This is a genomic window from Brevibacillus sp. 7WMA2 (genome assembly GCF_010748895.1).
In the GTDB taxonomy this organism is placed as follows: Bacteria; Bacillota; Bacilli; order Brevibacillales; family Brevibacillaceae; genus Brevibacillus_B; species Brevibacillus_B halotolerans.
On sequence record NZ_CP048799.1, the window covers coordinates 5,244,556 to 5,302,226 of the forward strand.

Sequence of the window (57,671 nt, forward strand, 5' to 3'; positions counted from 1 at the left end):
ATGGATTGTACAAAAGATTGGTGTTCCCACAAAGATTTCTTATGTGATAGGAATACTATTTATTTTGATGTATATAGGGCTAGTGGGTATGGGGGTATCAGCCGTACGATCAGGCTGTATGGGGATTCTTGGGTTATTAGCACGATCTCAAGAAAAATCTGCGCAGGGCCTAGAAATACTTGGTGTCACTGGGCTTATTATGTTAATCTACGACCCATATCAATTATTTCATCTAGGATTTCAATTATCTTTTTTTATTACGATGGGATTATTAGTATTTGTACCGTTGCTAGTCCAATTGGAATGGCCTATGCCAAAATGGTTGGTTTCTACTTTAGCCGTCACACTAGTTTCGCAACTAATTTCATTTCCCTTTCTCATTCATTATTTTCATTTGTTTTCACCGATTTCATGGCTGGTTAATGTATTATTAGTACCTGTCTATTCGTATATTATTTTGCCGCTTGGCTACATCCTGCTATTTTTTTCTCATATTCATATTGCATTAACTTACATACCTTCTGTTGTAGCTGATTATCTTTTATCCTTTGTTCATTCCTTTCTTACATTTCTCCACCAAACAAAAATTCCCTTGCGGCATTGGTCACATCCTGTTTGGTGGTGGCACGTACTATATATGGGCTTTTGCGTTGGTTTTTGGGCAATGTGGCATTTAGGCTATCACCGTAAAAAGGATCTTTTTATGGCGACCTTTCTCTTCATTTTATTGGTGATGATTGCTCGTGACCCATGGGGAAAAAAGGACGAGGTAGAAATTACCATTATTGACGTGGGGCAAGGAGACTCTATAATAGTTGAGATAGACAATTCTTTTGTATATGTAATAGATGCAGGAGGAACGATCTCCTTTGGAAGAGAGCCTTGGCAAAAACGTAGAAATCCATTTGAAGTCGGAAAGGATGTTGTAGTGCCTTATTTGCGCTCTAAAGGAGTGGAACGCATCAACTGTCTTGTGCTGACACATGGGGACCATGATCATGTAGGAGGGGTAAAAGCCTTGTTGCCTGCTCTGAAGGTGGATCGTGTCCTTACCAATGGTAGACAACCTAAGGCTGAGGCAGAATGGTTTCAAGCTTTACATAGTGAACAAATCAGAATGCATACTGGATATTCAGGCTATACCTGGCAGGATAATCCGCAGGTTACATGGACCTGGCTATCGCCTGATCCTAAAAGGACACAAGGGAGCTCTGAGAATAATGCTTCTGTTGTGCTGCTCTTGTCTGCATATGGTGTAAACATATTGTTAACAGGCGATTTGGAAGAATCGGGAGAACAAGAATTGTTACGACGCTATACATTACCTCCTATTGATCTTCTAAAGGTAGGGCATCACGGGAGCAAGACTTCTAGCAGTGAGGAATTCTTACATGCGATTACTCCTAGTGTTTCATTGATTTCAGTAGGAACTAACAATCGATACCATCATCCATCTGAGCAAGTAATAGAGCGTTTTAAACAACGGAATACACAGATTTATCGCACTGATCATCATGGAGCGATTACTGTTACAATTAATGAAAATGGATATAAAGTTACTCCTACATTACAACCAGAATAATTACAATGATGGATTATGTTTGCAACTTTCATGAAGTTGCCTACGTCTGAAAGGAAGGAGAGAGCGCTAATGATTGAAGCTGACCTGATCAAAAAGGCGCAGGCAGGAGATCAAGAAGCTTTGGTGGAACTGCTTCGCTCCATTGAAAACACCGTGTATCGGAGTGCTTTCTATATTACGGGTAACGAACATGATGCAATGGATGTAGCCCAGGAAGCTTTATTACGCGTCTTTAGAAAAATTGGCACCTTTCAGGAAAAAGCCAAATTTACCACATGGGTTCAACGTATTGTCAGCAACATTTGCATGGATCGTTTTCGGGCAAAAAAGGAGACATTATCCATCGATGAATACGAACTGACGCTACAAGACAAACAAAATGTTGAAGATACGATTTTGTTGCATAGCATGTCAGAGGATGTTCATCGAGCAATTGCCAAATTACCGGAGCATTATCGAGTAGTTGTTGTACTTCGCTATTTGCAGGATTTTTCCTATCAAGAAATTGCTGATACCTTGGACGTACCGCTCAATACGGTAAAATCTTATCTGTTTAGGGCTAGACATCAATTGCAGACACTGCTGCAGGAGTATGAGAAGGGGGGGATAAGAGGATGACGCAGGATGACATCCATGAATGGATGCAAAGAGATTTGGACGATGATTTGTCTGAGGAAGAAAAACGAATTTTACAAGCGAAGTTAGCTGAAAATCCAGAGTATATGCTCCAGTACGAACGTTTAAAAAAGGTTTCTGATGGATTGACAAATCTACCAAGAGTTACACCACCGTTTAGTATTGTTGATGCGCTCTTACCTCAACTGGAGCAGTCCCGAGAAACCCCTGAACCAGCGGCTGTTACACAGACGGAACTACCTCGTCTAGAGTTAAAACAGACAGAAGACAAATCAGTAGGTAAAAAACGCCGTTTGCCATTGTGGATGGCAAAGGTAGGAAGCGGTGTTGCGGCAGCTTGCTTGCTGTTGGGAATTTTTGTTATGGCCAATAAGGACAAAAATGAGCCAATTGCTCTTACGAATGGAGCTTCTGGTCATGTACAAGAGAATGTATCCAAAAATTCATCAGGTGACCCGATCGTTAAGGAAACCCCAAAAACAGAAAAACCTAAATCTACACCTACTGATAAAAAAACAACTGACGATGAGAAGGACCAAAATCCACAAGATGCTTCAAAAGAGGTGCCAGATGTTACACCAAATGACACCTCGACTGAATTAAAAGGAGAACAAAAGCAAAAAGAGAATAAACCGGATCACCACCAGGGCGGATCTAGCGACAGTAAGTCTGATACTGAAACTAGTGTAGCAATGGGACAGACGGACGGTCGTCTGAAGGGTGGTAACCAAACAGATGAGAATCAAACACAGCACGAGATTGCTATTTCTCCTAAAATAAAGGATAATCACACTTCGGCTTCTGATAAACAAGCATCTGCCCATGAGCAGTCGATATCAGAAGGGGCACTTTTCTCCTTGATTCCTGATCAGGTGGATAACTACAATAAGCTGGATCAAGAGGGCAAAATTCAAGCATGGGAGGAAGCGTCTAAAGAAGTGCAGGAATTTTTACAGGAGCATCCTGATCTGCAAAATGTTAAAAATCAGAAGGATTTAGAGAAGGTTATTCAAAATGCCATTGAGCGGGCGCTGAAGGAACAGAAAAAACGAGAAGAAGAAAAAAAGCAAAGAGCGGAGCAGCAAGCTAAAGATAAGCAAAAAGAATTAGAAAAACAGCAAAAAGAATTAGAGAAGAAGCAAAAAGAACTACAAAAAGAATGGGAAAAACAGATGAAAGAATGGGAGAAGCAGCAGGAAAAGCAACGAAAAGACACAGAAAAGCACCTAGAAGAGTGGACCAATCAACAAAATGGCTGGAATTGGCAGAAATAAGATTGGGTATAAATAGCCAGCAGCTACTGGAAATCAGGAGGCACCGTTTCAAGAATGCTTATACAAAAAGAGCAGAGTATATTCTTGCATTCAGGGGCCATTGGGTGAAAGAGAACGGGCTAAAAAAACAACCCTCAGTTATAATGACAATAGGCTGTTTTTCATTAATGAACGATAAGTATTTCGAAGCTTGGGGATAGCATAGGCTTCCTTCCTGCATTTTAGGCTGACTCATTATGTGAAGATAGGACGAACGCCAAATTTTGCAGAAGACTGACACCAAAAAGTGCGTTTCGCGTAAGATAAAGTATCAAGCACCCCCTGCTTCCCGTATAGAGAGAAAACATCCGGGGTTTTCTCTCTAGCGTTTACATAAAAGCGAATGTTGCTTGGTTAAACCATGGCTGACGAGGTCGTGGTTTTTTTGCGTGCAAGCCTAAGCGTGTTATAATTAAAGTAAGAAAAAAATAGAGGAAATAGCGAGTAACAAAGGAGAGATCGGAATGCCGTTACGCACGGCGATGCGGGAGATTAAACAGAAGCGATTTGCTCCGGTATATGTACTTTATGGGCCGGAGACGTATCTAAAAGAGGAATTTATGACCTTGCTTCGTAACGAGATAATTGACCCGACATACGCTGATTTAAATATAGGAATGTACGATTGTGCTCAGACACCTTTAGAAGACATGTTAGTAGAAGCCAATACCTTACCATTTTTGTCTGACTATCGTTTGGTAATTGCCAGTAATGCTTATTTTTTAACCGGAGCAAAACCACCAAGTAAAATCGAGCATAACACAGATGTCCTCCTGGATTACTTAAAGGACCCGACTCCAAGCAGTTCTCTCGTGTTGGATGTACAGGCCGATAAGCTGGATGAACGTAAAAAATTAACAAAGCAACTGCAACAACGCGCTGTTGTTCTAGGGTTTCAAACATTGCAGGATACAGATTTATATGGATGGATTGAACGGACGGCACAACGCTTTGGTGCACAGATTGAACGAGAAAATGCTATGTTGCTGGCAGAGCGTGTTGGTTCAGAATTACGGTTATTAGTCAAAGAGATCGAAAAAATGGCGCTCTATGTAAAGAAAGGCGATAATCAAACGGGGGAAATTACTCGTGAGACAATTGAGCTTTTGGCCTCACGAACGTTAGAGCAGGATGTTTTTTTTCTGGTTGAAGCCGTTGTTACTGGTAGAGTAACAGATGCGTTTCGCACCCTATATGATTGCTTGAAAATGGGAGAAGAGCCGATTAAGTTGATGGCGTTATTAGCGAGACAATTTAGATTGATATACCATGTGAAGACGCGTGCTCCACTAGGCTATACGCAGCAGCAGCTAGCTGGTATGTTAAAAATGCATCCTTATGCCGTTAAAAAGGCGCTGGAGCAAGCCAGACATTTTTCGGAGGCTAGTTTACGCCGGTTGCTAGGAATCCTCGCAGAAGAGGATTACCGGATGAAATCAGGACAGACCGACAAGAGATTAGCTCTGGAGGTATTTATTGCGAAGGTAGGACAAGAGCTACAACGATAAAGCCTAGATAGCTTTTCCAGACATGAGGGACTCGTCTATTAGCAAAATCGTAAGTACAAGCATTGTGTTTTATGTTAGCAGAATAAGATAGCTCTACAGGGTGCAGACACTTGAAGTGCACCCCTTAAAGTAGACATTGGAAAAAGCCCTGAGGTTATCCGATGAACTTTAGGGGGTGTAGTTTTTTATGGCTAAACTTACAACAAGATCAAGTTCAGTTGTCAGGAGATGAGAAAGGGAATCTTGGTAAAAAGTCCGTGCTGTTAGCTATGTCGCATTGGAGAATAGAATCCTTGATAGCTGGGAGGTATGCTTTTAATTTGACGATCCATATTGATGGAATCCGCCAACTGAAGTAGGGGGGAATGGGGAAGTGTCAATAGGGCAAGCAGAACAAAATTTCCTAAGCTAATGAAGCTTGTGTTGTGTGCGATACGGAAGTGGTTCGTTCATTACACGAAAATGACATAGGATGCGTGCTTACCTCTAAAATAAAAAACCCTGCAAACCTAAGGTTGCGGGGTTTTTTGGCCTGTCAAACGAAATTATGCTACAGGAGCAGTAAGAACGTTAAGTTTTTTCATCAGGCGAGATTTTTGACGATTAGCTGCGTTTTTATGAATAAGACCTTTCGTAGCAGCCTTGTCAATTTTCTTAACAGCTGCAAGAAGGGTTGTTTTAGCTAATTCCACGTCAGAAGCAAGAACTGCTTTTTCGAAGTTCTTGATTGTTGTACGAAGATCAGATTTTTGAGAAGCGCGTTGAGCACGGCGTTTTTCAATCGTCTTTGTACGTTTGATAGCGGATTTAATGTTTGGCATACTTTCACCTCCTTAAAACAATAGAAAAGACCATAGCAAAAGAAATGCAACAAATAGTATTCTAGCATGCGTTTGGTGCATTTGCAAGGAATGATTTTGCGAATAAAAATGACAGAAGCAAGCAACCTAGTAGTAAGAAATAAGAACAGAACACATGATAATCTGGTTCTTAATCAGAAGGACAGAGGAATGAGCCAAATTAGCTTGTCGTACGGTTATTTTTCTCTACTTGGAGGCGAATAGAATGGATGTACATAACATTGATCTAGCTAAGTATACAATCCGCACTGATCTGGCAGTAGAAGCGCATGAGATAGCTTGTGAGCAGAATCAAAGCGATATTCCAGGGATTTTCCTAGCAACAGATAACTCTGAGCCGGGTATTACCGTGACCAGAGTGCAGGTTGAGAATGAGGAGGCAGGTAAGCAAATCGGAAAGCTCCCAGGAAATTATGTGACAATTGAAGTGCCAAAACTCAGAGATAACGATTCAGAGCTGGAGGGTATAGTAACGAAGCGATTCGCCCGAGAGTTTGCTAGATTTCTGCAGGAACTCGGATTAACAGAGGATAAAAAGGCATTAGTCATTGGTCTTGGAAATTGGAATGTAACGCCTGATGCACTAGGCCCTCAAGTTGTTGAAAATTTATTGGTGACTCGTCATCTATTTGAGCTAGCACCTGAATCCGTTCAAGATGGATATCGTGAGGTTAGCGCACTGTCTCCCGGTGTATTAGGGATTACGGGTATTGAGACTAGTGAAATTGTGTTTGGTGTGGTAGAGAAGAGCAAGCCAGACTTTGTAATCGCGATTGATGCCCTTGCATCCCGAGCCCTACACCGTGTCAATACAACGATTCAGATTGCCGATTCGGGTATCCATCCCGGTTCGGGGGTAGGAAATAAGCGTAAATCCATTGACCACGCCACATTAGGAGTTCCTGTCATCTCTATAGGGGTTCCAACGGTGGTATTTGCTTCTACCATTGTAAATGATGCGATTACTTATTTATTAGGTCATTTTAATCAATCGATGCAGGAGCAAAATCGAGCATTTAATCGACTTACTGCTTCGGATATGCCTGAGCGCAAAGAACCTTACACAGAGGAAGACTTACCTGATATGGAAAAAAGGGGAACCTTCATGGGATTAGTAGGGCAGCTCTCTGAGGATGAAAAGCGACAGTTAATTCATGAAGTACTGCGTCCGTTAGGGCAAGAGCTAGTAGTGACACCTAAGGAAATAGACGATTTTATGGAGGGTATTTCTAATATAGTAGCTACAGGACTTAATCAGGCGTTGCATAGAGCCGTCTCTGAGGAGAATGTGAGTGCCTATACACATTAAAGAAGAGTAGACTGCTTCGCCATAAATAACCAATAAAAAACTGCAAAAAACGAAACGTTATTTTACTAGGGTGATCGTTCTATCTACTCTATGACATGCATACTATAAAGCATATGCAAAAGAAACGTCAGAGGAGGAGAAATGAAAATGATCACCCTATTACAACGCTATTTTTTTGCACTCTCTGCCGGCACAGCACTGTTATTTGTGCTTGTGAGTCTTTTGCTTGTAAGCCCCAATCATCAGGATTTTCTCTACTCTAGTAGCATTCAACGAGCGGCTTCCAACGTATCAAGTATTACGTTTCTCGATGCGATGGGTATGGAAATCCCTAGCTTGCATCGTACCGTTCAAGCCCAGGGAGAGCCTGAGAGCTCCACGATGCAAAGCTTCTTCTTTCAACTCATTACCGGTATTTATCCTGGTGATTTACGCAGTCTGTTAGGCAGAGAGCTGCCAGGCTTGCTTACCTACGATGATGCTCGCATTATTGTGCCAGGTCAAGGATTAGAGCTAGTGGATTTGTACGTGGAATCTGCCGCACCGAATGCAGTTGTTCAGGATGTGAATCGAGAAGAACATACAAAAGCAAGGGACATCGTACAGCCGGGACAAATCGAAAAGGATGAAACGAAGACGCCCAGTCCTCCTAGCATAGCTGGAGAGAAGCGTGTTTTTATTTACAATACACATAATCGGGAATCATGGACGCATGTAGCACCTACTGTAGGAACGTCAGTTGATCATCCAACAAAAAATATTCAGCTCGTTGGCAAACGATTCGGAAAGCTTTTACAAGAAAAAGGGGTAAATAACATTGTAAGTGAAAATGATTTTATTCAGCAATTGATCGACCAGAAAAAGACATATCCGATGGCATATGCTGAGTCATATAAAGCTGTGAAAGCTGCCGCTCAAAAAAATCCTGCTTTACAGTATTATTTTGATATCCATCGCGATGGGGATGTGTCGCGTACTAAAACGGCAATCACTATAAACGGAAAAACGTATGCCCGCATCCTATTTGTCATTGGAACACGCAATCGTAATTTCATGCAAAATGAACGGATGGCCAAAGAATTGAACGCTTTGGTAGAGAAAAAATACCCGGGATTATCTCGTGGTGTAATCGCCAAAGGTGCTCATGAGGGAAATGCCGAGTATAACCAGTCCATCTCTCCGGGTAGTCTATTACTAGAATTTGGTGGAATCAACAACACGCTTGAGGAATCTTATAATACAGCGGAAGCATTTGCAGATGTTTTTGCGGAGTATTACCAAAAAGCAGAGAAAGTGAACAAAGAGCAGACACCAAAGAGTAGTAAGAGTAAGGAGTGAGAGCTTGGATGGCGCATACGATACGATTTATCGGTATGGTGATTCTGTTGTTAATTGGCATTGTACTGGGTATGCAAACCGCTGAACGGGGTATCAATAAAGTGGACGGAAGCTTACGCGAGCAATCCCAGACCTTTGCTATTACCAAGGTTGATAATAATCAGGTAGAGATAGCGGTTATGGGGAAACAAGTAAGAACAGAGCCAAAACGTGTCGTTAATTATGTAGGTGAAGCCGGGGAATCGGTAGGAAGATGGATTAAAAAAGGGACTGAAGCTACAGTAAATTGGATTTCTGGATTTTTTGAACCATAAAGCGAGTAAAGAAACAAGATGAGAGCAAATACGGTAGATTGGGAAAGGCAATTTGTGCTGAGGCGTTCGCAAGTTGCCTTTTTAGCTGGAGTACAAGTTTTTTGGGAAAAAAATAATTGGTTTAATTATACAAAATTAATTTTTGTTCATACTATATTATTTTGATGTTGCTAGTTTTATAAATAAATGCAATAATTATCTAAGTTATCAAAAAATAACCCATAAGAACAATGGTATAGAGAGGTGCGGTCCCTTTGACGCAAAAGATTTTGCACATTGAGAATCTAGAGACCCATTTTTTTACGGATCGTGGACGAGTTCCGGCCGTTGATCGAGTTAATTTATCCATCAACAAAGGTGAAGTGTTAGGTATTGTAGGTGAGTCAGGCTGTGGCAAGAGCGTTACGTCACTATCTGTCATGCGATTAGTACCTAATCCTCCGGGAAAAATTGTGGGCGGTAACATTTTGTTTAAAGGGGAAAACCTGTTAACTGCCAGCGAAAAACGAATGCGAGAGATTCGAGGAAACGAAATCGCAATGATTTTTCAGGAGCCAATGACTTCACTGAATCCCGTTTACAAAATTGGTGATCAGATTAGAGAAGCTGTTATTCTACACAAAAAAGCTTCTAAAAAAGAAGCAACAAAGCGTGCCATCGAGATGCTACATTGTGTGGGGATTCCGCGTGCTGAGGAAATTATTCATGAGTATCCACATCAATTATCTGGTGGAATGCGTCAGCGTGTCATGATTGCGATGGCGATGGCCTGTAGCCCGCAATTATTGATTGCAGACGAGCCCACTACTGCTCTTGATGTTACCATTCAAGCTCAAATACTTGACTTGATGCGCAGTCTAAATGAGGATATGGGAACCGCAATCATGTTGATCACCCACGATCTAGGGGTAGTGGCAGAAATGTGCCACAGAGTGGTTGTGATGTATAGCGGAAATGTGGTGGAAGAAGGAGATGTCAGAAATATTCTGAAGAATCCGAAACATCCATATACGCAGGGCTTACTCCAATCTATTCCGCACTTAGAAGAAAAGAAGGAGCGTCTTTATTCCATCCCAGGTAATGTTCCACTGCCAGGCACGATTAAAGAGGGCTGTCGATTTGCACCGCGTTGTGAATATGTGACAGACAAATGCCGGATGACGATGCCGCAGCTATTGGAAGTGGGAACAGAACATCGAGCGCGCTGTTTTCTACATGAACAATAACATCGGTAGGGGGGCAGATTGGTGGAGGAGTTATTAGTAGTGAATCGTTTGAAAAAATACTACCCAATCACGGGTGGAGTTTTTGCCAGAGAAATCGGTGCAGTAAAAGCGGTTGATGATGTCTCTTTTCGGGTGAAGAGAGGGGAGACCTTAGGATTGGTAGGAGAAAGCGGGTGTGGCAAGTCTACAACAGGTAGATCTATACTCCGATTAATAGAACCAACAAGTGGTGAAGTGCTATTTGAAGGAAAAAATGTGGCCCGGATGAAAAGAGAGGAAGTACGGGAAATTCGTAAGGATATGCAGATTATTTTTCAGGACCCATTTGCGTCTTTAAATCCACGTCATACAGTCGGAAAAATTTTAGAAGAACCTCTGATTGTTCATGGGATCAATTCCTCCAAAGAACGGAGTAAGCGTGTTCATGAATTACTAGAGGTAGTCGGACTATCTAGCTATCATGCGGGACGTTATCCTCACCAATTTAGCGGAGGACAGCGTCAGCGAATCGGAATTGCTCGTGCACTGATTTTAAATCCCAAATTAATTGTGGCTGACGAGCCAGTATCCGCCTTGGATGTATCTGTTCAATCACAGGTGCTTAATCTTATGCAGGATTTACAAAAAGAATTTAACCTGACGTATTTATTCATTGCTCATGATCTAAGTGTGGTTCGACACATTAGTGATCGTGTAGGTGTTATGTATTTGGGCCGCATTGCAGAGCTCGCGGATAAAGATGAGCTGTATACGAACCCTTTGCATCCATATACAAAAGCATTGCTGTCAGCCGTACCTGTAGCGGATCCTGATAAAAAACAGGAAAGGATTATTTTGCAGGGTGATTTACCAAGCCCAGCTAATCCACCGTCAGGTTGTACATTTCATACGCGATGTCCTCATGTGATGGATGTATGCAGGGAAAAACGTCCTGAAATGCTTGCATCGAGAGAAAATCATCTGGTAGCCTGTCACTTATATAGTTAATATTCAAAATTTTATGAAAAATAAATGAGCATATTTTTATAAAAAGAACGTACTGTTTTGACAAAACCTCTTTTTTACATGGATTTGTTACAGGCAGGAAACGTCAAGAATGCATGAAGCAAGGAAGCAATGGAGATATGTTGCTTTCTGTTCATGAAAATAGAAAACAAGGGGGATTAAAATATGAAAAAAAGGAAGCTGGCAGCGGCTCTTTGCGGAATAATGGCTTTTTCTGTAGCATTGACTGCCTGTGGAAGTAATACAAACGAAGCCGCCAAACAAGGGGAAACAAAGACAGCAGACACCAAAAAAGATGGAAAAACCCTAATTGTGGGGCGCGGTGGAGATTCTGTAGGTCTTGACCCAATCACGATTACCGATGGAGAGTCGGCGCGAGTTACAGAAAACATTATGGAAACACTGGTAAAATACAAAAAAGAAAATACAGAAGTGATACCAGGACTTGCTGAAAAGTGGGATATTACTACGGATGGTAAGAAATACACCTTCTATTTGCGAAAAGGAGTTACCTTCCATGATGGGACACCTTTTAATGCAGAGGCTGTTAAATTTAACTTTGAACGTTGGATGGATAAAAGCAATCCATACCACGATAAAGAAGGCTATGAATATTATAATGACATGTTTGGCGGCTATAAAGGCGACAAGGACCATGTCATCGCTTCTGTAGATGTGAAGGATGAGTACACGATCGTCCTTACATTGAATCGTCCTCTAGCACCTCTTATGCAGAATCTAGGCATGTTCCCGTTTGCTATCGCTTCACCAGATGCAGTGAAGAAGGGGACAAAGGAATTTAATGAGAAGCCTGTTGGAACTGGTCCATTCAAATTCGAGAAATGGAACCGAAATGATAGTATTGCGATTGCGAAAAATCCAGATTATTGGCAAAAAGGTCTTCCTAAGCTAGACAAAGTTATTTTTAAGGTGATTCCAGACAACTCCGCTCGTTTAACAGCGCTTACATCTGGGGAGATAGACATTATGGATGGTTTAAATCCTGATGATGCGAAGCCTGTGAAGGAAAATAAAGATCTACAGTTATTTATCCGTCCTTCTATGAATGCTGGCTGGCTAGGCTTTAACATTGAGAAAAAACCTTTAGACAATGTGAAGGTACGCCAAGCAATGGGGCATGCCATAGATAAGCAAGGTATGATCGAAGCCTTCTACAGCGGTTTTGCCCAGCCTGCTACTAATCCGCTGCCTCCCTCCATTTGGAGTCATAATGATCAAATTAAGGATCGCGAATATAACCTAGAAAAAGCAAAGCAGTTACTGACCGAGGCAGGGTATCCAAATGGGTTCAAAGTGAAATTCTGGGCAATGCCAGTACCGCGTCCATACATTATTAATGGTCCAAAAATGGCTGAAGCGATACAGCAGGACTTTAAGAAAATTGGTATTGATGCCGAAATCGTTTCTATGGATTGGGCAACTTATTTAGATAAAACCAGAAAAGGGGAACAGGAGCTTTATCTGCTTGGCTGGACTGGAGATAATGGCGACCCTGATAACTTCCTAAACAATCACTTTAATAAAAATAATATAGGTGGTAGTAACCGTTCCTTCTACAAAGATGAGAAGGTTACTGACCTGCTGGTGAAGGCGCAATCTGAGGTGGACGTTGCAAAACGTACTGCAATTTACAACGAGGTTCAACAAATCATCTTTGATCAAGCAATTCTCATCCCATTGGTGCATTCGACACCTCCAATTGCAGCGAAAGCAACTGTTAAGGGCTATGTGCCACATCCCAAAGGTAATGAAAGCTTAGAAGAGGTGGATATTGAATAGGTTTCATATGTAAAAGGGTAGGAGCTGAGCTTTCCTCTTACCCTTTTCTTTTCCCATTCATTTATCCGCTATCGTTTTAATACACAAGCAAGGAAAGCGAGGAGATGGTATTTGCTAGCTTACACTATACGACGCTTGCTCATGCTGATCCCTGTATTTTTGGGCATGTCTATTATCGTGTTTTCCATTATTCACGCCATCCCTGGGGACCCAGCCTTAACGATTTTAGGAGAGAAGGCTAGTCCGAGTGCCGTTGAAGAACTCCGTGAACAATTAGGATTAAATCATCCATGGTACATTCAATATTTTTCTTATCTTAAAGATGTACTGACAGGTCATTTAGGCGTATCACTTCATACGAAAGCAGCTATTGCCAAGGAGATCGTTCCTTATTTATCTGCTACTACCGAATTAGCTATTGTCAGCTTGTTGTTTGCTCTTGTTGTAGGGATTAATGCTGGAATTATTTCTGCTTGGAAACAAAATTCTTGGTTTGATTATGTATGCATGCTCATTGCTTTGATTGGTGTTTCTATGCCCGTTTTTTGGCTAGGGTTAATGGAGCAGTGGTATTTTGCACAGGAATTAAAATGGTTACCTTCAGTAGGGCGGGATAATCCGCGTGATGCTGTAGAGGCGATTACCCATTTTTATCTACTCGATACGATCATTAGTGGGAGATGGGATCAATTCAAGGATGTGATCTTGCACCTTATCTTACCTGGCATTGCACTAGGAACTATTCCAATGGCTATCTTTGCTCGAATTACGCGTTCCAGCATGCTGGAAGTGATGCGTTCTGATTACATTCGTACTGCCCGTGCCAAAGGATTAGCTCAGTTTTTCGTGGTGTACAAGCACGCGCTAAAAAATGCTTTGATTCCGATTTTGACAGTAATTGGCTTACAGTTAGGAATGCTTTTAGGCGGAGCTATTCTTACGGAAACTATTTTTGGCTGGCCGGGGATCGGGCGTTACATTTATACAGCGATTGGCAACCGTGACTATCCCGTTATCCAATCCGGCATTCTTGTGATTGCTTTTATTTTCGTATTGATCAACTTAATTGTGGATTTACTCTATGCCTATGTTGATCCACGTATTAAATATCGCTAAGGGGGGGGGCAACAGTGGTGCAAGTAACTCCAGAGATGCAAGCTGTCTCTTCTAAAGAGCAGGTTGAAAAAACAACGTCTCCTTGGCGAGATGCCTGGCGAACGTTACGGAAGAATAAAATGGCTTTGTTAGGGTTTGGGATCATCATCTTTTTTATTCTGGTTGCGATTCTTGCTCCTGTTATTACTACGCATCCTTTTGATGAGGGGGCATTAAAAGAGAGAAACATGCCGCCTTCTGCAAAACATTGGTTTGGAACTGATTATAATGGTCGGGACGTCTATACCCGTGTAGTATATGGGGCACAAATCTCTTTATGGGTAGGGACATTTTCGGTTATAGGGTCGATTATTATAGGGACCCTGCTTGGATTGATTGCTGGCTATTATGGAAGATGGATTGACATGCTTATCTCTCGTACATTTGATATCATTTTAGCCTTCCCTAGCATTTTGCTAGCTATTGCGATCGTTGCCATTCTAGGACCTTCTCTACAGAATGCACTAATGGCTATTGCGATTATCAATGTTCCTACTTATGGGCGATTAGTGCGTTCGAAGGTGCTTAGTTTAAAAGAAGAGGAATTCATTATGGCTGCTAGGGCTATTGGAATGAGGGATGCTCGGATTATTTCACAGCATATATTGCCAAATAGCATAGCTCCTATTATTGTGACGGGGACCTTAGGGATTGCAACCGCTATTTTGGAAGCGGCTGCGCTTGGATTCCTCGGACTTGGCGCACAACCGCCGCAACCCGAATGGGGTAAAATGCTAGCCGACTCTCGTGAATACATCCAGCAGGCACCTTGGACGGTTATTTTTCCTGGTCTGTCCATTGTGCTGACCGTCCTTGGATTTAACCTGATAGGTGATGGACTAAGAGATGCCTTAGATCCCCGGATGAAGAATTAGAACGAAAGATTGCTCCTGCTCCTTGATGACTTCAGTTATGATCTAGGGCAGGAGTTTGTTTACGTATACGAATATCGGAGTGGAGAAAAACTAGCGTTCCTCTAAATTGAGATAATCTTCGGATAACGGACATTACCATTAGTAAGTCAGTCACACATTCGTATTTTCGCCTATATACTGTGGGAAAACCGGAAAAAGGAGATGATCCCCGATGTATGGTTATTCATCAAACTATAACAATTACGTGTTCAGGCCAGTTTCATCCGTGTGTTGGACACCTGCAATGGTGGAATTGAACCGTCAGTTGAGGGCTTTATGGGAACAACATATTTACTGGACAAGATTGGCGGTGAATAGCATCGTAGGCGACCTACCTGATAAGGATGCAACGATTAAAAGGCTTCTTCGGAATGCCACCGATTTTGCGGCTGCTTTTCAACCTTTCTATGGACCTACAATTGCGGCAAGATTTGGCGAGTTGATGAAGGGACATCTTACGATTGCAGGGGAACTCGTTCAAGCACTGCACACAGGCAATTCCGCCGCCGCAGCAGATGCACAGCGACGTTGGTACGCAAATGCCGATGACATTGCTATCTTCCTGGGCAGAATTAATCCTTATTGGTCCCAAGAGGAATGGAGACAGATGATGTACCAGCATCTTAGACTTCTAACTGCCGAAGTAGCAACACGTATTGCGGGTAACTATGAGGAAAACGTCTCAACAAATGGTCTGGTTGAGCCCCAGGCACTGGAGATGGCTGATGTTATGACCAGCGGAATTATACAACAATTTCCAAATCAATTCATAAGATAGATCAGTATCTGATTCCGATTTACTTGTAATACACATGTCTTGCTATCACATGACCTCATCTGTAAGTGGTGAGGTTTTTGATTTTTTGAAAAAAGGAGTTATCTTTCAGATATTATCCGAAAGTATCGTTTCCGCACGGTCACCCTGAATTAAGCTAAATGTCCAAATATGAATCAGTTTGGCGGCGATGCTCATGGGGAAAATCTTTATAGAAAAAACCTTCGTACATTGTTAATTGGCTTCCCTTTTTCATCTAATATGGTACATTCTCTAAAATCGTGGGAATTATTAGAATTATAGTCTTTCAATAGAAAGTAACCTTACCTATTAATCACGTGTTAGCAAGAAGATTTATTTTACACAAGGAGGATGTATCAATATGAAATCCTATGGTATCCTCAAGATAGGAAAGATCGCTAAAGAAAGGTATGGTGGGCGAAAGTGGATCAAAGACGTCTTACCCAACTACGTTCGTTTATGGAAGAACAGCAAGCGGATGCTATTCTTGTAACTCTTCCTATGCATGTATATTATTTGACTGGTTTTTTTACAAATCCACATGAACGGTTTATGGGGCTTGTAATCCCTGCTAATGGAGAACCGGTCTTAATCGTACCTGCGTTAGACCGTAATGCAGCAGAAGCGGTTTCTAGCGTGCAAAACATTATGACACATACAGATATCGACAATCCGTATCAAATTTTAAAGCAGGCTCTCCCGCAGAATATGAACAGCTTGGCTGTGGAGAAGAGTCATTTGACTGTTTCTATCTATGAAGCAATGGTCAAAGAATTAGATGTTCCTACATACATAGATGTGGAAGAGCCGTTACGCCAAATGCGTTTAATAAAGTCTGCTGATGAAGTGGTTCGAATTAAGCGAGCATGTGAGACAATCGAGGAAGTTCTTAGACAATGTCTGCCAAAAGTAAAGGTTGGCGTAACAGAAGCTGAGATCGTAGCAGAGCTGGAATTCCTAATGAAAAAGCTAGGCTCGCAAGGTCCATCGTTTTCTACAATGGTGTTAAGTGGCCCTAACTCAGCATTACCGCATGGGAAGCCAGGTAGCCGTAAGATTGCGAGCGGAGAGTTCCTATTGTTTGACATGGGTGTATTACAAGATGGCTACATCTCTGATATTACGCGGACATTTGCTGTTGGAGAGATTAATGACAAGCAAAAGGATGTCTATGAAACGGTATTAGCGGCGAATCTAGCTGCGATTGAAGCTACGCGACCAGGTGTTGTGCTGGCAGATTTAGACCAGGTAGCGCGTCAGGTTATTGCTAACAAGGGGTATGGGGAGTATTTTACCCATCGCTTAGGTCATGGCATGGGTATGGATGTACACGAATACCCTTCTGTCCATGGGGCTAATCAGGATAAGCTGGTAAGCGGAATGGTGTTTACTATCGAGCCGGGAATCTATTTGCCAGAGGTTGGCGGTGTACGTATCGAGGATGACGTGCTTGTAACAGATACTGGAGTCGAAATTTTAACAAGCTATCCAAAAGAGCTTCAAATCATTGGTGTGTAAAAAATCCTATTTTATCTAAAGAAAAAGACGAGCGAGAGGCTCGTCTTTTTTTATAGGTGGGGGAGTATTCCATCTGCTACTAGTAGGGATTCCTGTTTCTTTTAGAAAGATACTCTGTTATAGAGTGAATGATACCTTCAAAATAAGCCTGCTCATGAGGAACGAAATCGTGTTTGCCCACCATCCAGTTAAGCGAAATCCTTTCACCTTTGGCATTCCTTTCGAAGCCCTCAACAAGCAGCTCCTGTTTGTCATGTAACCAAAGCTCGCAAAATCCAGCAAATTCAGCTTTTACCATACCAGAAACCTCTTCTGGCTGGAGTGTATAATCACTTATCGCATGTTTACTTTGGTAAAGAAATATGTGACTTAATTCTTTATCAATAAATCCTTTTTGGATAATGCAGTTTTTGATGACTCCTAATGATACTAAGTCATGGAAAGAAACACGTATGCCTAATTCTTCTTCTATTTCTCTGATTCCATCATAAATCGTTTCATGAGCAAGCAAATGACCGGCGGCTGTAATATCCAACAGAGAAGGAAAGTCCTTTTTCTGCTCACTCCTGATTTGAAAATGAATATAATCAGTCCCATTTTCATTACTAATAAACCAACAATGAAACGTCTCGTGCCAAAGGCCCTTGCGATGAACCTCTGCACGTGAAGCTGAACCTAGATGATTGTGAGACTCGTCAAAAATGGCAAGCAATTCTGTTTCCATCATCTGTACCTCTTCTTTTATTTTCTAGATAACGATAACGTAACAAGGCTAGGCTTAGCCATCGAGAAGACAGCAGATCCTAAAGCTAGCATAATGATAAGCCCACCCACAGTAGCATTCCAATCAATGGAGGCTCTCTCAATGACGATTCCGCCAATTAAGGAGCCAAAAGCAATCCCAAAGTGAAGAGCAGAATTGTTTAAGCTTTGTTGAATGTCAGAGGATTCTGGAGCAGATTCAATTAAATAGCTTTGCAATGCAGGGGTGATCGCCCAGCTTAACATACTCCAGATAATCATCACTACAAGGAATAGCGGTAAAGCAAAGGTAGTGTAGGGAATCATAAAGATTGTCAAAGCAAAGATAGAAATAACAGATAAAATGGTACGTTTTGTCCCAAAGCGATCTGATAGAAAGCCTCCAAAGCCTCCGCCAAATACGGCAGCAATACCAAAAATAACATAGATAATGCTTACCCAGGTTCCATCTAGTCCTAGCTTCATTTTTAAAAATGGTGTTAGATAAGCATATAACGTTAAATGACCGGCTAAAAATAAAAATGATGTCAATTGAATAAATAATACGCTACGATTTTTCAATGTACCTAACTGCTTCCAAACCGGAATGGCAGGCTTCGGCTCAATTCGATCCATAAAGAAATGAACACCTGTCATCGAAAGTACGGTCAAAATTGAGATTAGGATAAACGGAGCTCGCCAACCAAAGGAATTACCTATTAGTAATCCAATGGGTACTCCAAGCACAAGAGAGGCGCTGATTCCCATAAAAACAACTCCGATTGCTCGGGCACGGTATGGGATAGCCACGAGGCTTGATGCGATTGTAACACATAAAACAACCAGTAAAGAGCCACTTGCAGCTGAGATGATACGTGCAAGTAACAGCATCGTATACGATGGACTGATGACTGCTATTACGTTACCGATCAAAAATACGAATAAAGAAAGCATCGTTAACCGCTTTCGTTCTATGCCTGCGGTTAATGTTAATAGAATGGGAGCTGAGATAGCAAATACAAGGGAAAACATTGTAATCAGAAATCCTGCTTTACCAAGACTCACTCCCAGATCAGTGGCTACTAAATCTAGAATCCCACCTATAATCAATTCAACCATCCCTACTACAAAAGAGACAATGGTTAGCAAATAAACTCTTCTATTCATGTCCTAACAACCTTTCTCTCTAAAAAGTTACCACTGCAATAGTAACTTTTTATGCAAGAGAAAACAAGTGTAAATTTCATCATACATAATAAACCAGAGAATATGCTATGATGGTACTACTACCTACTAAATGGTTAAGCAAGGGGTCAAAGACAATGCTTCAACAATTCGGCTTCACACAATATGAAAGTCAAGTTTATCAAGCGCTGATAACCGTTGATCAGCCATTAGATGCCACAGGTATCGTCAAGGGGTCAGGTGTTCCGCGTTCAAAGGTATATGAAGTCCTTCATCGCTTGTCCGAAAAAGGGATGATTCTTGAAACGACCGTTGAAAAAAAGCGACTGTATACCGCTCTTCCTATTGAATCGATCATTGAAAAACTAAAAGCTGATTTTGAAACGAATGTTCAAAAATTAAGAAGCACGCAAAAAAAAGAAGCTCCCAAGGATGATCGAGTATGGACCTTAAGAGATAACCATTCGATCCAAGCCTTGCTAAAGGATTTGTTACTGCAAGCCAGTCAATCGATTTTTATTTCGGGATGGGCTGATGATTTAGCTGCTTTTCTCCCCATTTTAGAGCAAAAATACGCTGAGGGAATTACCGTTAATATTCATGTGATTGGTGAATTTCCAACCGCGATTCCTACAGTGTCTACCTTAATTCCTGATGTACAGCACGCGAGCTTAGAGAGAAGTCGCATCCTTATTGTTGATGAACAGGAATTGCTTTTTGCCGGGATAGAAGAGAGTAAGTGGCAAGCTATTCGCACAGGCTCGCGTCCTTTATTGAAATTCTTTACTGAGTTTTTCTATCATGATGTTGCCTTAACCGAAATTACCCAAAGATATCGAGATACCGTGATGAAAGATCAGGCCATTCGCGATGTATTGTTAAATTTAAGGTATTAGCTGAAGGATTACCCTTTGCAAAATAAAAGCCTCTCTCTTATCTAACCTAAGAGAGAGGCTTTGCTGTTAGAGTTGCAAGCCAACGCAACTATTCCTGCTCAGATACACGTAAGCTGCGACGGGCAAGTAGCTTAGAAATAAGACCATAACGCGGTGAGAATATAAAAGCTAGGGCGAATAATAGCCCCGCGATAACTGTCATGGCGCCAGCGATGGAGCTATCTAACCAGGTTGCCAAAGCATAACCGAGTGCAGAGCATAGGACACCGATCAGCATGCTTAACCCTAGCATGACAGGTAGACGGTCTGTCAGCAGGTAGGCAGTCGCTCCAGGTACAACCAACATAGCAACAACCAGAATAGCGCCAACACTTTCAAAAGAGGCGACAGTGGCCATAGAGACCAGCCCCATTAGAAGATAGTGGAACAAAGCGACTGGAATACCAATAGCAGCCGCCATTGCAGGATCGAATGTGCAGAGCTTAAATTGCTTATAAAAGAGCGAGATCACCAACAGACTGACCAAGAAGACGATGCCGATTCCCCAGACTGCTCTTGGCCCCAAATCCAGATCACCGATAGTAAGTGTATCCCACGGAACATAAGCGATTTCTCCATATAATACACAATCCAAATCTAAATCTACTTGTGAGCTGAACAAAGAGATGATCACAACCCCAATAGAAAATAGAGCGGTAAAGGTTACCCCGATGGCTGCATCTGATTTAACACCACTGTTTCGAAAAAGCTGAATCAAAAAGACAGTAAGCAGACCAAATGCTCCGGCACCGATTAGCATAGGCAACGTTTCTCGACTATTCGTAATGAGAAAAGCTAGGGCAATACCAGGTAGAATCGCATGACTTATCGCATCACCTAGCATAGCCATTCGTCTTAAAATGAGAAAACAACCGAGGAAGCCGCATGTAGCGGCTACCAATGATCCGGTTAAAATAATCCAAAAACTGTTCATACGGGAACACCTCCCTGTTCCGATTTCTTTCTGGAAGTAGGGGGGGACATATGTCCGAGAAGTAAAGGCGTCATATCATAGTGTTCTAGCTCAGCCAACATTTGTTTCAGTTGTGGTTTGGTTAGCTGATGTACAATTAGCTCTTCATTTTGATCAACACCATAGCCCTGATACTTTTGTTCATTCATGAGGAACAAATCCCACAGGCGTTGATTCAAAATGAGATCGTGTGCTTTTTCTACACCTGTTTTCGTAAATGTCCAATGCTCCAGACGGCTTTTGTCAAAGGCAACCCAGCCCTTCTTTTGCAAGCTAGATAAGGCTTTGACTACAGCAGCATGTGCTTTTCCACTTTTTTGACTAAGCCGATTCACAGGTATATACAGATTATGGGATATACGCTGTTGTTTAATCTCGTGTTCCATACATTCATATAGGGAGCGCAGGACATCTTGTTGCAAAACCTGATTTCGCAAACGCAAAAAACGAATGAGTTTAAACAAGACACCACGACTTGGTGAAAAAATGAGTGAAAACAAAAATAAAGCTGTGGCACCCAGTACAATAATGGGACCAGTCGGTAAATTTTGAACCTGTGTGCTAAGCAATGTTCCAAATGCTCCGCTCAATGCTCCAAATACACCGGAGAGTATAACCATTGACCCTAGTTTATTCGTCCAATAACGGGCTGTAACTGCTGGGGTAATCAGCATGGCTGCCATTAGCACAACTCCTACCGCTTGCAGACCAATTACCACAGACATCAGTAGCATGACCATTAATAACCCATCCAGCATTCCCATAGGCAATCCCAAACCGCGACCAAATCCAGCGTCAAAGGAGAGCAGTTTAAATTCTTTAAACAATAAGCTTGTTAACAAAATTAAAATAGCTCCTACAACAACCATTGTATTGACGTCGTTACCAACTAAAGAAGCAGCTTGACCAAACAAGAATTTATCCAGACCGCTTTGATTTCCACTGGAGCTATGCTGGATATAAGTAAGCAAGACGATTCCGATTCCAAAGAACACGGATAAAATAAGCGCAAGGGCAGTATCTTCTTTAATTCGTGAGTGGCGCGAAATCATACTGATAAAGTAAGTAGCAACCAGCCCGGATAGGACTGCCCCAAGTAAAAATAAGCCAACTGATTTTGAGCCAGTAAGTAAAAAGACTAGACAAACGCCAGGTAATGCTGCATGGGCGAGGGCATCACCCATCAATGAACGACCGCGGAGAAAGGCAAAGCAACCGAGTACCCCGCTACTGATTCCAAGTAGAATGCAACCAGCTAGAACCCATTGTGTGTTAGGATCTAGCAAAGCCTGCCACCAACTCATTTTGACCCCTCCTGCTTGGACCTGTCTGTGGATAGGGCCAGCCGATCACCTAAGATTTGTAAGCGGCCTCCATAGGTTTTTTGTAAATTCTCTGTGGTAAAGGTTTCTTCTGTTGGACCGTTTACGATCATTCGCTTATTAATCATGACAACCCAATCAAAATATTCCGTAACGGTTTGAAGATCGTGGTGAACGACCAACACCGTTTTATTTTGTTCCTTTAATTCGTTCAAAAGGAGAATGATTGCTTTCTCCGTAGCAGCATCAACACCGGCAAAGGGTTCATCCATGAAATAGATTTGAGCCTCCTGAGCCAAAGCACGCGCTAGGAAGACACGCTGTTGTTGTCCACCCGAAAGTTGGCTGATTTGACGATCAGCAAAATCAGCCATCCCTACTTTACGCAGGCATTCCATGGCCCATTCCTTATCGGTTTTGCCAGGCCTACGGAACCAGCCAAGACGTCCGTAACGCCCCATTAGGACAACATCAAGAGCATCTGTGGGGAAATCCCAATCAACGGTTTCACGCTGTGGGACATAGCCTACTAGCTTGCGTTGCTCGCGATAGGGTTTTCCATAGATGTGGACTTGGCCAGAGGCAGCAGGGATGAGCCCTTGAATGGCTTTGATAAACGTTGATTTCCCTGCACCATTGGGTCCAATAATTCCGATTAATTTGCCTTCAGGAATGGTAAGTGTGACATTTCGAAGGACTGGTTTTTTCTGATAGGCAACCGTCAAATCGCTGACGGAGAGTGGTTCGTATGATGTAACGGGATTCATTTAGGACCCTCCTTTTTTATTTGAGAGCAGAGACAATTGTATCTACATTATGCTTTACCATACCGATATAGTTCCCCTCAGGCGTGCCTGGCGTGCCCATTGCATCAGAGAATAACTCCCCGCCGATGACAACGTTGTGGTTTTTGGCAGAAGCCCCTTCAACTACGGCTTCAATCGAGCGCTTTGGTACTGAGGATTCTACGAAGACAGCTTTGATTTTTCGATCAACAAGGGTAGTTACCAGGTTCTGGACATCCTTTAAGCCATATTCAGAAGCTGTACTAATCCCTTGCAGGCCTACAACTTCAATATCATATGCCTTACCAAAATAAGCAAAAGCATCATGAGCGGTAACTAGGACACGTTGCTCTTTAGGAACAGTTGCAACTTGTTGTTTGGCATAATCGTGCAATTCTTGCAATTGTTTTAAATAGTTTGTCGCATTTGTGTGATACAGATCTTTATGTAGGGTATCAATTTCAGATAAGGAGTCGCGAACTTGCTCTACAGCTTTCATCCACAGGGATACGTCGAACCAAACATGTGGATCTGGCTGATCTGGTGACTCAGGATCTGCGTGTAATAATTCTTTCGGAATTTGTTTTGTCACTGCAATAACTGGCTTTTTTTTGCTCATTTGTTCGAATATATCAACCATTTTTCCTTCAAGATGAAGACCGGAATAAAAGACAATGTCGGCATTCTCAATTCGTTTGATATCCCCTTGAGATGCTTTGTATAAATGGGGGTCTACACCAGCACCCATTAATTGAGTAACCTCTACTTGATCTCCACCGACCTTTGCTACAATATCTGCGACCATACCAGTAGTGGTGGTGATTTTCCATGTTCCTTCGTGTTGTGGTTTTTGTGTATCACCGCTAGTCGCTTGTTGTCCGCAGCCTGTCAGCATAAGTGATAAGGCTAAGACGGAAGCGCTAAGGAATGAAAACCAACGCTGTTTTTTCAATAGTTGCATAGTTGTCCTCCTACAAGTTTTTTATATTTATGCCAAAAAGTTTCCTGAGGTCAACTTTATCACAAACATTTGCCCGAGTGCAACAATTTTACCATATGCTACCTTAATGAAATTGGTGCTTGATCATGTATTCATTCAGGAATAAGGATACCTAAACTCTGTTAAACTCCGTAATACTCGAATGAAAGGGAGCCAATCGAGATTTGAGACGCAAAAGCATACAGGACTTGTTTGTAAACAATAATAACTGGGTAATTTGTTCGATAGGGTAGTAGAGTGCAGGGGAGAGAAGCGGGTGCTGAAGTATCTCTTTGGCAAATAAAAAACTCGGCTATCACCGAGTCTGTATCTAATAGAAATGAAAAAGCCAATTCGTTATGATCTGGATGAAGAGCTAAGAAGTGTGTACCCAACTAAAGCTTTTTTAAAACTAGAGCCAGAGTCTTACACATATTTGGTATCATCTAGGAGCAGTCCTTTTGGCTCAAAATAACTAAAGCTGTTAGCATCTGCTGACTCCAAGCGTAAGGATGCATTTGCTAGCGGGAGAAAACCTGTTTGCATATCCAGATATTGTCCCAAGGTTGCTGAAAAGCCAATCAATTTTTCCAGCAATTGCACGTCCGCTACCAATGATGCTGTGCGGATGATGGCTGCTTGGGGATAGCCGGGGCGTGGTACAGTGGTTTTTTCGTATTGAACAAACCAAGGCAGATGTTCGTGAGTGCCAAGCATACGCATCATCATCGGTTCCCCTGAGGGAAGAGCAATTTGCTGTGTACCAGAAAAATGAATGGGGTATCCTTCTTGTTGTAAAATGGTTTCCACGTGATTCATATCATCGGTCTCTAAGACTAAGCTATAATAACCCTCGTGGTGTTTTTGAATGAAGGCTTGCAGCGCTAGACCAGATTCTGACTCTGGTACACGTGATTCATCTTCTATGTAAGCAACCTCAAGAAAACCACCGCCTGCTAACGGATAAAGACGAGTAGCAATCCCAGGGAAGGATTGGCCAGTAGCAATACAAGTATAGCCCCGCTCCTGTGTTATGATTTGGTTGATTTCATCGGGCCGGTTCGTTGCGTAAATCAATCGGTCTAACAAGAACATAAAATATCTCTCCTTCATGAACAATTCACAGTCGGCCAATAGCTTTGCACGTATTAAAAGTGGGATGCTGTTGCATTCAATGTATCACAAGTTCAATAGAAGAGGGAGCGAGAATCGAAATAGGCGCGTTTATCAATAGCCATTTCTTGCTCAAATACTACCTTTTTGCTATTATTAATCTTAGTGTATTTTTTAGCGGATACGAATGAGCAGATCATTCTATCCGTGGGAGGGAACGAAGAAATGGATCGTCTGGAAAGGCAGAAAAAAATTCGCAATTTCTCTATCATCGCCCATATTGACCATGGGAAATCTACCCTGGCAGACCGTATTCTTGAACTGACAGGAGCTTTGACTGCTCGTGAGATGGAAGCGCAGTTCCTTGATACGATGGATTTGGAAAGAGAGCGTGGCATTACGATTAAATTAAACGCTGTTCGCCTGAACTATAAAGCAGACGATGGCGAGGAGTATATTCTTCACTTGATCGACACACCAGGACACGTCGACTTCACCTATGAAGTATCACGTAGTTTGGCGGCTTGTGAAGGAGCGCTGCTAGTCGTGGATGCAGCGCAAGGTATTGAAGCACAGACTCTAGCAAACGTGTACCTGGCGCTTGATAACAATCTGGAAATCATTCCAATCATTAATAAGATTGATTTGCCAAGTGCGGAACCAGATCGTGTGAAACAAGAGGTAGAGGACGTTATCGGTCTAGATACGAGCGACGCTGTTCTTACTTCTGCAAAATCGGGAATTGGTATTAAAGATGTGCTGGAAGCTGTGGTACAAAAAGTACCGGCTCCAACAGGAGACCCTGAGGCTCCATTGCAAGCCCTAATTTTTGACTCTTATTTTGATGCGTATCGAGGTGTTATTGCTTCTGTGCGTATCGTCAATGGTACCTTGAAAAAAGGTATGAAAATTAAGATGATGGCAACCAACAAGACGTTTGAGGTTACAGAAGTAGGTACCTCTACGCCTCGCCAGACTCCAGTGGATGAATTGACGGTTGGGGATGTAGGATACGTAGCCGCTTCTATTAAGACCGTTGGGGATACTAGAGTCGGTGATACGATTACAGACGCGAGTCGTCCGGCTGCGGAAGCACTGCCTGGTTATCGTAAAATTAATTCCATGGTATTTTGTGGATTGTATCCAATTGATACCAGTGATTACAACGATCTACGTGATGCTCTTGATAAATTGCAGCTTAATGATGCTTCTTTGCAATTTGAACCAGAAACATCGCAAGCGCTTGGATTCGGTTTCCGTTGTGGTTTCCTAGGACTTTTACACATGGAAATCATTCAGGAGCGTATTGAGCGTGAATTCAATATTGATCTGATTACTACAGCGCCGAGCGTAATTTATCGCATTACACAAACCAATGGTGAGGTTATTGAAATTGATAACCCATCCAAAATGCCTGAGATACAAAAAATCGAGCTAATTGAAGAGCCATATGTAACCTCTACCGTCATGGTGCCAAAGGATTATGTTGGAGATGTTATGCAGCTCTGCCAAGGCAAGCGCGGTGATTTCCTTGATATGCAATATCTAGGCGAAAATCGTGTTCAATTGAAATATGATATGCCATTGTCTGAGATCGTATATGATTTCTTCGATATGTTGAAATCAGGCACAAAAGGATATGCTTCCTTTGATTACGAAATGGCAGGCTATAAACCATCTAAGCTAGTGAAAATGGATATTCTCCTAAATGGCGAGATTGTCGATGCCCTGTCCTTTATCGTACACACGGATACAGCTTATCCTCGTGGTAAAGTGATTTGTGAGAAGCTAAGAAAATTAATTCCTCGTCAGCAATTTGAGGTGCCAATTCAAGCAGCTATTGGTCAAAAAATCGTAGCGCGTGAAACGATAAGCGCAATGCGTAAAAATGTATTGGCAAAATGTTACGGGGGGGATATTTCCCGTAAACGGAAGCTATTAGAGAAGCAAAAAGAAGGTAAAAAGCGCATGAAAGCGGTAGGTTCCGTTGAAGTGCCACAAGAAGCATTTATGGCTGTTTTACGTATGGATGATAAGTAAGAAGTAAGTTATACCAACGGTTTGAGTGGTGTTAAGGGTGGCGCGCGGATACCTTTTAGGTGGAAGTTGCCACCCATTTGCCACCGCTTCGAAAAAATGCCGACAATTATAATTCGTGTGCAATAGAATCAAATATGTCAGCAGCGTCACGTGCCATTTTTTGTGTAAGATGAACATAACGGTCTTCAGTAATAGCTGATCGGCTATGCCCTAATCTTTTTTGGACTGTTTTAATAGGCATACCTCTTTCTATTAGCATTGTTGCATGAGTATGTCTTAATGAGTGATAATTAAATTTGATATCCAAAGCCTCACAAGCTTTTCTAGTGTGGTATTTGGCGACGGATGGAGTGATTATCTCTCCATTTTCTTTAATGCAAACAAAATCACCTAAGTCTGACTTGAGGTAAAATTCACCATACTTTATACGATTTTGTTTTTGACGTAACCTCTCCTTTCTTAAAATTTCCACTAATGCGTTGCTTATTGGGATTGTACGATAACTCGCTTTAGATTTTGGCGGACCAAGAGACCAATTTGTTTTACCTGTTTCTTGATCTTTAATACCTACTAATTGTTGATTGATCTCCATTGTTTTTTCCTCAAAATCTATTTGATCCCATTGAAGCCCACAACCTTCTCCTACCCTCACACCTGTATGTAGCCCAATTTGGAAAGCAACATGAAACGGATGTCCTTCACAAAAGTAACGGCTTAACTTTTGTAGATTCTCTTTACTTTGAATCTTTAAATCTTCCCTAGTAGGCTTTCTAGAAGTTTCAATCATCAACTCGACATATTGCATTGGGTTCTCGCTAATGTATTTGTATGGGTACACAGCTTGTTTTAAAGATTTATTTAATATTCCAGCTAAAATATTTAAGGTTTGACGAGCAAAACCCTCACGGACTTTTAAATTCATGAACTGTTGTAAAACATGTGGCGTTAATGAACGTAATTTATATTTACCTAAATTAGGTAGAATATGAATCCTTATTGCAGACTCATAATTGTACTGTGAATTAGGCTTTAATTTGAGTTCGACATATTCTTTCTGCCAAAACATTAAAAAGTCGTGAAGGGTCATATCTGACGGTTTAAACACAGTACCAACATTTTCATACTCAAGTATTTTTCTCCGCAAGACTCTTTCTGCTTCTTGTTTTGTTTGTGCCCCTTCGGCTGGATGCTCTATTTTTTTTCGTTTACCATCAATTTTTCCAGCTTCAAAGTAGTAGTACCATGCATTTCCACGTTTTCTAACTCCGCCTTTCATAGTCTCCTCCTAACATAGGAATATATGTTCTGTTTTCATGTATAATAAACTGCCTTTCGGCTGGAAAGCGCAAAAAATTATGCATTTATTCCTCGTTGTCGGGTATATGCTCAATAATTTCCTCAATGCTAACCCCAAAATAATTACAAAGTTTGTCCAACACCTCCATCGATACGTATTCATCTTTGCCCAACTTTGCAATAGTGGCACTCGATAAAAAACCTCTTAGCTCTCCCTTTTTTACTCCTCGATCAATCATTAATTTCCAAAGCTTTTTGTATGAAAACATATATCTACCAACTCCTCTTATGGTGATTATAATATATTTTGTGCATAGATGTAAAAATAAATTTGTTTTTGCAAACAAAAATATGTTGACAGGGATACTGGAACAGGTGCTATTATGTTTACGAATACAAACAAAAATTTATATGTGTAAATGAAGGTGATGACTTTGTTTTCTCCTGACCAGACTTTAGAAATGGCAAAATACAGCTATTTCAAAATCCATACAAGAGCACTTGAGCAGGGTGAAAGAAAAACTTGCCCCGTCAACTCTAAAAGTACTTGACGTGTTAAGAATGCGAGCCATGAAGGTTTTTGGGGTAGCTTATCTTAAAATTGAAACCATAATGAAGTTGACAAAGGTTAGCAGGGCGAGTGTTGAGAGAGGGATAAGAAAGCTAGAGCAGCTGGGAATTATCAAACGTATTACCACAGCTAGAAAAACGGGGCTTCAGGGCGCTAATATGTTTGTCTTTTTACCCTCAAATGACGGGGTTGAAATGAAGGGGTTAGACAAAGGGGAGAAGCCAATAGCACTAAGCTCTGAGAGCGACAAAGGCATGTCTAATACAGGTGTTTTTAATACTCCAAAAAACCAAAAAGAAAAGAACAAAGATAACGTTAATATAGCTCGGCTAGAAAAGGATTTCTCAGTTACTCCAAGCTACATTCCAGGAGATTTTGTTAAGGCAATCAAACCAGCATTCTCTTGTGGGACAGTTATCAAGCAGTTTTGGAGTAGAGTAGTGATGTTCAAGCGAGTAACAGGCTGGGAAAGAAACGAAAATGTCATGCCTGTTGCCTTAGATGCCTGGGAATACACGAAAAATGAGTATAAACGGGACCAGAAGGAATGGGGGTTAGATAGATTCCTAAGATGTTTTTACGGGACAATGAAGCGGATAGAGGAGAAGAGAACCAAAGAGCTGGTTGCTCAGTGGGCATAAAAAAACTATATACCAAATATTCCATTTGCTGTTATAATTCACCTTAATATAATAGATAGCTCCTCAAGGGTGGTCGGCTCACTCCTATTCCAAATGGAAGGGGGTGAAGCTATGACGGTATTTCAAGCATTGACACTCATGATTTCTTTTGCAACTTTGGTCGTGTTAATACTGTCTTTCCATAAAAAGAAGTAGATCACCCTTGAGTTTAGCACCTCAGTGATCTACTTCATCTGTAAATGAGCTACCCCTTTGAAGGGACAGTCTATTATATGACCGTGGGTGTTGGCAGCACCTGCGGTCTTTTTATTATACGTATTTACGTTTAGTTTAACACAGAATCGGGCTAAACTAAACTAAATTATGGCACAAAGAAAAATGGGTGTTTTTATCTTTTTTAACAAAAAAATATACGATGAGTAATATGTATAAGTAAAGATAAATCGTTCCGGGTTAATGGATGGGTTAAATCAGACAAAAAAACAATAGATCAATCCAATTAGCGCCATAATATGGAATTTAACAAATAATTATTCCAAAATTTTCATAGTTAGGTCTAGTCTAGAAAGTTAAATTTTGTTAAGATAAAGAAAAATTTAGTGAAAATAAAAAGCAAGCCAACTTGCCTAACTAGATTGGCGAATCTAGTTAGGTCTGACCACCGACCCTACTCGGTGAACAGAAGCACTTTTCGTACCCGTCAGCTTACTTGCTATCCATTGTAGCGAGTTTTCAAATTTTTGTCATTAGAAATTATTGAGTATTTGGCAAAAGTTTAGTTGATGGACGAAAGTTTTCCTTGCGGAAAAAGCTCTGTCACCAGAAAGCAAACGGTGATGGAGCTTTTTGTTTTCAGAAGGGGAGATTTTTGTGAATAGTTGTACTTTAGGTCAGTTAATTCATACCTACCGTAAGAAATGTGGAAAATCTATAGCTGATATAAAAAATGAAACGAACATATCAGAGAAAGTTCTACGCAGATTAGAAAATGACCTGACAAATCACCCAAAACTAGAAACGATTGAAAAAGTTGCAGAATCATTAGTTATTCCATATACGGAGATTGCTGAAAAGGTTGTGCCGATACAAAGAAACCAAGAATGTGTAAGAGAGATATTAATTCGAGTTTTACCTGAAGCATCTAAAAAGCTTTTGACTGAAGTTGTCCACCAATATGTGACGTTAAGTAATGATATACGAGAGGGATTGATTGAGGTCTTAAATATTGCTAAGACAGCCAAAAATATTGATAGCGCTGAAAAGCTATATTCTGTTTTGGGAAAACATGCGATGAATTACCAAGAAAATGACATTATGGCAATTGCTATGTTTGAGGAATATCTCATTGCACGTGATAAAGAATTATCAAATAGTTATTATCTAGGAAAGCGATTATTTGAAGTTGCTCATTTTTTGCCAGAGGAAAATCGTGTAGTAGCGTACTATAAAGTAGGAGTCCATGCTCGTATTATTAAGAAGTACCATGAGAGTAATGAATACTTAAAAAATATTATTGATAATCCTAGATCAAAAAATAAGCAGTTCCAAGAGAAAGCCTATCATGCTTACTACAATAACTTAATAACGCTAGAAAAGCTTGATGAAGCTGAGTTTTACTTGGAAGAGTACGGTAAGTTATTTAATAGATATAATAGTGCGTATTACAAGATTGATAAAGCTATTATTTATGCCAAAAGGAACCAAATTACTCTCGCAATAAGTCTACTTGAAAAATACCTAGAGGATTATGAGAATCACCATAATACAATTTTTGTGATCTGCGAATTAATGCAACTATACATCAAAACCAATAAAATATACGATGCCCGAGAGTTATATCGTTTTGAAGCTACATTTGATAAGATTTTAGAGAGAAACAATCTTAGGGGACCTTTTAACGAGCTTTACTATGGGTTATACTTACGTATTAAGGGGCGCGTGGAATTTTTACTTGGCGACATAAAGGAATCTGTCAAGCTTCTTTTAGAAAGCATGAAGACATTTGCAGAACTAGGACTAAAACAGGAGTTTTTAGAGAGTATGAAATTAATATACGGTTTTAATACTTCGCAATTGATAGGTCTGCAAGCCCCGGGAAAAGCAATCATGGATGTTAATATACAGCTAAGAATTTCAGAATTATTACACGTAATTACAAGCACAGAAGAAAAGGAGTATTTGAGATGAAGAAAAAATTAGTAGCTTTTTCACTTGCTTTAGTAACTTTAGTGGGAATTTCATCGGTAGTTGGTGCAGAGAAGTCTATCCAAAACGTGCATAGTAAACCATCGGCAATTCAATATATAACTGAGCCTGAGTGGTAAAAACTGAAATCTTTGTTAGTGAAACCCCTTGAAAAAGGGGTTTTTTTATGTCGAATTTCCATATAATTTGTCGAAAGCACAAAAACGTGTCCCTCATAATATAATGGTTTCAGGAATAACGTGTAAAAGAGAAAGGCTTTTTTAGAGGGGGAAAAGCAATTGAATTCAGACAGCAATGCCAAGATCGAGTTTGTTATTTGGGAGATAGCAAAACTGTTAAAGCAATCAGAAACTTGCGATGAGTCGAAAGAAAAAATAGAAAAAATAAAAGCCCTTCTCCATAACTAATTAGAAGAGGGCCTTATGATCTTAATTAAAGCATCCACGATATCCGGTCTATTTTTTATTTCTTCTAAAAGTTGTTTTTGACTGGTAGTTAAGGCAGTATCGTTGTGGAAGTCGTAATTGTTTGGTTGCCTATTATCTGTTCGTCCTAAGATATAGTCAGTAGAGCAATGATAGAAATCCGCAAGCAACTGGAGCGTATCAACATCTGGTTTTGATCTACCGATTTCGTAATGCCCAAGTCTGGCCCTTGATATACCTATTTTATCAGCTACTTCTTCTTGGGTCAGAGAGCCTCTAAGTTCTATCAACCTTTTACCGATCATAATGATCACCCTTTTTTTACCCATTTGTGTATCATTATAGATACTTCTTGTATCGTTTTCTAGCATATTTCATAAATACGATTGACGTTTTTTGGTTTTAGGTGTATCTTGTGTATTAAGAATGATACGTACGGTATCAAAAAAGGAGGTGCATGATGAGACGAATTGCATTAAAAGCAGCAAGGTTAGAGAAAAATAAGTTACAAAGGATTGCCGCAAAAGAGATAGGAATTTCTACTGTGTTTCTTGTAAAGTTGGAATCTGGAAAGCGTAAACCAGGTAGAGATACATTGATACGTATATCAAATTACTATCAAAAACCTGCTGAAGAGCTATTCCCCGATCTTTTTTGTGCCTTCAATGATACGTAGAGTATCAAAAAAGAAGAGGGCGAAATCAAATGAACCAATTGGTTTTCATTCAGTTCTTTCTTAGGGTAGTTAACAGCCTATGAAATCTGAACTACCAATACAAAGGAGATGGTAATTTGAAAATCAACCGCATTGTCCGTCGTGGTCACTGGCACTTGGTTGTTATTGGAAAGGCAAGCGACATCCAGAAGTATGCACAGAAGAACATGGAGACTTTGAGGGAGATTGGAAAAATGAACGCTGCTAAAGATTTTAATTGTGCCTGGAGGGGAGAAGCCTAATGGCAACGATTCAAGATGTTATCCGCGCAATGAAAGGTAATTGCGCTGAACGACGCATCCCCGTTGCAAGACTGGAACTCAATTATGAATTGGCCACTTTATCAGATGCATTGAAAAGTGGAGATCAAGAACAAATTCAACAGTCTAATGCAAGGCTTCGAGAATTAAGAAGAGAGCTGCTTCTATTGGAAGCATGAAGGGTGAATAAGGGGGAGGTTAGTTAAATGAACCGTCTACATCCAGTAACAGAAGTTGCAGAAATACTCGGCGTAAACACCAACTTTGTCTACGAATTAATAAAACATGGGCACCTACAAGCACTGAAGTTAGGTAGATTGAAAGTATCAACGTCTGAATTGCATAGTTTTATGGAACGTAATGCCGGGAAAGACTTTTCAGATTTGAAAAATATTAAAGACATAGAGAAAGTGGTGACATCATAAAAAAGACCCTGCGTAGCACCGCAGAGCCTTCACTAAGTTCACTAATACACCCAGCCCTATAGTACCTTTTTCGGGTTGGAATTTCAAGTCGGATTAGTAGGAAACCAGAAATTCAAATATTTCTATAGGGGGACAAGCTTTTGACAATTGATCATCGTTTGAAAGCTCTCGAAGCGGAAATAGATCGCATAGCAACCGAACAGAGACAAACAAGGGAAGAGATTAAACAACTTGTAGTTAGCCTGGGAGCGAAATACTCAAAGCTTAGAAAGTTATTAACGTATGATGCTGAGTTGACAAACTTCATTCAGTTAAGACGCGCAGCTATTACCAAACTGAAGATAGATAAAGCTAACATTCACTAAGTGTGTTTGAAAATATAGAAGTGGGATAAACCAATCAAAAATTAGGAGGACTTACCTTATGAAATCAACAGGAATCGTTAGAAAAATTGATGAGTTAGGAAGAATCGTTTTACCGAAGGAAATACGGAATGCGCGGGGTTTAGCGCATGGTACTCCTATGGAATTGTTTGTTGACGAGGATTTAATCATTTTGCGAAAGTACGAGCCTGGTTGCATCCTATGTGGAAGCGTTAAGAATCTAAAGATACACAAGAGTGGGAAAAAGATTTGTAAGAAATGCCTATAAACCATGGAGGTGTTTTGACTATGGGAAAATTCTCTCAAATGGGATTAGAAGACAAGGGTGCAGAGGTTTTTGATTATTGTGAGAATTGTGAGGTGGAAATATACGAAGATCAAAGCGCATGGATGGCTGGAAATGAATTGTTTTGTAGTAAGGGGTGCCTAGAGAAAGGCTTGAAAATTAAACATGTGAAAGTTAAAGACAAGCGTAAGTAGTCGAAACCAGGAGTTCTCTCCTGGTCGCAGGGAGCTGACCTACCCTGCCTGATGAGACAGGTCTATGTATAAATCAAAAACGAGGTCACAACGGGAGCAGTCATTGGAGCTGTAACAGCTACGTAGAGGTTGGGACGTAGCAGGCCTCGTGACTAATAGAAAGGGGTGAGATTTTGGATCTAACAAAAAAATGTTGGAAGAGGAATTAGAATCGTTAGACGAAGATTCATTGCTATATCATTTCGGTTGTTCATGCACGAAATATTTAGAAGACCAAGTAGGTTTCCGTTATCTGGAAAAAGTGAAAGGTGTAATTCTTCAAAGACTTGCAAATAAAAATGGCCCGTCTGCCAACGGGCCAGTAGAAAACACTTATCAGCCCTAGTCTACTACGACCGCATTAGGGGCACAAGAGGGAGGTTTCATCGATGAATCTCTTTTGGAAGATTTTCAAGCTGGATGGGGAGGGTGCGGAACTACGAATTGAAAACGCACCTAACGAAATATGCCGGCTCATTGTCAAAAAGATGGTAACTTTACTGCCTGATAAAGAAGCTGTAAAACCTTCTAGAGTCGATAGGATTCTTTCAGGCATACCTGCTTATAAATATTCGCCAGTTGTGGAGAACACACCACATGAGGAGAAGCAGGGTAACTCTAAAGTAGCAATAGTAAAATCTCGACCGAGACAGCTTCCTTTTGTCAACGGATCAAACTCTTTAAGTCAAAATGTAGGCGAGAAGATCAAAGAGGCTGTACAGAAACAATACCCAAATGGATCAGGTATCAGAGAGGTAGACGGGCTCTCACTATACCAAACCGGATATAGTTGTCCGGCATGCAAACATAGCGGTATTCGCTATATGCAGGAGTCCTCGAATTTTTGCAAATGCCACGAATGCAAAACAGAGATAAGAATGCATCACGCTACACCAGAGGGCTTCCCGTTCAGAGATGAAAAAGGAAATTACTTCATTGCAGAAGCACCGTGGAATTAATTTCACGAAAAATAAGGAGGATTTATATATGAACTTCACTGTCACGATCAGCGCACCAGAATTGGCAAACGCCATTCAGTCATTAGCTCAAGCTATTACGAACAACCCGCACATCTCTGCTGCTGAATCAATCCCCGCTACTCTTGTGCCTTCGGTAGCGCCACCTGTAGGAGTACCAGTTCAACAACCGTTGCAAGGTGTCCAACAACAATATGTTCCACCAACTCCTACAAGCTATCAGCAGCCGCAACAACAGACACAACCCGTGCAGCAAACTTTCAATCCTGCACCTGGAGCATCAGTCCCGACAACAACCCAAACTTATACTATGGATCAACTAGCAGTAGCGGCTACTCAGCTAAACGATGCAGGACGTAGGGCAGAACTTGTATCCTTGTTATCCTCATTCGGTATTCAAGCATTGACTGCACTGCCTCAAGAACAGTATGGAGCTTTTGCAACCAAACTAAGAGAAATGGGAGCAAAAATATGAGTATAGCTCATTCCGAGCGTGAGCATGCCCTATTATCAGCTAGTGCTTCTCATCGGTGGCTCCATTGTACGCCTAGCTCACGATTGGAAGAAACGTTGCCGGATACAGAGTCTCAGGCGGCAAAAGAGGGAACTCTTGCCCACGAGATTGCGGAACTTAAACTGCGTAAGCAATTTATTGAGCCGATGGGTACTCGATCGTTTAATAGCAAGTTGAAAAAGATGCAAGCTAAACCTCTGTATGACAGCGAGATGCTGAAACACACAGACACCTATAAGGATTATCTGTCTGAACTTGTTCACAGCTACAAATGCGCTCCTTACATTGCAGTCGAAAAGAAAATCGATTACAGCTCGTTTGCCCCTGAAGGTTTTGGGACAGTAGATTGTCTCATGATTATAGGAGAGACAATGTATATCAGTGATTTCAAGTACGGGAAAGGTGTGCCAGTTTCTGCTTACGATAATCCCCAATTGAAGCTGTATGCATTGGGGGCTTACGTTGAGTATAGCTTTCTCTATCCAATTAAGAACATTCAACTAGCTATTGTTCAGCCACGACTTAATAACATTTCGGAATACACTCTGTCCGCTGAGGAGCTGCTGGCTTGGGGAGAAAGTATCAAACCCATAGCACAGACCGCTTTTGCAGGTAAAGGGGAGTTTATTCCGGGGGAGCATTGCCGGTTTTGTCGGGCAAAAGCTCTTTGCAGGGCACAGCTGGAACAATATACAGCTCTTGAAGATTTTAAACAGATGAAACCGCCTCTCATCTCAAATGAGGAAGTGGGGCAGATCCTAAAGACAGGAAAGAATCTCGCGGCTTGGGTGAAAGCCCTCGAAGAATACGCCCTTTCGGAAAGTTTGAAAGGTACAGAGATTCTTGGTTGGAAAGCGGTAGAGGGACGTGGATCACGGCAGTTTATTGACCAAGATGTTGCTTTCAAAGCGCTAACAGAAGGTGGCATTGAGGAGGTCATGCTGTACGAACGAAAACCGTTAACTGTACCTGCTGTTGAAAAGTTACTGGGTAAGGCCAAATACAAAGAATTGCTAGCTAATCACGTTATTGTTAATCCTGGCAAACCCACTCTTGTAGAGTTTTCCGATAGCCGCGAAGCGATATCACGACCAAGTGCATCAGATGATTTCAAAACCAAGGAGGAACTATCGAATGAATAATCAAGATCCGCAACGAGTTATAACCGACAAAGTAAGATTGAGTTTTGTTCATCTTTTTACTCCTAGAGCGAATCCTCATTCTCCTAACTCTGAACCTAAGTATAGTTGCACCGTTCTGATTCCGAAGTCCGATTTTGCTACGAAACAGCGTATTGATTCAGCTATTAATGCGGCCATTCAAGAGGCTGTCGGATCAAAATGGAGCGGTGTACGTCCACCTTTCATCCCTTTACCGATTCACGATGGAGACGGAGTGCGTCCAAGCGACGGTATGCCGTTTGGTGAAGAGTGCAGGGGGCACTGGGTGCTTACTGCATCATCTAAGGCAGATCGAAAACCAGATGTCGTTGATATTAATTTAAATCCAATTATTAATCAGTCGGAGATATATTCAGGAGTTTATGCTCGTGTATCGTTAAGGTTTTTTGGTTATGTGAACGCTGGAAAAAAAGGTATTGGTTGCGGGCTTGGTAACGTTCAGAAGTTGGAAGACGGGCAGCCATTGAGTGGAAGTGTTTCAGCTGCTTCCGACTTTGGAACGCCTGCCGGATATACTCCTGCACCTCAACAATCGTTCCAGCAAGCACCTTCTTTCCCACAACAAGGCTATATGCCCCCTATGCAAAATCCACAGGCTAGCCCACAGCAACAAATGTATCCACCACAGCAACAGGGGTATGCACAGCAGCCGTATGGTGGCGCACCTGTACAACCACCACAGCAGCAAGGCTACGCACAGCAACCGTTTGGCGGAGCGCCTACGCCTACACAAGCTCCACAGCAACAAATGCAAGTTGACCCCATTACAGGGGCTCCCTTAGGTGGAGGAATCATGGGGCTGTGAGGCATTTATCCATAGATATTGAGACTTTTTCTAGCGTAGACATTAAGAAGAGCGGACTGTACAAATACGTACAGTCCGTTGACTTCCAAATACTTTTATTCGCTTATTCTTTTGATGGTGGACCGGTGCAGATTATTGATCTGGCACGGGGAGAGGCTTTACCAGCTGAGGTAATGTTCGCTCTACACGACCCTAATACTATCAAACGCGCATATAACGCAGCATTTGAATGGTATTGCCTAAATAAATTTTTCTATTCTCCTCTTGAGCAGTGGAGATGTACCCAGGTCCATGGATTGTACTGCGGATACACAGTAGGCCTAGCGGAAACGGCTGTGGCTCTCGGGCTACCAGATGATAAACGAAAAATGGGCGTGGGTAAATCACTAATTAAGCTATTTTGCACGCCATGTAAACCGACCGCAAAGAACGGACACCGGACAAGAACTCTACCATACCACGAACCGGAAAAATGGCAATTATTCAAGGAGTACTGCAAGCAGGACGTTGTTACCGAGATGGAGGTAGAAAGACGATTATCGTCGTTTCCGGTACCCGAGCAAGAACAAAGCTTATGGGTGATAGATCAGATGATTAACGCTTATGGAGTAGCTGTAGATCAACAATTAATAGAGGGTGCGCTGTACTGTGACGATCTTGTCAGCAATGAGTTGATGTCAGAGGCGGGTCAGCTAACCGGGTTGGATAATCCGAAGAGTGTCAAACAGCTGTCGAAATGGTTGACGGATGAGACTGGAAATGAAATTGACAACCTACGGAAAGATACTGTCGGAGAGATGATCGAGAGTATGGACGAATGCGACGCCCGACGTGTGCTGGAGATTAGAAGAGAGCTCTCGAAAACAAGTGTAAAGAAATACACTGCAATGCGTGAAGCCGTATGTCAGGACGGACGAATTAGAGGACTCCTTCAATTTTATGGAGCTAATCGATCAGGGCGCTGGGCGGGGAGACTCGTGCAGGTACAGAACCTCCCAAGAAATTATCTGGAAACGTTAACTCTTGCTAGGGATTGCGTGAAAGCAAAAAAGGTAGATGCTTTAAAACTCATCTATGGGAATGTACCTGATACCCTATCACAGCTAATTAGAACTGCGTTTGTTCCTTCTCCCGGAAATGTGTTTCTTGTTTCTGACTTTGCTGCTATCGAGGCTCGGGTTATTGCTTGGCTTGCTGGAGAATTGTGGCGCCTAGAAGTTTTCGCTACCCACGGGAAAATCTATGAAGCGTCTGCCTCTCAAATGTTTGGCGTGCCTATTGAATTAATTAAAAAAGGCAACCCTGAGTACGAATTGCGCCAAAAAGGGAAAGTGGCAGAACTCGCATTGGGTTATCAGGGTTCAACAGGAGCTCTTATTTCAATGGGGGCTTTGACTATGGGATTAAGTGAAGCCGAGCTTCCTGATATCGTTCGTCGTTGGAGAGGTTCCAACAAAAGAATCGTTGATCTTTGGTACGGTCTTGAGAATGCCGCTCTTACTGTAATGCGAACTGGTCAACCGGTAGGCTTTAAAGGGCTGTTAGTGGCTTGTGAGGGTGACTATAGCAATCAGCAAGATTTTCTAACGATTATGTTGCCAAGTGGTCGCAAGCTATTCTATGTCAAACCTCACCTACGTTGGAATGAGAAAGGGCGAGAAGCTATCCACTATTACGGAATGAACCAAGACAAGAAGAAATGGACGATAATCTCCACTTATGGAGGCAAGCTGGTGGAGAATGTAGTCCAAGCTATTGCCCGTGACTGTCTTGCTGAAACACTTAAACGGCTTAGTGTAGCTGGTTACCAGACTGTAATGCATATCCATGATGAGGTTGTATTAGATGTACCAGCTTTGCAAGCAAACTTAGAAGAGGTAACGGAATTAATGGGACAGCCCATAGCATGGGCTCCTGGTTTGCCTTTAATGGCCGATGGATTTGTAACGGAATTTTACAAGAAAGATTAAAGTAGGAGGCTTTGACATGGGAGATATATCGGAAATGATTTTACAAGGATTACTGTGCCAGGTTTGTGGATCTTATATGGAGGACTTCAAAGAGCCTGGATACCCTAGAACTTGCGAAGATTGTGAAGAGGAATAATGTGTTTATTCCCACAGGAAGGAGGATATCAATGCTTGAGATTACGCTTGTATGCACACACTGCGGATCGGAAGAATCAAAAATGCCAATTGCGGAGCAAAAGTCCTTTTATGACACTTTTTCAGTTCAGTGTAAGTGCGGAAAATGGCTGATAGAGAAAGGGGTATTTGCAAAGAAAGGTTATCTCATTCGTGCAGATTTAACTCAATAGATTGAGGGATAGATAAACGGGAGGAATTCAATATGAATTTGAAAATAAAAGCATGGGTTACGGGTGGCCCATATGGTTCAGGCATTTATGAAATCCATGACAATTCAAAAGGGTTTCAAGGCTATCTACCTGTTCAAAAGTTGAAAGATAAGGGGCTAGTGAGACGGATTGACCATACCAAGAAAGCAGATGAATACCTCAGTACCCCTAAAGGGGAAGCTTACTTTCTTGCAAATAAAACGCTTAATCCGAGGGGATGAAATAACTATGAAACCTATACCGATGCTGTATAGAATATTGGCCCAGACTGAAACGTTTAGTGTCAAGGCGGTAACGAAACGAGCTGTAACGGAGAAAGAAGCAGTAGCAGATGCTAAGAAGCATATACTGCATCCAGATACGGTAGCAGCAGGAGGGTATAGGCCGTTCGTAGTTCTACCTCTGGGAACCGAAGACGAATGGAAATATGGTCACATTAACTACTGCCCTCGATGCGGTGCATACATCGGTGAAGATTTCGCGACCACAGAACGAGACATGGCCAATAACGAACAGGAGTTTGAATGCTCCAGTTGCGATGCCACAGTGTATGTGAATATATCGCGAACAGTTGAAGATCTGGGAGGGTAGCAGTGACTTATCTGTTAGAAGAACTAGAACGTACAATTGAACGCGTTTAAAAAATGAAATTACCAACAGTCGGTAGACCTATGATTCCAACGCTCGAAAACAATAGGGGCGTCTAAATTGCGGATAATGCAGGGAATAGGTAGTGTGGTTAATCACTTAAAAATGAGGAGTGAACCCTTATGTATGCTGGTGCAGTTTCTAAGATTAACAATGAAATAAAAGCTAGTAAGGCTAATCCATATATCAAAGTTATAGGCGATTTTCTACTGAAACATTTAGAAAGTAATCCAGTGGATGCCGAAAAATTCCTAAGCTCAGATAAGACGATCGGGAAAAGCTTAGAAGAGATGAAAAAGGCAGCAATGAAAAAGAAAGTGGGCCATATGGCGATCTTGACTGACGCGGAGGGGTTTGCTGTTGTCCTTAAATATTTTGGTATCGCTAGCAAACCTGTCATCCCTCCAGCGACTTCTGTAGTAGCAGCTCCTTCGCCTTCTACCGTTGAATTTGATGTCAAGTTAGAAGACTTTTTGTAGGGAGGTGCTGATATGCCAGAGCAAAACAAAGCATTTGAAAAATTTAAGGAGCATTTTCCGAATGACATAGGTAAGGGGGTTGAGGAGTTTGCAATAAACATCGCCCTATTGCGTAGTCGCTACATTTTTACACGTCGTGCAAAAGGCATTCAGTTTGGGTACTGCACCCACTGCCAAAAAGAACATATAACAGAAGGAAACTTAAAACATAATCAAATGACGGTTTGCCCAAAGTGTCAATCTAACTGCAAAGTAAAGGCTAGTGGGATAAGCCGGAAGTACCTTTGTGATGCCTCTTATTTCATCTATTACGAGAAGTCGCTACTTAATCCTGAAGTGATCATTGCTCGTGGTTTCTTTGTTGCAAGAGATTATAGTCAGGATTTTAAAAATGTACAGACAAGGTATGATTGCTGCTATATGTACCTTTTTGAACCTGGTAACAGTGAGCTATATGAAAATTCTTATTTGGGTTACTGGAAAAAGAGAAAGAGTATAATCTCTCAATTTGAAACATCTATGGCTCATGAATGTCGTTACATCTCCTACGAAAATGTACAAGAGGCTGTTCATGGAACACCTTTTCAGTACAGTACTTGGGAGCAGTATTTTGACAAAAACTTTTGTTCAAACGATATGGTCAAGTTTTTTGACTTGGCATCTAAATATCCGTGCATTGAATACCTTACAAAAATGGGGTTAAAAACTGTTGTTGAAGCGAAGCTCTTTGGCAGTTGTACTTACCGGATGATTAATTGGCGAGGTAAATCTATTACGAAGGTGTTGAAATTAACGAAACAAGAGTTGAAAGAGCTTCGAGCAGTCAAGTTTACAGTAAGTCCTTTAACCCTAAACAGCTATCACTTTTTTAAAAAGAATGGAGTGCCGCTTTCATTTGAGCACGCTCATTTAATGGAGACTCTTTCGTCTACTAGATACTATCTAAATGATTTGAACCGTATGCTCGAATACGCACCATTAAAAGAAATTGTTAAATATTTTTTAAAGCAGTTTAGGCGTACAGATTCTTCTAAATATTACCATAGTGGATCAACTGTTTTAATTTCTTGGCGTGACTATATTAAAGAATGCCAAGAACTAGGAATGGATTTGAAACAAGAACATGTGTTATTTCCGAATAACCTGCAAAGTGCCCATCAGAAGACGATGAAGCAGGTAAAAATTAAAGCTGATAAAGCCTTAAACCAACTCATCGCCGTAAGGGTGAATGAACTCGATAAATATAAGTTTGAAAAGGATGGCTTATTTATCAGGCCCGCTAAATCTCTTGAAGAACTATTTCATGAAGGAAAAGCCCTAAACCATTGCGTGGCAAGATACACAAAAAATTATGCGAATGGCTTTACTGATTTGCTTGTACTACGGAAATCAGCAGAGGAAGATAAACCGTTTTATACGGTTGAAATTATCAAAGGGAAAATCAGCCAAGTCAGAGGCTATAAAAATTATCAACCTACTAAAGAGGTAAAGGAATTTATCAAAGCTTTCGAAGCTGCAAAGCTATCTAAGAAAAAAGCAAGAGCCAAAGTACCAGCATAACGGAGGGAGATAACTGTATGACTGATGTAATGGAGTCTGTAGAGAGAACGCCGCATGTTATCGCCACAGAGATAGAAAGTATAAAGGGTCAAGTAAGGCAGGTTTTCTTATACAGCAGCGTAGAGATCGGCCGCCGCTTAGTCGAGGCTAAAGCTATGCTACCTCACGGTGAATGGGGGCAATGGCTTAAAAACTCAGTCGACTATTCGCAATCAACAGCTAACAACCTTATGCAAGTTTACAGAGAGTATGGGTCTGATATATCCAAAATCCCAGCGCTTGGGAATTTGAGCTATACCAAAGCCTTAGCCCTTCTTGGTGTCCCAGACGATGAACGAGAACAATTTGTACAAGAGCATGACGTTGAAAATATGTCATCTCGTGAACTACAGGCTCTAATTAAAGAAAAGCAAAAGCTAGAACAGCAACTAAAGAAGAGTGAATCCTCTGCTGAAAAAGAACGTCAAAAGTTAACTAAAAGCCTTGAGAAGCTGGAGATTCAAAGCAAAGAACATAAGGAGCTGGCAGATAAGTTAAAAGCTGAGCTTGCTGTAGCTAAAGAAGCAGGTAACGAGAAAGAAATGCTGAAGCTTCATAAGGACTTAGACAAGACCAAGGGTGCATTAGATGAGTCCAAAAACAAAATTAAAGAGCTAGAACGTCAGCTGAAAGAAAAACCAATTGAAGTGTCAGCCACGGTAGAAAAAATACCGGAAGAAATCGAAGCAGAGCTTGCCGATCTACGAAAGAGGGTAGCTGAATCAGGAAATGAACCGTCAGCAAAGTTTAAGTTCTGCTTCGAGGCTTTAGTAGATAGATTTAAAGATTTACTCAGTGCCCTTGATGATATTACGGATTCAAAAGAGCAGGAAAAGTACAAAGCTGCTGTTTCCGGCTTAATTGGTAAAATGTCTGAACGATTGTAATAACTAACATGAAACGGGGAATGGCGCCGTGACTAATGACAGACAAATAGTAATCTCTGCTGCCGGTAGCCGTAGGGCTACTCAGTGGCCCTCCCAAACACTCTACTGGTCTGAGCTAGTGGATCGGTTGCGTACTCCTGTACGTAGTACGGAGACGCTGGAAGAGTATCTTGCTCTAACAAAGACAAAGCAAGACGACCTCAAGGATGTTGGGGGATTTGTAGCTGGTACGTTAGAAGGTAATAAACGTAAAGCAAACAATGTAACAGGACGTGACGTAATAACGCTAGATTTGGATAACATTCCGTTAGGTGGTACAGCCGATACATTGCGCCGGATAGAAGCACTAGGGTGTGGATACGTTGTGTACTCTACACGTAAACACATGGAATCCAAGCCGCGTTTACGTGTCCTGGTCCCCCTAAATCGTACAGCGACAGCAGATGAATATGAACCGCTAGCACGTATGCTGGCAAGCATTATCGGGATAGAATTATGCGACCCGACAACGTTCCAAGCTTCAAGGTTAATGTATTGGCCATCTTGTTCCGCTGACAGTGTGTATATTTATCAGGCAGGAGATAAATTGTTCTTAGATGTGGATGGTTTATTGGCCAGATATGCAAACTGGCGGAACATAGCAGAATGGCCAGAAGTACCCGGGGCCCAGCAGTCGCACGTTAGACTCGCGGCAAAGCAAGGCGATCCAACAGAAAAGAACGGAGTAGTCGGTGCGTTTTGTCGGATATACGATGTGTACCGTGCAATGGAAACCTTTTTACCGGGGGAATATGTTCCCTGCGAAGATGGTACAGGGAGATATTCGTACAGCGGTGGATCAACAACGGGCGGTGCTGTCATTTACGATAATGGCTCCTTTCTTTATTCGCATCACGCGACTGATCCGGTTGGCAGTCGTCTGGTTAACTCGTTTGACCTTGTTCGGTTGCACCGCTTTGGAGATAAAGACGATAACGTTAAACCAGATACACCAACGAACAAGCTGCCATCATTTGTTGCCATGTGTGAGTTTGCTATTGCAGACGCAGGTGTTGCCGCTTTATTAAACCAGGAACGCTATGAGAAGGCTGTACAGGATTTTTCTACTCCTCTAGCTGGGGACAGTGATACGGCTAATTGGATTGGTAAGTTAGCGGTGAGTGCGACCACAGGGGCGCCCGCTAAGACGACTGATAACGTACTTATTATTTTAGAGAATGATCCTTTATTAAAAGGTAAGTTGGGATTTGATGAGTTCGCAAGTAGAGGAGCTGTGCTAGGGGCTCTGCCATGGAATGCAAGTAATGAACGGCGACAGTGGACAGATGTCGACGATGCCGGTTTACGTCATTATCTCGAACGTACGTACGGTATAACAGGCAAGGAGAGGATATTTGACGCTGTTGCTCTGCACGCTCACAAGCATACGTTTAACGATGTACAAAAGTGGCTGACAAGCTTAGAGTGGGACGGGGTGAAACGCTTAGATAGGCTGCTTACGGATTACTTAGGGGCAGCAGATTCAATGTACACACAAGCTGTATCCCGTAAATCACTTGTAGCAGCTGTAGCACGCGCTATGACTCCTGGATGCAAATATGATCAGATGCCCATACTTACAGGGCCGCAAGGGCTGGGAAAGAGTACATTCTTACGCTTATTAGGAAAGCGGTGGTATTCAGATAGCCTTCAGACGTTTGAAGGAAAAGAAGCATCAGAGATGATACAAGGCATCTGGATTAATGAAATCGGTGAGCTTACAGGTATGACAAAATCTGAAGCTAATGCGGTAAAGCAGTTCCTGAGTCGGACAGAGGACATTTACCGTGAACCATTTGGGCGACGTACAAAAGCGTTTCCGAGACGATGCGTGTTTTTTGGGACTACAAATGACAGTGAATTTTTAAAGGATCGAACAGGGAATCGCCGTTTTTGGCCTGTGGAGGTAGGCGTACAACAACCAACGAAAAGCGTATTTACCCAGCTGGATGCTGAAGTATCTCAAATATATGCAGAAGCTTTCTTCTACTGGCAAATGGGCGAGAAGCTGTATTTAACAGGGGATGCAGAAGCGGAGGCTAAGGCACAACAGGAAAAACACCAGGAGAGTAATGCAAAAGAAGGCGTAATCCGTGAATTTGTGGAGCGCCGAGTACCTGTGGGCTGGGAGAAACGTTCGCTAAGTGAAAGGCGCATGTATTGGTCCGGTGAGTTTGGCCGGAACGAGGTAGACACGGTGGAACGGGATCGTGTATGTGCTTTGGAAGTGTGGTGCGAATGCCTGGGAGGAGAAATAAAGATGATGCGCAGGTCAGATGCACTAGAGATTAATGGAATATTATCATGCATTCCCGGCTGGAAACGTCACGGAAGCACGGACAGATTCGGGTATTGTGGAACACAAAAAGGGTTCGTAAAACTGTAAACTTTTCCTTGTAAACTTTATCGATTCTGTAAACTTTCAAAGTAAACGTTGTAAACCTTCCAAATTAAGAAAGTTTACGGGTAAGTTTACAGCTTCAACCCTTATAAATAAAGGCATTTCTCCTATTTGTAAACCTTGTAAACTTTAATAGTTATATAAATAAATAATAAAGGAAATAGGGAGCGCGCGTAACACCTAACACGCCTAACGCACCTGTATACACACGCGTAAGGGATTTTGGTTTCGAAAGTTTACATCAAAATTCCCAAACGATTGTGATTTTGGACTGGTCAGAAGAGGTGAAATCTTATGAGAGAGAAAGACATAGAAGCATATCTTCGAAAGCAAGTTAAGGCTATAGGAGGACGTGCATATAAATTTGAGTCACCCGGGAATGCAGGGGTTCCTGATAGGCTTGTCCTTTTTCCGGGCGGCAGAGCAGCTTTTGTGGAACTGAAAGCACCGGGTAAAAAGCCTACTGCTTTACAGCTAGCCCAAGGGAAGAAGATCAGTGGATTAGGATTCACGGTTTTGGTAATTGACAGCAAGGAAGGAGTAGACGAATTTATCCGAGAGCATCAAGAGGTGGGTAGCAAGTGAAGTATGTTCCGCATGCTTATCAACGCTATTGCATTAACAGACTAATAACTGACGAGACTTTAGGGTTGCTATTGGATATGGGACTTGGCAAGACTGTTATCACTTTAACCGCGATAAACGATTTAAAATATAACCGGTTTGCTGTCAGTAAGGTGCTGGTTATCGCCCCGAAGAAGGTTGCGGAATCGACATGGGTAAAAGAAGCAGCTAAATGGGATCATTTGCAGATGCTACGCATTATTCCGGCATTAGGATCATTGGCCAAGAGGGTAAAGGCTTTGAATACACCCGCTGACATTTATGTTATTAACCGTGAGAACGTGCCGTGGCTAGTTGAATATTACCGGAATGTATGGCCGTTTGATATGGTCATTGTAGACGAATTTAGTAGTTTCAAGAACCATCAAGCAAAGCGGTTTAAAGCTTTAACATGGGTACGTAAGCATATCAGCAGATTTGTAGGATTAACAGGCACACCAGCTCCTAACGGGTTATTGGATTTATGGGCGCAGGTGTATTTACTAGACGAGGGGGAGCGGCTAGGTGTAAAGATTGGTGATTTTCGAGAAAGATATTTCGAGCCAAATCAACGAAATAGAGAACGGATCTTCAACTACGCACCAAAGCCAGGAGCAGAAGAGGCAATTCAAAAACTGATAGGAGATATTTGCGTTAGCATGAAGGCAGAGGATTATTTGGAACTCCCGGACTGCATATCAGTTACCGTACCGGTGGTGCTTGATAGAAAGGCACAGGTTGCCTATCAGACCTTAGAGAAAGAAATGCTACTTGAGGTAGATGAGACTACTATCGACGCAGGATCGGCGGCAGTGTTGACAAACAAACTACTACAGCTGTGTAATGGTGCGGTCTACGATGAGGATAAGGAGATGGTTGAGATCCATCGATGCAAGATAGAGGTTTTCCTTGAGCTTGTGGAGGGATTGAACGGAAAGCCGGCCCTTGTATTTTATAATTTCCAGCATGACAGAGATCGAATTAAAAAGGCATTAGAAGGATCGGGGCTTAGAGTGCGAGAATTAAAAACGCCCCAAGATGAGGACGACTGGAATAGCAGACAGATTGACATTTTACTTGCACATCCAGCAAGCGCAGCTTATGGCCTTAACCTTCAGCAAGGAGGAAACCACGTCATATGGTTTGGCCTTAATTGGTCTTTGGAACTATACCAGCAAGCGAATAAACGTCTACATCGACAAGGACAAACAGAGAAAGTGATTCTACACCACCTAGCTGTAGAAGGGGGCGTTGATGAGGACGTCTTAGCAGCACTAAATACAAAAAGCGCCACCCAAGCCGGCTTAATGAAGGCATTAAAAGCAAGAGTCGAAAGGGTTAAAGGAGAGTGAGTAGAATGCAAAATCAAACAGGACTTAATCCAGAGCTTCTTGAAAGTATCACACGTGCCGCCGTACAAGCCGTGATTGATTTTCAAGTGAAGGAGAGGAAAAAACAAGAGAAGGCGAAAAAAGACTGGCGTTTACGAAATACAAAACTTTTACTGAAAAACTATCGATCTTTTGTAGCGCATAGCCATGATATCCAAAAAGAGATAGACGCATTCAAAAAAGCCAAGGCACTGGAAGAGTTATATTCAGAAGACTTTGCTGTTGAATCTATCAAACGCAGTAAGCAAAGAACATATGCCATGGTACAATTCATGGAACGGATGCTAGATGTATACAGAACAATGTGTGAGGAATCAGAGCAACCTGAAGATATGAGACGCTACCAAGTAATCTGCGAAATGTACATCTCAGCAGAAAAAACGACGGCTGAGAAGATCGCAAAGTGTCACTTTATCGATCTGCGAACTGTGTACAGAGACATCAATGAAGCCTCCAAAGCATTGTCCGTATTGATATTCGGGGTTGACGCCATTGAATTTTCTTGAGTCAATTGCAAGTCAATTTAGTGTCATTTCAGCGTCATTATATCCGTGTTAATATGGTAGTGTGCGATAAATAGATAGTTTATAGTCCGAGCCATCGCTAAGAAGTCGGGTTGCACTATATTTGCACTTTTGGCACTTAAAAACGTGGTAAAGTGGTAGTGTAGGATAAATAGTTTAGTAGAGTAAAGCCACTCAAAGTGAGGTGTCATGCGAAATGTATGACCTAGCATTGAGTGGCTTTTTGATTAAGTTTTTGAGGAAATAGGCGATACCTTTAGCAAATAGACAAACTCCTACTCTTTTAATTTCGCATATGTTGAAATGGATAAATTTCTTCACATCTGCGATAAAGGAGAGTAGATATGTATCGATTTGCACCCAATCCAAAACAATTGAACATTGATGGAGTCTACAGATCAAAAGAGGGAACCACTCTAAAATTTGAAACTCATCAGAATGTAATTTATGGTTCAATATGGACAAAGGATCAAAACCCTACAACAGACCCCCCGGGAATTATCATTTCCGGAAAGTGGTTACGAGCCGGGCCTTTAGAAGCGTTTTTACAGAACGGTACTTGGCACATGAGTGGTACTAGTCTGTATTTAGACGGTGAAGCAGATTTTTATTTTGATGAGCATGAGAAAAAGGTTAAGGTTGAGGTAAGATTGTTTGTTTCGCATGACCCAGAAAAATACTCTATATGGAGAGGAACAAAAATCCGATAGTGCGAGAAAAATAGGTAAACCATTCGAGCCACTCAAGGTGATGCTTCATGTGTAATGCGTGAACAAGCAATAGGTGGCTTTTTGCAATGGAGTGATAAAAATGGGAAAGATGATTGTTAAACCTGTACCAAAGCTCGATAGTAAGCACCCATGTTACAAGTGTCCATGGGTATCACCCACTGGTAACAAGGTTACATGCTTACGCCCATGGTGAGCGTAAAAATCACCAAGTAAATGATGATATTTGACGAACAATTTCTCGTCCCGAATAATCCTCACGTACATAGTAAATAATTGTTAAAAAATTGATTATTTACTTTAAAGGAGGTCATCATAATGTCACTTAGAATCGACCCTTCAAATATTCAAATGTATTACGGATTTCGAATAAGACAAATAGGGGATGTTAAAGTTTATCTTATCGATAATAATGGAACAAAGCGGTGGATAACAAATCTATCTGTTTACGATCGCCTTTTCAGAGATCGAGAGGGTGTCCATGAAGTATTGCTTGAGGGTATTCCTGAAGGAAAACCAATTGACGTAGGAACCTCCCTGGTAAGATTTGAATCAGAGGATCCCGCCACAAATGCAAAAGTTTTCTGGATTGACAAAGATGATAATAACAAGGTAGTTAAGCGATGGGTTAACAGTCCTAGTGCTAGGGATAGATACCATTTTAAGGGGGATGACATACCAATGATGCCTGGATATTTTTATGAAGTGGTACCTGATGGTAGCGTTATAGCAGCGGAGTAATTCTTAGATCTTAGGACTATCATTCCCGTTTGGATCACCTTCCCTCTGCTTAATACGAAATGCATTTTTTTCACTTCCTTTTAAGTTGATAGATGCGAGTAAGTAAGGCAAAAGGTAAGCATACGTGTGAACTTTTTGATAGACAAAAATTGAATGTACATGTCCACTCATCGTGGACAAAAAGGGATAAGGGGCTGTAAAACACCAGCTCCTTTTTTCTCTGTTTTCTTTGATTTTCTTATTTTCAAGTAAAGGAGGAAAGAGAAGGACATGAATACATTGAATCAATCAGATCGGATGAATTACTTGTTTACTTATCTCGATCAACTAATCAACTAATCAAATTATCTGAGCTTGAATGGGACTGTGATAATTTTATTCATGAATATTTAGATGAGATAAAGAAAGAGTTGAAATTACCAAATGCCAAGTAAAGCTAAACGGCCGTGTTCTTATGTTCGTTGTCCAGAGCTAACGACAGAACGTTTTTGCCAAGCACATAAGAAACAGTATGACCAAGAACGAGGATCTTCTAAGAGCCGAGGCTATGACGCAAAGTGGAGAAAGGCAAGGGAGTTATTTCTAGCACAGAATCCACTTTGCGTCCATTGCATGAGTAATAACCGGTTAACAGCTGCTACTGTGGTTGACCATATTACAGCCCATAAGGGAGATCGTGCTTTGTTCTGGGATAGGAAGAACTGGCAACCGTTATGCAGCTCTTGCCATAGCAGGAAAACCGTACTGGAAGATGGAGGTTTTGGGAATGGTTGATATCAAAAGCAAGTATGATGAGTTTTTGAAGATAACGTCCAACGAGGTGGCGGCAAATGGCTTTATCTCAGCAGTTACAAGTCTCCAGATGCTTAGGCACATCGCTTCGTTGGAGAATAAGCTTGGTATTCTGTATCCCAGTGGAGAAGAGAGTGACGAATAGGGGTAGGGGGGTCAAATCTCTAGGGGATTTAAGACTATAGACCGCGCCCCCCTCGAACGCAAAAAAAAGTCCCCAAAAATTTTTCGTTAAGGGGGTGGGCAACTTGGCTGGCGTTGTAAATTTCGATCATATGCGAGTTGGGAAAAAAGGTGGCGGAAAGCATTGGACTAAAAAGGAAGTTGAGCAACGTCAAGCAGCTGCCCAAAAACTCCAACGTCAAAAAAAGAAGAAATTAAAAATGCCAGATTGGCTAGATGATGAAGCAAAAAAGGTTTGGAAAAAGACATTAAAAGATATGTCTGAATTTGAAATTTTAGACAAAGTAGACGAGGACGTGCTAGCAGCTTATTGCGACGCAGTAGCTCGGTACAAAGAGACATCAAGTTTAGTAAGCCTTAACGGATATACGGAAATGAATAATGCGGGTGTAAGTGTAGTAAGTGGCTACGTGAAAGCTCAACAGAGTTATGCTCGTTTGATTCTACAGTATTCAGACAAGCTGGGATTGAATGCAAATTCTCGTGCAAGATTAGTGAAAAAAATAGCGGAGGAAGGAGATGATCCAAATGCAGACCTCTTCAACTGATTGGGAGGACGTGCATCCTACAAACCGATATGCCGCAGAAATTGTGGGGGGTATACGCCCAAGTTGCCGCATGGAACGATTGGCGTGTGAGCGCCACTTAAAAGATTTGAAGCGTCAAGCTACAGAAGATTTCCCTTACGTGTTCGATGAGTCGAGAGCCGATCGGGTTTTTGAGTGGTTTGAAAGTTGTTGTCGGCATGTTCGGGGGCCTTTTAGCGGGGAGCTCATAGAATTACTACCTTTTCAGAAGTTTGATTTGGGTTGCGTATTTGGCTGGGTTCACATGGATACTGGTAAACGCAGATTCCGTAGGTCTTTTAATATGCGAGCACGTGGAAATGTAAAGTCTACAGAGATGTCAGGACTTGCCTTGTACGGCATGTGTAGCGATTGCGTTTATCCACCAGATAGACCAGGTGAAAAACGGTATGAAGACAGCCCAGAGGTTGAGTGTGCGGCCGTTGATAGACTTCAGGCGAAACGTGTTTGGACTGACGCAAAGAAAATGGGCGAGAAAAGCCCTGATATTCGCAAGCGCTTGCGAATTAAGGAGACTTATATCAAGCACGCATCAAGAGACGGATGGTTAAGGCCACTCTCGAAAGATACGAAAAATAAGGACTCAGGCGCACCTTGCCTTGTGATTATTGATGAATATCATGCCCATCCAACAAGTGAGATTCATGACGTGCTGTACTCTGGCTTCGGAAAGCGACTCCAATCACTCATGATGATTATTTCAACAGCGGGTAAGGATGCCGAAAACAATCCGTGTAAACAAGAGTATGATTCATGTTGTAAAATGCTCAACGGTGAAATTCCTGTGAATGAATCGTACTTTGTGATGATCCGTGAGATCGAGAAAGAAGACGATCCCCACGATGAAAATGCATGGGTTAAAGCTAATCCTATCTTGCAGGGGGACAATGAATATTCCAGAGAGCTACGGGATCAGATACGTACAGAGCATGACGATGCCTACAACACTGGAAATCCAGCAAAGATTCGGGAATTTCTCACGAAACGGGTTAACAGATGGCAAGCAGACAGTGAACAAAAATATATGTCAGGGATTATGGACATATGGAAAGAGCTTGCTGTAAGTAGAAGTGAATTTCTTGCAACGGTCAAGGGAATGGGAAATTGGACAGGACTCGATCTTTCTAAAACAACCGATTTAACAGCCACAGGGTATGTGTTTCGATTGGAGGATGGCCGTTTTGCTTGTACAGCTCACGGGTTCATGCCAGAAGAATCCACAACAAGGCATGAACATTCTGACCGTGTACCATACAGGTCTTGGGCAGAAGAAGGATGGTGTACGCTTACAGAAGGGGCTGTTACTGATTATCGATACGTTAAGTCTCATATCCATGACAAGGAATTTGATGAGAAATGGAAAATCAAAGAAATCTGCTTTGATGGGTACAATGCCACTCATTTTGCGCAGGAATTAGCTAGTGAAGGCTATGAAACCGTCGAAATACCTCAGACAATGAAGTATCTTTCAGAGCCTACTAAGCTTTTCAGAGAGTTAGTCTTAAAAAGAAAGATTGTCCATGACGGTAGTCCTCTCCTTACTTGGTGTCTATCAAACGCAGTAGAAATTGTGGATTCCAACGGTAACATAAAGCTATCGAAGAAACATAAAGATGACAGCCAACGTATAGATTTAATCGCGGCCATTATCAACGCACTGTCAAGGGCGATGTTGAACAGCGACAATCGATCAGTTTACGAAAAACGGGAGCCGAGATCGCTCTAACACATAGAAAGGAGGCAGTTTTGTGGGTTTTCTCTCTAAAATACTGGAAAAAAGACCGAAAATTACAGTTGAAAATGCACGAGAAGCCTGCCTGTTGGTAGGTTTTTTTAGTTTTGGGTATGGACTTTGGCAAGTCTACCCACCCTCTATGTGGATAATCTGTGGATTAATGGTGCTGTTTGTCGGTCTGCCAGCAAGAAAAGAGGGCCGATAAATGGGACTTTTCACAGATTTAGTAGATAAAAGACCATACTCAATGAATGATTTTACGCGTGATGTCAGGTCGTTTTTACGTGGGAAACAGGTTTTATCGGGGGTAACTGTTAATGAAGAGACAGCCCTTCGGTACATTACTGTCTATTCGTGTGTTCGTGTACTGGCTGAGACATTGGGCAGTCTCCCTTTGTCTGTCCATCGTACAAGATCAGACGGCGGAAGTGACAAAGCTCAAGATCACCCAGTGTATGAACTTATCCATGACCTCCCTAATGACGAAATGACAACGCAGACCTGGCGTGAAGCATCAATGGGCCATCTTACATTAAGCGGTAACTGCTACTCGATTATTACGCACAACAATAAAGGACAGGCAGTTGACCTCTACCCTATAGATTGGCATATGGTTGATCCAAAACGTAACCCAAGTACTGGAAAAATTGAATATCACATTGTTGATCGGGGGAAGGTAGAAGTTTTTCCGATTGAAAAAGTTTTTCACATACCAGGTTTCGGATTTGACGGGATCAAAGGCTATAGTCCTATCCGAATGGCTGCTGAATCTATCGGGATCGGAATGGCTGCTTCTGAGTTTTCAGCCAGATTCTATGGTCAAGGTATGAATATTGGGGGCGTTTTAGAGCATCCGAATGCGTTGAGCGATGATGCATATAAACGCTTACAGACATGGATTGAGGAGAAAGGATCAGGAATGGCTAACTCATGGAAGCCCCTTATTTTAGAAGAAGGGATGAAGTTTAGTCGAATCCCGATGCCACTTACGGATGCTCAATTTGTTGAAACAAGAAAATTCACCCGTGATGAAATAGGCGGGTTATTTCGCGTGCCGCCCCATATGATTGGAAATTTGGAGCGAGCCACTTTCTCAAATATCGAGCATCAAGGCATAGAATTTGTTCAGCACACGATGCTCCCGTACATCACCAGATGGGAGCAAGCGATTAATTGGAAGCTGTTCACAAAAGAAGAACGTGAGAAAGGGTATTATGCAAGATTCAACCTTTCTGGTCTTTTGCGTGGTGACTACAAGAGTAGGCAAGAAGGCTTGGCAATTATGAGACAAAACGGCGTTATCAATGCTGACACTTGGCGCGGTTTGGAAGGGATGAATCCGATCGATGGGCCAGAAGGACAGGAATATTTAGTTAATGGAAACATGATTCCAGTAACAGCGGCAGCTAGTAAAGGAGGTGAAACAGTAAAATGAGTGTTTCTGAAATCAGAGCAGAGATAGATAAGAAAAAGGATAAAACCCGTCCCAAATTCTGGTCCTTTAAAGTCAATAATCAGAATAAAGGAGAACTTTATCTTTACGGGACTATTGAAAATTACTCGTGGTGGGGCGATGAATTGACGCCAAAAACGTTTCAAGCGGAACTTGATGCTTTAGGCGATGATATTTCGGAGTTACATGTTTATATCAACTCAGATGGCGGAGATGTTTTTGCAGGGCAAACCATCTATAGCATGCTAAAACGCCACAAAGCACAAGTAATTGTCCACATTGACGGAATAGCGGCGTCAATTGCGACTGTTATTGCAATGGCTGGTGACATCATTCACATGCCACGAAATGCCAGTATGATGATCCATGGGCCGTGGACATATATTAGCGGCAATGCGGAACAGCTACGGAAAAGAGCAGATGATTTGGACGCTGCAAAAGAGGGAATGATTGCAGCCTATCAAGAAAAAACAGGTATAGATCGAGATGTTCTTTTACCAATGTTAGCGGTAGACACATGGTTGACGGCAGAAAAAGCCGTTGAACTAGGGTTTGCGGATGTAATTGATGAAGATAAGCAAATTAGTGCGTGCCTAACTGACGGTAAGTGCGTAATTAACGGACAACAAATGGATTTGATAAGAAAATACGAAAATGTTCCTCAAGATTTATTAACTGCTAATGCTTCAGCAGAAAAAGAAAAAGCAAATACACCCCCAGAAACAGAGCGTCCGATAAGGTCGCTTTCTTTATATGAGAAAAGGATTAAAAATAACAATCACCGGAGGTTTTAAACGATGGAAAAACAAAAAAACATGCTTTTTCCCATGAATCTTCAATACTTCAGCGAGTCTACCGTGCAAGAATTGTTACAGATGCGTGCGGAGAAAATTAAACGTCAAGAAACCATTATAACGCTTGCTAAATCTGAAGAGTCCCGTAACTTAACGGAGGAAGAAGACCAAGAATTTGAAGCGTTGGAATCAGAAATCTTAGAAATGGATAGTAAAATTGAGGCTCGACAAAAGATGGCACGCCGTGAAAGCATTGTGGCCACTCGGACAAAAGAATTAGGAACACCAGTAACTCCTTTTCGTCCAAGCGCATTATATGGGACTTCCGTGCAAGATACACCGAAAGACGATGGCGGTTTTTCTAATTTTGGAGAATTTGTTCATGCGCTTCGTTTCGGGGACGATAAAGGACGTTTATCAGCTCTAGCAACTGGACAGGGAGATGGAGGAGGCAAACAAGTTCCACCAGCATTCCATGACCAATTGATGTCTTTTAGAAATGAGTGGACAATGGGTGGAGAAGGCGGAGCCGAATCATTTTTACCGCAGCAATACCGCCCCAATACAGTATTACAAATCAACCCTGAGACAACCATTGTCCGTCCAAGAGCTAATGTATTGCCTGCTGGAGATCCGCCTGATGCAAAAATCACTCTTCCATCCTTAGACCAAGGATCAAAAGGTGTATACGGGGGTGTGGAAGTAAAATGGATTGGAGAAGGAAAGACAAAGCCAGATACTAGCGGAGAATTGGACGAAATTACTCTTCAACCGAATGAGGTTGCAGCCAGTACGGTTGTCACTGATAAGCTATTGCGAAACTGGCAGTCAGCAAACAGATTTATCAGTAGCCTCTTAACAAAAGCAATGGACGCTGCCGAAGATATCGCCTTTTTAACTGGAAATGGAGTAGGTAAACCTACAGGAATTTTAAATGCAAAGGGCGGACTAGCAGTAAACAGAGAAACTGCAAACAAAATTTCGTATGTCGACATTGTATACATGCTTGCAAAACTACTTCCTGATTCTATCGGCGAAGCGATGTGGGTAGCTCATCAATCAGCGTTACCTCAACTCATGACATTGCAGGACGGAGCAGGTCGGTATATCTTTGTTCAAGGTGACGCAACAAAAGGAATCCCAAGTACACTAGCTGGAATCCCTATTCGCTTCACTGGCCGGACAAAACCGTTGGGACAGAAGGGAGACTTAGCTCTCTTAGATATTTCTTACTACCTCATTAAAGATGGATCTGGCCCATTCATTGCCGCATCTGAGCATGTGCTTTTCCGTGACAATAAAACAGTTATCAAAGCATTTTGGAATGTAGACGGGAAACCTTGGGTTATTGAACCACTTACACTTGAAGATGGTGTCACACAAGTTAGTCCTTACGTTGAATTAGATGTACCGAAAGTGTAGAGGAGTCTTCTGGGGCTCCTTTTTCATATTAAAAAACGGAGATGA

Annotated in this window: 64 protein-coding genes (1 of these 64 running past the window's edge); 53 read left to right on the top strand and 11 right to left on the bottom strand. The window is 41.8% G+C overall.

The features are described 5' to 3' along the window. The 4 genes from GOP56_RS22650 to holA all read left to right on the top strand — a co-directional run. Positions 1-1,582, top strand: the 3' portion of a protein-coding gene (locus GOP56_RS22650; protein WP_254068510.1) for a DNA internalization-related competence protein ComEC/Rec2. 833 nt of this gene lie to the left of the window's left edge; 1,582 of the gene's 2,415 nt are visible here — the last part of the coding sequence; the start codon falls outside the window, past its left edge; it ends in the stop codon at positions 1,580-1,582. Positions 1,583-1,651: 69 nt separating this feature from the next. Then, positions 1,652-2,200 (top strand): RNA polymerase sigma factor, encoded by a 549-nt coding sequence (locus GOP56_RS22655; RefSeq protein WP_003338255.1) that lies wholly within the window; start codon positions 1,652-1,654, stop codon positions 2,198-2,200. Beyond that, on the top strand, positions 2,197-3,492 hold the full coding sequence (locus tag GOP56_RS22660; RefSeq protein WP_163246698.1) for a hypothetical protein: 1,296 nt from the start codon (positions 2,197-2,199) through the stop codon (positions 3,490-3,492). The genes GOP56_RS22655 and GOP56_RS22660 overlap by 4 nt, the downstream gene beginning before the upstream one ends. A 503-nt stretch (positions 3,493-3,995) precedes the next feature. Beyond that, positions 3,996-5,039 (top strand): DNA polymerase III subunit delta, encoded by a 1,044-nt coding sequence (gene holA, locus GOP56_RS22665; protein WP_022585864.1) that lies wholly within the window; start codon positions 3,996-3,998, stop codon positions 5,037-5,039. Positions 5,040-5,584: 545 nt separating this feature from the next. On the opposite strand, the gene rpsT is transcribed toward holA, so the two are convergent. Then, positions 5,585-5,860, bottom strand: a complete 276-nt coding sequence (gene rpsT, locus GOP56_RS22670; RefSeq protein WP_003338252.1) for a 30S ribosomal protein S20 — start codon at positions 5,858-5,860, stop codon at positions 5,585-5,587. 244 nt (positions 5,861-6,104) lie between these two features. Here rpsT and gpr point away from each other — a divergent pair, with 244 nt between their 5' ends. The 10 genes from gpr to GOP56_RS22720 all read left to right on the top strand — a co-directional run bounded on the left by gpr (position 6,105) and on the right by GOP56_RS22720 (position 17,274). Next, positions 6,105-7,208, top strand: coding sequence for a GPR endopeptidase (gene gpr / locus GOP56_RS22675; protein WP_003343102.1), 1,104 nt, complete (start codon positions 6,105-6,107; stop codon positions 7,206-7,208). Between the two features lie 141 nt (positions 7,209-7,349). Then, positions 7,350-8,546: a stage II sporulation protein P gene (gene spoIIP / locus GOP56_RS22680; RefSeq protein ID WP_240470109.1), complete on the top strand. Its 1,197-nt coding sequence runs from the start codon at positions 7,350-7,352 to the stop codon at positions 8,544-8,546. Positions 8,547-8,554: 8 nt separating this feature from the next. Next, on the top strand, positions 8,555-8,860 hold the full coding sequence (locus GOP56_RS22685; RefSeq protein WP_003343099.1) for a DUF3679 domain-containing protein: 306 nt from the start codon (positions 8,555-8,557) through the stop codon (positions 8,858-8,860). 254 nt (positions 8,861-9,114) lie between these two features. Next, a complete protein-coding gene (locus GOP56_RS22690) occupies positions 9,115-10,086 on the top strand; it encodes an ABC transporter ATP-binding protein (protein WP_163246699.1) in 972 nt (323 codons plus the stop codon). Positions 10,087-10,104: 18 nt separating this feature from the next. Then, positions 10,105-11,073 (top strand): ABC transporter ATP-binding protein, encoded by a 969-nt coding sequence (locus GOP56_RS22695; RefSeq protein ID WP_163246700.1) that lies wholly within the window; start codon positions 10,105-10,107, stop codon positions 11,071-11,073. Between the two features lie 183 nt (positions 11,074-11,256). Next, on the top strand, positions 11,257-12,891 hold the full coding sequence (locus GOP56_RS22700; protein WP_163246701.1) for an ABC transporter substrate-binding protein: 1,635 nt from the start codon (positions 11,257-11,259) through the stop codon (positions 12,889-12,891). A gap of 111 nt (positions 12,892-13,002) precedes the next feature. Next, positions 13,003-14,007 (top strand): ABC transporter permease, encoded by a 1,005-nt coding sequence (locus tag GOP56_RS22705; RefSeq protein ID WP_163246702.1) that lies wholly within the window; start codon positions 13,003-13,005, stop codon positions 14,005-14,007. A 35-nt stretch (positions 14,008-14,042) separates the two neighbouring features. After that, positions 14,043-14,921: an ABC transporter permease gene (locus GOP56_RS22710; protein WP_031309536.1), complete on the top strand. Its 879-nt coding sequence runs from the start codon at positions 14,043-14,045 to the stop codon at positions 14,919-14,921. A gap of 283 nt (positions 14,922-15,204) precedes the next feature. Beyond that, positions 15,205-15,738, top strand: a complete 534-nt coding sequence (locus GOP56_RS22715) for an acetylglutamate kinase (protein ID WP_254068511.1) — start codon at positions 15,205-15,207, stop codon at positions 15,736-15,738. 441 nt (positions 15,739-16,179) lie between these two features. Continuing rightward, on the top strand, positions 16,180-17,274 hold the full coding sequence (locus GOP56_RS22720; protein WP_163246704.1) for a M24 family metallopeptidase: 1,095 nt from the start codon (positions 16,180-16,182) through the stop codon (positions 17,272-17,274). Between the two features lie 79 nt (positions 17,275-17,353). Here GOP56_RS22720 and GOP56_RS22725 read toward each other — a convergent pair whose 3' ends face one another. Next, positions 17,354-18,001, bottom strand: a complete 648-nt coding sequence (locus tag GOP56_RS22725; protein ID WP_163246705.1) for an NUDIX hydrolase — start codon at positions 17,999-18,001, stop codon at positions 17,354-17,356. A gap of 14 nt (positions 18,002-18,015) precedes the next feature. Beyond that, positions 18,016-19,182 (bottom strand): MFS transporter, encoded by a 1,167-nt coding sequence (locus GOP56_RS22730; protein WP_163246706.1) that lies wholly within the window; start codon positions 19,180-19,182, stop codon positions 18,016-18,018. Between the two features lie 155 nt (positions 19,183-19,337). Here GOP56_RS22730 and GOP56_RS22735 point away from each other — a divergent pair, with 155 nt between their 5' ends. Beyond that, the gene (locus GOP56_RS22735; protein ID WP_022585876.1) at positions 19,338-20,096 is read left to right on the top strand and encodes a TrmB family transcriptional regulator; all 759 of its coding nucleotides are present in this window, start codon (positions 19,338-19,340) and stop codon (positions 20,094-20,096) included. 88 nt (positions 20,097-20,184) lie between these two features. Here GOP56_RS22735 and GOP56_RS22740 read toward each other — a convergent pair whose 3' ends face one another. The 5 genes from GOP56_RS22740 to GOP56_RS22760 form a co-directional block, all read right to left on the bottom strand. After that, on the bottom strand, positions 20,185-21,069 hold the full coding sequence (locus tag GOP56_RS22740) for a metal ABC transporter permease (RefSeq protein WP_003338234.1): 885 nt from the start codon (positions 21,067-21,069) through the stop codon (positions 20,185-20,187). Further along, positions 21,066-22,412: a metal ABC transporter permease gene (locus GOP56_RS22745; protein WP_096886962.1), complete on the bottom strand. Its 1,347-nt coding sequence runs from the start codon at positions 22,410-22,412 to the stop codon at positions 21,066-21,068. Before GOP56_RS22745 ends, GOP56_RS22740 begins: the two co-directional genes overlap by 4 nt. After that, positions 22,409-23,197, bottom strand: coding sequence for a metal ABC transporter ATP-binding protein (locus GOP56_RS22750; protein ID WP_003338231.1), 789 nt, complete (start codon positions 23,195-23,197; stop codon positions 22,409-22,411). The genes GOP56_RS22745 and GOP56_RS22750 overlap by 4 nt, the downstream gene beginning before the upstream one ends. Positions 23,198-23,213: 16 nt before the next feature. Then, on the bottom strand, positions 23,214-24,176 hold the full coding sequence (locus GOP56_RS22755; protein ID WP_003343072.1) for a metal ABC transporter solute-binding protein, Zn/Mn family: 963 nt from the start codon (positions 24,174-24,176) through the stop codon (positions 23,214-23,216). 444 nt (positions 24,177-24,620) lie between these two features. After that, positions 24,621-25,289: a VOC family protein gene (locus tag GOP56_RS22760; protein WP_163246707.1), complete on the bottom strand. Its 669-nt coding sequence runs from the start codon at positions 25,287-25,289 to the stop codon at positions 24,621-24,623. Between the two features lie 243 nt (positions 25,290-25,532). Between GOP56_RS22760 and lepA the strand changes: the two genes are divergently transcribed. Next, the gene (gene lepA, locus GOP56_RS22765; RefSeq protein WP_022585879.1) at positions 25,533-27,347 is read left to right on the top strand and encodes a translation elongation factor 4; all 1,815 of its coding nucleotides are present in this window, start codon (positions 25,533-25,535) and stop codon (positions 27,345-27,347) included. A 106-nt stretch (positions 27,348-27,453) separates the two neighbouring features. Here the strand turns inward: lepA and GOP56_RS22770 are convergent, their stop codons facing one another. Both GOP56_RS22770 and GOP56_RS22775 read right to left on the bottom strand, forming a co-directional pair. Further along, entirely contained in the window at positions 27,454-28,623 is a 1,170-nt protein-coding gene (locus tag GOP56_RS22770; protein ID WP_163246708.1) for a tyrosine-type recombinase/integrase, read from the bottom strand. 85 nt (positions 28,624-28,708) lie between these two features. Beyond that, on the bottom strand, positions 28,709-28,912 hold the full coding sequence (locus GOP56_RS22775) for a helix-turn-helix domain-containing protein (protein ID WP_022585881.1): 204 nt from the start codon (positions 28,910-28,912) through the stop codon (positions 28,709-28,711). 241 nt (positions 28,913-29,153) lie between these two features. Between GOP56_RS22775 and GOP56_RS22780 the strand changes: the two genes are divergently transcribed. From GOP56_RS22780 to GOP56_RS24230, 5 genes are all read left to right on the top strand, one after another. Next, the gene (locus GOP56_RS22780) at positions 29,154-29,855 is read left to right on the top strand and encodes a helix-turn-helix domain-containing protein (RefSeq protein WP_163246709.1); all 702 of its coding nucleotides are present in this window, start codon (positions 29,154-29,156) and stop codon (positions 29,853-29,855) included. Between the two features lie 138 nt (positions 29,856-29,993). Beyond that, complete coding sequence (locus tag GOP56_RS24135; protein WP_233882814.1) at positions 29,994-30,050, top strand: hypothetical protein; 57 nt, start codon at positions 29,994-29,996, stop codon at positions 30,048-30,050. A 675-nt stretch (positions 30,051-30,725) separates the two neighbouring features. Further along, on the top strand, positions 30,726-32,042 hold the full coding sequence (locus tag GOP56_RS22785; protein ID WP_163246710.1) for a helix-turn-helix domain-containing protein: 1,317 nt from the start codon (positions 30,726-30,728) through the stop codon (positions 32,040-32,042). Beyond that, positions 32,039-32,179, top strand: coding sequence for a hypothetical protein (locus GOP56_RS22790; protein ID WP_158642122.1), 141 nt, complete (start codon positions 32,039-32,041; stop codon positions 32,177-32,179). The genes GOP56_RS22785 and GOP56_RS22790 overlap by 4 nt, the downstream gene beginning before the upstream one ends. A 159-nt stretch (positions 32,180-32,338) precedes the next feature. Further along, a complete protein-coding gene (locus GOP56_RS24230) occupies positions 32,339-32,467 on the top strand; it encodes a hypothetical protein (RefSeq protein ID WP_256379999.1) in 129 nt (42 codons plus the stop codon). Here GOP56_RS24230 and GOP56_RS22795 read toward each other — a convergent pair. Next, positions 32,464-32,790, bottom strand: coding sequence for a helix-turn-helix domain-containing protein (locus GOP56_RS22795; RefSeq protein WP_101667729.1), 327 nt, complete (start codon positions 32,788-32,790; stop codon positions 32,464-32,466). The two genes, GOP56_RS24230 and GOP56_RS22795, sit on opposite strands and share 4 nt — an antisense overlap. 152 nt (positions 32,791-32,942) lie before the next feature. Between GOP56_RS22795 and GOP56_RS22800 the strand changes: the two genes are divergently transcribed. The 32 genes from GOP56_RS22800 to GOP56_RS22955 all read left to right on the top strand — a co-directional run bounded on the left by GOP56_RS22800 (position 32,943) and on the right by GOP56_RS22955 (position 57,626). Then, positions 32,943-33,161: a helix-turn-helix transcriptional regulator gene (locus tag GOP56_RS22800; protein WP_152976918.1), complete on the top strand. Its 219-nt coding sequence runs from the start codon at positions 32,943-32,945 to the stop codon at positions 33,159-33,161. A 116-nt stretch (positions 33,162-33,277) separates the two neighbouring features. Beyond that, positions 33,278-33,442: a hypothetical protein gene (locus GOP56_RS22805; RefSeq protein WP_158642123.1), complete on the top strand. Its 165-nt coding sequence runs from the start codon at positions 33,278-33,280 to the stop codon at positions 33,440-33,442. Continuing rightward, positions 33,442-33,639: a hypothetical protein gene (locus tag GOP56_RS22810; RefSeq protein ID WP_233882684.1), complete on the top strand. Its 198-nt coding sequence runs from the start codon at positions 33,442-33,444 to the stop codon at positions 33,637-33,639. Before GOP56_RS22805 ends, GOP56_RS22810 begins: the two co-directional genes overlap by 1 nt. A 27-nt stretch (positions 33,640-33,666) precedes the next feature. After that, positions 33,667-33,885: a helix-turn-helix domain-containing protein gene (locus GOP56_RS22815; RefSeq protein WP_163246711.1), complete on the top strand. Its 219-nt coding sequence runs from the start codon at positions 33,667-33,669 to the stop codon at positions 33,883-33,885. A 140-nt stretch (positions 33,886-34,025) separates the two neighbouring features. Then, positions 34,026-34,250 carry a hypothetical protein gene (locus GOP56_RS22820; protein WP_163246712.1) on the top strand — a complete coding sequence of 75 codons (225 nt, stop codon included), beginning with the start codon at positions 34,026-34,028 and terminating at the stop codon, positions 34,248-34,250. 58 nt (positions 34,251-34,308) lie between these two features. Beyond that, positions 34,309-34,536 carry an AbrB/MazE/SpoVT family DNA-binding domain-containing protein gene (locus GOP56_RS22825; protein WP_163246713.1) on the top strand — a complete coding sequence of 76 codons (228 nt, stop codon included), beginning with the start codon at positions 34,309-34,311 and terminating at the stop codon, positions 34,534-34,536. 20 nt (positions 34,537-34,556) lie between these two features. After that, positions 34,557-34,748 carry a hypothetical protein gene (locus GOP56_RS22830; RefSeq protein ID WP_163246714.1) on the top strand — a complete coding sequence of 64 codons (192 nt, stop codon included), beginning with the start codon at positions 34,557-34,559 and terminating at the stop codon, positions 34,746-34,748. A gap of 428 nt (positions 34,749-35,176) precedes the next feature. Continuing rightward, a complete protein-coding gene (locus tag GOP56_RS22835) occupies positions 35,177-35,746 on the top strand; it encodes a hypothetical protein (RefSeq protein WP_163246715.1) in 570 nt (189 codons plus the stop codon). Between the two features lie 28 nt (positions 35,747-35,774). Further along, complete coding sequence (locus tag GOP56_RS22840; RefSeq protein WP_163246716.1) at positions 35,775-36,239, top strand: hypothetical protein; 465 nt, start codon at positions 35,775-35,777, stop codon at positions 36,237-36,239. Then, positions 36,236-37,420 (top strand): DUF2800 domain-containing protein, encoded by a 1,185-nt coding sequence (locus tag GOP56_RS22845; RefSeq protein ID WP_163246717.1) that lies wholly within the window; start codon positions 36,236-36,238, stop codon positions 37,418-37,420. The genes GOP56_RS22840 and GOP56_RS22845 overlap by 4 nt, the downstream gene beginning before the upstream one ends. Beyond that, complete coding sequence (locus GOP56_RS22850) at positions 37,413-38,264, top strand: DUF2815 family protein (protein WP_163246718.1); 852 nt, start codon at positions 37,413-37,415, stop codon at positions 38,262-38,264. The genes GOP56_RS22845 and GOP56_RS22850 overlap by 8 nt, the downstream gene beginning before the upstream one ends. After that, entirely contained in the window at positions 38,261-40,234 is a 1,974-nt protein-coding gene (locus GOP56_RS22855) for a DNA polymerase (RefSeq protein ID WP_163246719.1), read from the top strand. Before GOP56_RS22850 ends, GOP56_RS22855 begins: the two co-directional genes overlap by 4 nt. A 167-nt stretch (positions 40,235-40,401) precedes the next feature. Then, complete coding sequence (locus GOP56_RS22860; protein ID WP_163246720.1) at positions 40,402-40,581, top strand: hypothetical protein; 180 nt, start codon at positions 40,402-40,404, stop codon at positions 40,579-40,581. Positions 40,582-40,613: 32 nt separating this feature from the next. Continuing rightward, entirely contained in the window at positions 40,614-40,841 is a 228-nt protein-coding gene (locus GOP56_RS22865) for a hypothetical protein (protein WP_163246721.1), read from the top strand. A 7-nt stretch (positions 40,842-40,848) separates the two neighbouring features. After that, positions 40,849-41,211: a hypothetical protein gene (locus tag GOP56_RS22870; protein ID WP_163246722.1), complete on the top strand. Its 363-nt coding sequence runs from the start codon at positions 40,849-40,851 to the stop codon at positions 41,209-41,211. 179 nt (positions 41,212-41,390) lie between these two features. Continuing rightward, positions 41,391-41,747: a hypothetical protein gene (locus tag GOP56_RS22875; RefSeq protein ID WP_163246723.1), complete on the top strand. Its 357-nt coding sequence runs from the start codon at positions 41,391-41,393 to the stop codon at positions 41,745-41,747. A 12-nt stretch (positions 41,748-41,759) separates the two neighbouring features. Continuing rightward, a complete protein-coding gene (locus GOP56_RS22880; RefSeq protein WP_163246724.1) occupies positions 41,760-43,307 on the top strand; it encodes a PcfJ domain-containing protein in 1,548 nt (515 codons plus the stop codon). Between the two features lie 17 nt (positions 43,308-43,324). Further along, complete coding sequence (locus tag GOP56_RS22885; RefSeq protein WP_254068513.1) at positions 43,325-44,233, top strand: DUF3102 domain-containing protein; 909 nt, start codon at positions 43,325-43,327, stop codon at positions 44,231-44,233. A 28-nt stretch (positions 44,234-44,261) separates the two neighbouring features. Next, positions 44,262-46,658: a virulence-associated E family protein gene (locus GOP56_RS22890; RefSeq protein ID WP_163246725.1), complete on the top strand. Its 2,397-nt coding sequence runs from the start codon at positions 44,262-44,264 to the stop codon at positions 46,656-46,658. 309 nt (positions 46,659-46,967) lie between these two features. Further along, positions 46,968-47,258, top strand: coding sequence for a PDDEXK family nuclease (locus tag GOP56_RS22895; RefSeq protein WP_068791910.1), 291 nt, complete (start codon positions 46,968-46,970; stop codon positions 47,256-47,258). Then, the gene (locus tag GOP56_RS22900) at positions 47,255-48,628 is read left to right on the top strand and encodes a DEAD/DEAH box helicase (RefSeq protein ID WP_163246726.1); all 1,374 of its coding nucleotides are present in this window, start codon (positions 47,255-47,257) and stop codon (positions 48,626-48,628) included. Before GOP56_RS22895 ends, GOP56_RS22900 begins: the two co-directional genes overlap by 4 nt. 5 nt (positions 48,629-48,633) lie before the next feature. After that, on the top strand, positions 48,634-49,173 hold the full coding sequence (locus GOP56_RS22905) for a hypothetical protein (protein WP_174250697.1): 540 nt from the start codon (positions 48,634-48,636) through the stop codon (positions 49,171-49,173). A 362-nt stretch (positions 49,174-49,535) separates the two neighbouring features. Further along, positions 49,536-49,901, top strand: coding sequence for a hypothetical protein (locus GOP56_RS22910; RefSeq protein ID WP_163246727.1), 366 nt, complete (start codon positions 49,536-49,538; stop codon positions 49,899-49,901). A 336-nt stretch (positions 49,902-50,237) separates the two neighbouring features. After that, positions 50,238-50,660 (top strand): hypothetical protein, encoded by a 423-nt coding sequence (locus GOP56_RS22915; protein ID WP_096886939.1) that lies wholly within the window; start codon positions 50,238-50,240, stop codon positions 50,658-50,660. A gap of 423 nt (positions 50,661-51,083) precedes the next feature. Beyond that, positions 51,084-51,434, top strand: a complete 351-nt coding sequence (locus tag GOP56_RS22920) for an HNH endonuclease (RefSeq protein ID WP_163246728.1) — start codon at positions 51,084-51,086, stop codon at positions 51,432-51,434. Continuing rightward, positions 51,427-51,597, top strand: coding sequence for a hypothetical protein (locus GOP56_RS22925; RefSeq protein ID WP_163246729.1), 171 nt, complete (start codon positions 51,427-51,429; stop codon positions 51,595-51,597). The genes GOP56_RS22920 and GOP56_RS22925 overlap by 8 nt, the downstream gene beginning before the upstream one ends. Before the next feature lie 94 nt (positions 51,598-51,691). Beyond that, on the top strand, positions 51,692-52,183 hold the full coding sequence (locus tag GOP56_RS22930) for a phage terminase small subunit P27 family (RefSeq protein ID WP_254068515.1): 492 nt from the start codon (positions 51,692-51,694) through the stop codon (positions 52,181-52,183). Next, positions 52,155-53,948: a terminase large subunit gene (locus GOP56_RS22935; RefSeq protein ID WP_254068517.1), complete on the top strand. Its 1,794-nt coding sequence runs from the start codon at positions 52,155-52,157 to the stop codon at positions 53,946-53,948. Before GOP56_RS22930 ends, GOP56_RS22935 begins: the two co-directional genes overlap by 29 nt. 22 nt (positions 53,949-53,970) lie before the next feature. Further along, positions 53,971-54,162, top strand: coding sequence for a hypothetical protein (locus tag GOP56_RS22940; protein ID WP_163244160.1), 192 nt, complete (start codon positions 53,971-53,973; stop codon positions 54,160-54,162). Continuing rightward, complete coding sequence (locus tag GOP56_RS22945; protein WP_163246731.1) at positions 54,163-55,392, top strand: phage portal protein; 1,230 nt, start codon at positions 54,163-54,165, stop codon at positions 55,390-55,392. After that, complete coding sequence (locus tag GOP56_RS22950; RefSeq protein ID WP_163246732.1) at positions 55,389-56,204, top strand: head maturation protease, ClpP-related; 816 nt, start codon at positions 55,389-55,391, stop codon at positions 56,202-56,204. Before GOP56_RS22945 ends, GOP56_RS22950 begins: the two co-directional genes overlap by 4 nt. A 3-nt stretch (positions 56,205-56,207) precedes the next feature. Continuing rightward, on the top strand, positions 56,208-57,626 hold the full coding sequence (locus GOP56_RS22955) for a phage major capsid protein (protein WP_163246733.1): 1,419 nt from the start codon (positions 56,208-56,210) through the stop codon (positions 57,624-57,626). The last annotated feature ends 45 nt before the right edge of the window (positions 57,627-57,671 follow it).

Excerpts from the sequence above, each read along its gene's own strand:
- GOP56_RS22825 (WP_163246713.1), top strand. The coding sequence starts at position 34,309 with ATGAAATCAACAGGAATCGTTAGAAAAATTGATGAGTTAGGAAGAATC.
- GOP56_RS22935 (WP_254068517.1), top strand. The coding sequence starts at position 52,155 with ATGATCCAAATGCAGACCTCTTCAACTGATTGGGAGGACGTGCATCCT.
- GOP56_RS22850 (WP_163246718.1), top strand. The coding sequence starts at position 37,413 with ATGAATAATCAAGATCCGCAACGAGTTATAACCGACAAAGTAAGATTG.
- GOP56_RS22685 (WP_003343099.1), top strand. The coding sequence starts at position 8,555 with ATGGCGCATACGATACGATTTATCGGTATGGTGATTCTGTTGTTAATT.
- GOP56_RS22955 (WP_163246733.1), top strand. The coding sequence starts at position 56,208 with ATGGAAAAACAAAAAAACATGCTTTTTCCCATGAATCTTCAATACTTC.
- GOP56_RS22740 (WP_003338234.1), bottom strand. The coding sequence starts at position 21,069 with ATGAACAGTTTTTGGATTATTTTAACCGGATCATTGGTAGCCGCTACA.
- GOP56_RS22755 (WP_003343072.1), bottom strand. The coding sequence starts at position 24,176 with ATGCAACTATTGAAAAAACAGCGTTGGTTTTCATTCCTTAGCGCTTCC.
- GOP56_RS22860 (WP_163246720.1), top strand. The coding sequence starts at position 40,402 with ATGCTTGAGATTACGCTTGTATGCACACACTGCGGATCGGAAGAATCA.
- spoIIP (WP_240470109.1), top strand. The coding sequence starts at position 7,350 with ATGAAAATGATCACCCTATTACAACGCTATTTTTTTGCACTCTCTGCC.
- GOP56_RS22950 (WP_163246732.1), top strand. The coding sequence starts at position 55,389 with ATGAGTGTTTCTGAAATCAGAGCAGAGATAGATAAGAAAAAGGATAAA.
- GOP56_RS22735 (WP_022585876.1), top strand. The coding sequence starts at position 19,338 with ATGCTTCAACAATTCGGCTTCACACAATATGAAAGTCAAGTTTATCAA.
- GOP56_RS22865 (WP_163246721.1), top strand. The coding sequence starts at position 40,614 with ATGAATTTGAAAATAAAAGCATGGGTTACGGGTGGCCCATATGGTTCA.
- GOP56_RS22715 (WP_254068511.1), top strand. The coding sequence starts at position 15,205 with ATGGTGGAATTGAACCGTCAGTTGAGGGCTTTATGGGAACAACATATT.
- GOP56_RS22770 (WP_163246708.1), bottom strand. The coding sequence starts at position 28,623 with ATGAAAGGCGGAGTTAGAAAACGTGGAAATGCATGGTACTACTACTTT.
- GOP56_RS22905 (WP_174250697.1), top strand. The coding sequence starts at position 48,634 with ATGCAAAATCAAACAGGACTTAATCCAGAGCTTCTTGAAAGTATCACA.
- GOP56_RS22655 (WP_003338255.1), top strand. The coding sequence starts at position 1,652 with ATGATTGAAGCTGACCTGATCAAAAAGGCGCAGGCAGGAGATCAAGAA.
- rpsT (WP_003338252.1), bottom strand. The coding sequence starts at position 5,860 with ATGCCAAACATTAAATCCGCTATCAAACGTACAAAGACGATTGAAAAA.
- GOP56_RS22790 (WP_158642122.1), top strand. The coding sequence starts at position 32,039 with ATGAAGAAAAAATTAGTAGCTTTTTCACTTGCTTTAGTAACTTTAGTG.
- GOP56_RS22730 (WP_163246706.1), bottom strand. The coding sequence starts at position 19,182 with ATGAATAGAAGAGTTTATTTGCTAACCATTGTCTCTTTTGTAGTAGGG.
- lepA (WP_022585879.1), top strand. The coding sequence starts at position 25,533 with ATGGATCGTCTGGAAAGGCAGAAAAAAATTCGCAATTTCTCTATCATC.
- GOP56_RS22915 (WP_096886939.1), top strand. The coding sequence starts at position 50,238 with ATGTCACTTAGAATCGACCCTTCAAATATTCAAATGTATTACGGATTT.
- GOP56_RS22795 (WP_101667729.1), bottom strand. The coding sequence starts at position 32,790 with ATGATCGGTAAAAGGTTGATAGAACTTAGAGGCTCTCTGACCCAAGAA.
- GOP56_RS22945 (WP_163246731.1), top strand. The coding sequence starts at position 54,163 with ATGGGACTTTTCACAGATTTAGTAGATAAAAGACCATACTCAATGAAT.
- GOP56_RS22725 (WP_163246705.1), bottom strand. The coding sequence starts at position 18,001 with ATGATGGAAACAGAATTGCTTGCCATTTTTGACGAGTCTCACAATCAT.
- GOP56_RS22920 (WP_163246728.1), top strand. The coding sequence starts at position 51,084 with ATGCCAAGTAAAGCTAAACGGCCGTGTTCTTATGTTCGTTGTCCAGAG.
- GOP56_RS22910 (WP_163246727.1), top strand. The coding sequence starts at position 49,536 with ATGTATCGATTTGCACCCAATCCAAAACAATTGAACATTGATGGAGTC.
- gpr (WP_003343102.1), top strand. The coding sequence starts at position 6,105 with ATGGATGTACATAACATTGATCTAGCTAAGTATACAATCCGCACTGAT.
- GOP56_RS22840 (WP_163246716.1), top strand. The coding sequence starts at position 35,775 with ATGAACTTCACTGTCACGATCAGCGCACCAGAATTGGCAAACGCCATT.
- GOP56_RS22750 (WP_003338231.1), bottom strand. The coding sequence starts at position 23,197 with ATGAATCCCGTTACATCATACGAACCACTCTCCGTCAGCGATTTGACG.
- GOP56_RS22880 (WP_163246724.1), top strand. The coding sequence starts at position 41,760 with ATGCCAGAGCAAAACAAAGCATTTGAAAAATTTAAGGAGCATTTTCCG.
- GOP56_RS22745 (WP_096886962.1), bottom strand. The coding sequence starts at position 22,412 with ATGAGTTGGTGGCAGGCTTTGCTAGATCCTAACACACAATGGGTTCTA.
- GOP56_RS22775 (WP_022585881.1), bottom strand. The coding sequence starts at position 28,912 with ATGTTTTCATACAAAAAGCTTTGGAAATTAATGATTGATCGAGGAGTA.
- GOP56_RS22925 (WP_163246729.1), top strand. The coding sequence starts at position 51,427 with ATGGTTGATATCAAAAGCAAGTATGATGAGTTTTTGAAGATAACGTCC.
- GOP56_RS22895 (WP_068791910.1), top strand. The coding sequence starts at position 46,968 with ATGAGAGAGAAAGACATAGAAGCATATCTTCGAAAGCAAGTTAAGGCT.
- GOP56_RS22800 (WP_152976918.1), top strand. The coding sequence starts at position 32,943 with ATGATGAGACGAATTGCATTAAAAGCAGCAAGGTTAGAGAAAAATAAG.
- GOP56_RS22760 (WP_163246707.1), bottom strand. The coding sequence starts at position 25,289 with ATGTTCTTGTTAGACCGATTGATTTACGCAACGAACCGGCCCGATGAA.
- GOP56_RS22830 (WP_163246714.1), top strand. The coding sequence starts at position 34,557 with ATGGGAAAATTCTCTCAAATGGGATTAGAAGACAAGGGTGCAGAGGTT.
- GOP56_RS22710 (WP_031309536.1), top strand. The coding sequence starts at position 14,043 with ATGCAAGCTGTCTCTTCTAAAGAGCAGGTTGAAAAAACAACGTCTCCT.
- GOP56_RS22815 (WP_163246711.1), top strand. The coding sequence starts at position 33,667 with ATGAACCGTCTACATCCAGTAACAGAAGTTGCAGAAATACTCGGCGTA.
- GOP56_RS22700 (WP_163246701.1), top strand. The coding sequence starts at position 11,257 with ATGAAAAAAAGGAAGCTGGCAGCGGCTCTTTGCGGAATAATGGCTTTT.
- GOP56_RS22885 (WP_254068513.1), top strand. The coding sequence starts at position 43,325 with ATGACTGATGTAATGGAGTCTGTAGAGAGAACGCCGCATGTTATCGCC.
- GOP56_RS22845 (WP_163246717.1), top strand. The coding sequence starts at position 36,236 with ATGAGTATAGCTCATTCCGAGCGTGAGCATGCCCTATTATCAGCTAGT.
- GOP56_RS22870 (WP_163246722.1), top strand. The coding sequence starts at position 40,849 with ATGAAACCTATACCGATGCTGTATAGAATATTGGCCCAGACTGAAACG.
- GOP56_RS22660 (WP_163246698.1), top strand. The coding sequence starts at position 2,197 with ATGACGCAGGATGACATCCATGAATGGATGCAAAGAGATTTGGACGAT.
- GOP56_RS22835 (WP_163246715.1), top strand. The coding sequence starts at position 35,177 with ATGAATCTCTTTTGGAAGATTTTCAAGCTGGATGGGGAGGGTGCGGAA.
- GOP56_RS22875 (WP_163246723.1), top strand. The coding sequence starts at position 41,391 with ATGTATGCTGGTGCAGTTTCTAAGATTAACAATGAAATAAAAGCTAGT.
- holA (WP_022585864.1), top strand. The coding sequence starts at position 3,996 with ATGCCGTTACGCACGGCGATGCGGGAGATTAAACAGAAGCGATTTGCT.
- GOP56_RS22810 (WP_233882684.1), top strand. The coding sequence starts at position 33,442 with ATGGCAACGATTCAAGATGTTATCCGCGCAATGAAAGGTAATTGCGCT.